Here is a 56,897-nt window from a genome sequence, read left to right on the forward strand (position 1 = left end):
GATCGCGCTGCCCGTCCTTGTATGCTGCGCTTTGCGGCAGAAGACGAGCGCACAGCCCGCGCCAATTTCGTTCGTGACTATGTCCTGTGCTTCGCTGGCCGCGTGCCAGTACAGGCGGTGGCTGCATGAATACTCTTGCCGCTCGCACCAACAGCAATAGCAATAGCAATAGCACCTATTCAATTCCACACGCCGATTATCTACGCCTGCTGCATGCTCATTCCGTCGGCGTAACAGTGCTTGATATGTTCGATTCCGTTCATTGACTCAGCGCTCAAAGCTGCGTACCAGACAGCGCCGCGCTGGCTTCTGTCGTTGCCCTTCTCACCGATCAGCTCGGTAAAGTCGTTGAAACCTGTGATTCCCTGATTCTTGCCACGGAGGCTCGCCCTGATGAACTCTAATAATTCCTGCTTACCTGTTGAAGTCCGTACTGCCGTTTACCGTCGTGCGCTGGCGCAGGGTTATCTCAACGCCTGCAAAACGCTGGGCATCACCGTTGCGGCAACGCTCGACGAACTACAGATGACTATCGCGCTCGAGCTGGAAGGATTTTACGTGCGTCGCCATGGCGCAGAAGCCGGAATGGAAATGGCATGCACCATGCTGGGCGATATGGTTGAACCTGATCTGCTGACCGCGCCGCCGCGCCTGACCCGACTTGGCGCAACCATGATGGATGAGCTGTTTTGCAGCCAGCTTGCCGCTACTCGCCGCGCCACGTTGCACTGAGGGAGCTCGAGCAGATGAAACACATAGTCTCTGACACGGTAAAAGCGGCCGCCGGATATTGGCCGCAACTGCTGCCCGCGCTCGGCATCAGTATTAACACTAACGGCAGACATGGCGCATGCCCGGTTTGCGGCGGCAAAGATCGTTTCCGCTTTGACAATCAGGACGGTCGCGGGACGTGGCACTGCAACCAGTGCGGAGCCGGTGACGGCCTGAATCTGGTTGAGAAGGCGCTTGACGTCAGCGCCAGAGAGGCGGCAATCAAAATCGCCGATATGCTCGGCGCGCTGCCACCGGTATCTATAGCGCCGGTGAACACAGTGGATAAAGCAGTCGCACAATCTGAGGCCGCCGCACGGGCGCAGAAGCTGATCGCCGCCGCCGTCAGCCGCACGGATAACGCCTACCTTTTATCGAAAGGGCTGCACAGCACCGAAGCGTTAACGCTGGCTGCCGGTCTGCGTTGTGGCGGTATCAGTTTTGCGGCTGGCGATCTGGTTGTGCCGCTAACCGATGAAAGTGGCAACGCCGTTAACATCCAGCTAATCAGCGCCGCTGGCGACAAGCGCACCCTGCCCGGCGGACAGGTGAAAGGCGCTTATCATCTTGCAGGCGAGCCTGACGGCAAAACGCTGTGGCTCACCGAAGGTTATGCAACCGGCCTGACGGTTCAGCGCCTGACCGGGCAGCCGGTTTATGTGGCGCTCAGCGCCAATAATCTGCCGGCGCTTGCCGCGCAGCTACGCAAAACCCATTCAGATGCGCTGATGCTGATTGCCGCCGATCGCGACGACAACGGCACAGGCCAGCTAAAGGCTGAGGAAGCCGCGAAAGCCTGTAAGGGCAAGGCCGCTTTACCGCCGGAAACCGGCGACTGGAACGACGTCTGGCAGGCACAGGGCGACATCACGACGCAGGCGCTACTCACCGCCTTTACTCAGCCCCATAAACCAAGCCCGTTTGAGTCGGTGAGCGAAGCCGACCTTAAAGCCATGAGCGCCAGCGAAAAGGCGGAACTGCTGGTCGATCACTACGGGCAGGCGCTGGCTGTGCCGCCCGTCGGGGAGGAAATCTGCCGTTATGAGAACGGCGCGTGGCAGGTGATGCCGGTGCAGACGCTGCGCCGCGAGATCGCCGCGCTGTTTCAGAAGGTGCGCGCACCGTTTTCAGCGGCCGGAATTGGCAGCGTGCTCGATACGCTCAAGCTAATGGTGCCGCAAATGGGCGAACCGGCGCGCCGCCTGATTGGTTTCCGAAATGGGGTATTTGATACGACCAACGGCACATTCAGCCCGCACCGCCGTGAGAACTGGCTGCGCACGGTAAACAGCGTTGATTACTCTGCGCCGCGCCCCGGTGAAAATCTCGCAGACCACGCGCCTAACTTCTACCGCTGGTTAACGCGGGCGGCCGGACACAATGACGAGAAGCAGGAGCGCATCCTCGCGGCGTTATTTATGGTGCTGGCAAACCGCTACGACTGGCAGATGTTCCTTGAGGTAACTGGTCCAGGTGGAAGCGGGAAAAGCGTTTTAGCGTCGATCGCCACGCTACTCGCTGGCCGAGATAACACCACGTCCGCCACCATCGACACACTGGAATCATCGCGCGAACGCGCCAGCGTGGTCGGATTTTCGCTGATTATTCTGCCCGATCAGGAAAAATGGAGTGGCGACGGCGCGGGTATTAAGGCGATTACCGGCGGTGATGCGGTAGCCATCGATCCCAAGTATCGCGATGCGTATTCAACGCATATTCCGGCGGTGATTTTGGCGGTAAACAATAATCCGATGCGTTTCAGCGATCGCAGCGGAGGCGTGTCGCGTCGCCGGGTTATCCTGACTTTCCCGGAAGTGATACCGGCGAAAGAGCGCGATCCGCAGCTACTGGATAAAATCAGCAACGAGCTGGCCGTCATTGTTCGTCATCTGATGCAGCGCTTCGCGTCACCCGATGAAGCGCGCGAGCTGCTGCAGGCGCAGCAGTCATCCGGCGAAGCGCTGGAGATAAAGCGACAAGCCGATCCGCTGGTCGATTTCTGCGGCTATCTGATGCCGCTGAGCACGCCTAACGGGCTGTTTATCGGTAACGCCAACATTCGCCCGATTAACCCGAAGCGCTACCTCTACCATGCTTATCTGTCGTTTATGGAGTCGCGCGGCCATCAGCACCCGCTTAGCCTGACGGCTTTCGGCCAGGCGGTGCCGCAAACACTGAAAGAATACGAGCGCGTACTATTAAAGCGACGAACGAATAACGGCATACAAACCAACTTAACACTGCATGAGGACAGCGAGTCAGATTGGCTGCCCGCATGCCGCGCGTGATGATTCACTACATATAAACCGGCTCAGGCCGGTTTTTTAAATTTAACTCAATGAATAAATTCTGCCAATGTCCGCACTGAGCAATCTGCGGGTATTACCAGCAGTATCCTGTATGTATCAATTCGAATAAGGCCATATTGCCAAAAAGGGCAGTTGTGTACAACGCATGAACCTGATATGGATGGTTGTTTCAGAATATCAAAAATTGCATCCTTCCAAACTTTTTATTGGGTATTATAAGTCTATTCACATCATTTAGAACTCATAGTCGATAAGTCTGTGTACATTGAAGATGCTTTCAGGATCACCAATAAGTATGGCCGGATTGATGGTAAGGTGCGTTAAAATCATAGTATGATTCTATATGATTTGAATAACCTACCTTTCAGATTAAGGACTAAGAATGTACTTTTGGACATACATCAAGCTATTGGCAAAAGCAGTGAAGGAGTTAGTTGAGTTAGTCGCATCAATTAAATCAATTATAATTGCCGTGATTTTATCAATTGGATACGCATTAACAAAAAACCTTTTTGAACCATTGCATAGATACGAAAAGCTCACTCCTATATTTATATGTTTTATTATTGTTATAGTTGTTGTGTCGGCAAGCTATCGCATTTGGAAAGATGAAAGGTTAAAAAATGAAGTTAATGAAAAAAATGCCTTTAACATTGAATGCAAGCAAGTGCAATATGGATTGCAATCATTTAGCGGCATAGGTATTTCATCAATAAATTTCAATTATACCTTTTTGGCCTATAATGAAACCGATCATCCAATAACCTTAATTAAGGTTAACCTTGATAACATCAAGAAAACATTGGGAATTATCCATATAAAAGATAAGAACCAGTCAAGCCCGAACTCATTCCCATTAAAAATAGAAAGAAAATCCAGTGAGAGATTTATTTTACCTATTAATTATGAAGTGAAACCATTATCTCTGGATGAACAATTTGAGATCTATTCTAAAATGGTGAATCTTAAAGTTCCCGTAACTTGCAAGTACGACACTTATAATGGTGAAAAAGAGTTAGAAATCATTGTAACTTTAGACTGTCGTGATTTTTTTAATGAGATTTTAAATTCAACAAACAACCCTTTAAACGTTCTCAATAGGGAAAAGTTGAAGGTTGTTTTAGCAAGAATGGAAGCATCTGTGTAATCGAGAAAGATGCAATGCGATAATTTATTAGGAGCTACCAATGAAGTTAACGATGCCTTTGGTTGATTACAGTGACGGTTTCAGCAGAACAAATGATATTTTTAATCGAAAACCTCTAAGTGAAAAACTTGAAAATATCATAAGAAAATCTGAAGATGAAAGCCTTGTCATCGCTTTGGATGATAGTTGGGGGAGTGGGAAAACTACATTTTTAAAAATGTGGGAAGGTGAAATAATTAAGAATGATGAATTCAAAGTAGTTTACTTTGACGCATTTCAAAACGATTTCCAGAGTGATCCCTTTGTTGCCCTATCAGCTAAATTATATGCCTTGGTTGAAGATAATGATCTTAAGAAAAGATACCTTGAAGCAACAAAAAAAATGGGCGGTGTAGTGCTCAGAGCAGCGGCAAAAATTGGAGTTGGAGCACTTACATTAGGCTTAGTCAAAGGTTCGGATATTGAAGATATTAGCGAAAGTGTATCAGATGCAATTTCAAACCCTATAGAATCCTATATTGAAGAAAAACTTAAGGGTGCAGAGCAAGAAGAAAAAACCATTGAACACTTTAAAAAAGTTCTTTCTGAAATTGCCGAAGAGAAAAAATTAATTTTCATTATTGACGAACTTGACAGGGCGAGACCAAATTATTCCTTAGAACTACTTGAACGTGTAAAACATATATTTAACAGTAAGAATATATTTTTCATTCTTGCAACAAATAAGAAGCAACATTTGAGTATAATAAAAAAGACTTACGGTGATATTGACGCAAATACTTATTTGAATAAGTTCATCCATTTTTGGTTTAACTTGCCCGCCTATAATCGATTGCTGCAAAATAATCACGTCATTGACATCTATGCAGATAAAATACAGACAGCATTAGATAATAAAAACAATGAAAAGAAAATGGCATTTGACTGTCTTAAAACGCTTATCAGAGGAAACGGATGTTCACTACGTGATTATGAGAGGTGCTATGCTCTACAAATGCTTGTCCTTGCAGCAGCACCTGAAGAATTAAGATGGGAATTTCAAATTGGGGTTGCAATACTTGTATTTCTCAAGGTTAAAGATGAAGTGAACTATGAACGAGTTAGAGATAATAAGATCGAGTCAAGAAGTGAACTAATGGGGATTTTAAATCTACCAGACACCTATAAAGTAAAAGCTATTTTCCCATTCTATGTGGCAATTAATACAGAGTACATGTCGGAAGAAGAGTTTAATAGCGTTCCTGAGTCGGAGAGTAGAACAGTTTTTAATGAAACATTCGGTGACCAGTTGAAGGTGATTACAGGTAGCATTGAGTTTATTGAAAACTTATTGGTTGAATAATTCAAAAGCCAGAATGATATTCATTCTGGCTTCTATAGTTATATCCTTCAAAAAGTCTATTAATCTGTTCTTTATCAATCAAAACACTTTCACTTATCTCACTCTTCATTAAACGCCTTATGAAGATTTCAGATAGCTGACTAATAGAATTAAAAAAGCAAATAACCTCATGAGTTTCTGAATAATATGACGCTGTAAGAAATATAGATAATTGATTAAAGAAATTCTTAAAAAGTGTCTGGAAATAAAAACCGGCAGACTAAAAATATCTTCACGGCTGATAAGTCTAAAATGGCTTTGCAATATTTGCCACTGGCAAATAGCTGTCCATTGCAAGCTTGTAGCGCCTAATTGCTTAATTCATGCATACAGGGTTAAGCCTGTTATTTCATTAGGTTGGGGTGATCACCCACAGTGTATACGTGTGAACATCAATTCTTAGACCATTCACTATATAAACAATTGAATTTAAATAAAAAAAATAGAAAGTGAACAGTGTGAACACTTTCATGCAAAATCATTTTTGGCTACTAATGGGGTGATATGCGGAGCATTTGGTAAATTGCCAAGAAGATTTACCGTGTATAAAATCATGTATAAATCCAATTACAACAAAAAGTAAAATTTATAAATAACAATAACTTGACCTAAAAACCCTACTCCTGTGATCTTCCGCCACTTCCTCGCATTTCTTTCGTTTTCCCGCCTAAATGTACCTAACTCGGCTAATAAGTCTGAACATTACGCAACCTGTAAGTCCTGCTTACAAGTTCGACTGGAAGGTATCCAATGCAAAATTACCCCAACCTGGACCAGCTAATTTTCTGCCATTTCAATCAAGATGCAGACTTGATCAATGATGGCGAAACCTCGATTACAGGCATTCTTGGGTTTTACAAAAGATTGGCATTACCGGAAACGCTAAACGATCTAGTCATCGAAGTGGATGCCTTTATCGCGGCACATGGTCAGCAGTTGGAAAGCGTGTTTGATAAGCGCTATGAATCTGATTTTTCACCCAAGCTTTGGGAAACCAGCGCGCAGGAATTTTTACTGACGGTTCGCCGCATCGCAGCTGAAGAGTTGTAAAGAACTAACAGGAACAGGTAATAACAGAGGCAAGGCGTGGGGAATTAACGAGGTGAATGGCGGACTTTTCTAGCAAACCTCAGCAGCCAGCAAATAGCCTTCGCCGTGGCGCGTGACAAACAGTTCGCGGTGTAACTTTCGTCGCAGGCGGCGAATCAGCACATCAATGGTGCGCACATCGGGTTGATCGACGCGATGCGATGTCAGCATGCGCAGCAACCGTTCACGGCTGAAGATCTGGCCGGGATTAGTGACAAACGCCACCAGCATTTCATATTCGGCACGTGTCAGTTTTATCGTGCTGCCTTCATGCATTAGCGTGTGACGCGCAATATTCAGGCTGTAACCCGCAAACAGATAACTGTTCTCTTCCGCGAGCGGCGGCGCGTGGCGTGCCAGATCGATGCGCCACAGCAGGTTCTTTACCCGCACTTCCAGCTCGCGCAAATCCAGCGGTTTGCTGACGTAATCATCAGCGCCCATTTCCAAACCGACAATACGATCAATCGGCTCATTACGCTCGGTCACCAGAATAATCCCCACCGCGCCACGTTCACGCAGTGCGCGTGTGAGCTGCAAACCGTTTTCGCCCGGCAGATGGATATCCAGCAGCACTAAGTCAATCGGCTGTAACAACATCTGCTCACGCAAGTCCGCGCCATTAGCGGCCAGCGAGACGCGATACCCGCGCTGCGCAAAGTAATCCCGCATCTGCATTTGTATTGCTTTATCGCTTTCCACGATCACCATGTGATGCATCATTTTCTCTCCCTGTTGTTCATAACTGTTCATATGTCGCCTCATCCTGTTCATAGCGACCGCTGACCTTGTTCACATCTCATCCCTAAAATTGCCGCGTATTACCGCTCCAACACCAGGGTTATAACAATGAAATCACTCTTAAAGAGATTACGCCGCCCCAGCGCACGCTGGTCGGTGCTGGCGATCCTGCTGGTCGGGATCGTCATTGGCTTGGCGATTATTGTGGTGCCGCATACCGGGATCAAACTCACCAGTTCGACTGAATTTTGTATTAGCTGCCACGGCATGCAGCAGCCCTATAAGGAATACAAACAGTCTACCCACTTTAAAAATCCATCGGGCGTGCGTGCCGAGTGCCGCGATTGCCACATCCCACGCGATATTCCGGGCATGCTAAAGCGCAAGCTGGAAGCAAGTAATGATCTCTATCAGGCTCTGATCGCGCGTTCGATTGATACGCCAGAGAAGTTTGAAGCCAAGCGCCTGATTCTTGCCGAACGCGAGTGGAAGCGCATGAAAGAGAGCAACTCGGCGGTGTGTCGCGGTTGCCACAATTACGACGCGATGGATCACACGCGGCAGAAACCTGAAGCCGCGCGCCAGATGAGCGCCGCCGCGCTGGAAAATCGTTCCTGCATTGATTGCCACAAAGGCATCACTCACCAACTGCCTGATATGAGCAGCGGATTCCGCAAACAGTTTGAAGAGATGCGCAAAAACGCGGACGCCAATAGCAGCGGCGATACCTTGTTCACGCTGGATATGAAGCCAATCTTTGCCAACAAAACTGACAACGCGCCTGCGGGTTCACTGTTGCCAGCTTCCGAAGTGCAAGTGATGAAACGTGACGGCGATTGGCTGCAAGTGCAGATCACCGGCTGGACAGAAACCCAAGGCCGCCAGCGCGTGCTATCGCTGCTGCCGGGCAAACGCATCTTCGTTTCCTCTATCCGCGACGATCTGCAAAAGAACGCCAAAACACTGGAAACCACCACCGTTGCCGCCACGCAAGTGGAGTGGAGCAAGCTGCAAACCACCGCGTGGATGCAAAAAGGCGACATGGTTAACGACAGCAAACCGATTTGGGCTTATGCCAGCGCGCTGTATAGCGGCACCTGCAATCAATGTCACGGCGCGCCGGATAAAGCGCATTTCGATGCCAACGGCTGGATCGGCACGCTTAACGGCATGATTGGTTTCACCAGTCTGGACAAGCGCGAAGAGCGCACCTTGCTGAAATATCTCCAATTGAATGCCTCCGATACCGGCGGCGCGCAGCAGCCACATTAAGGACGCGAGCATGAAAAATTCTGAGTCGTTTAACACTTCACGCCGCCGCTTCCTGGTTCAGCTGGGTGGATTGAGTGCCTTGGGCATGGTTGCGCCATCGCTGTTGGTGCCACGTCAGGTGCAGGCGGCAGCTAACGCGCCACAAGGCATTCTCACCGGATCGCATTGGGGCGCGATTCGCGCCACCGTGGTTGATGGTCGCTTTGTCAAAGCCACGCCGTTTGAGCAGGACAAATTTCCCAGCAAAATCATCGCTGGATTGCCCGATCACGTGCACGGCACCGCGCGCGTGCGCTATCCGATGGTGCGCGTAGATTGGCTGCGCAAACGTCATCTCAGCGATACGCGCCAACGTGGCGATAACCGCTTTGTGCGCGTCACTTGGGATGAAGCGCTGGACCTGTTTTATCAGGAGCTGGAACGCGTGCAGACCAGCTACGGCCCAAGCGCGTTACTGAGCAGCAGCGGCTGGCAATCCACCGGCATGTTCCATAATGCGGGTGGCATGTTAAGCCGCGCACTGGCGCTGCATGGCGCATCCGTGGGCAGCGGCGGTGATTATTCTACCGGTGCGGCGCAGGTGATTTTGCCGCGCGTAGTCGGTTCGATGGAAGTGTATGAACAGCAAACCTCGTGGCCGCTGGTGCTGGAAAACAGCAAAACCATCGTGCTGTGGGGTTCTGACATGGTGAAAAACCAGCAGGCTAACTGGTGGTGTCCGGATCACGATGTCTACGGCTATTACGCGCAGTTGAAAGAGAAAGTGGCGAGCGGCGAAATCCGCGTGATAAGCGTTGATCCGGTGGTTTCCAGCACGCATGAATTTTTAGGCCGCGAAAAGGTGCAGCATATCGCGCTGCATCCGCAAACGGATGTGCCGCTGTTGCTGGCGCTGGCACATACGCTCTACAGCGAAAAGCTGCATGACAGCGCCTTCCTCAGCACCTATTGCGTGGGGTTTGAGCAGTTCTTGCCGTATCTCAACGGCGATAACGACGGCCAGCCAAAAGACGCCGCGTGGGCGGCGAACTTAACCGGTATTGATGCCGACACCATTCGCGCGTTAGCCCGCCAGTTAGCCGCCGATCGCAGTCAAATCATTGCCGGTTGGTGTGTGCAGCGCATGCAGCATGGCGAACAATGGGCGTGGATGGTGGTGGTGTTAGCGGCGATGCTGGGACAAATGGGTTTGCCGGGCGGCGGTTTTGGTTTTGGCTGGCATTACAACGGTGCCGGAACCCCAACGCGCAATGGCGTGATTCTCAGTGGCTTCTCAAGTTCAACTACCACGCCGCCGCGTCACGCCAGCACTGATTTCAAAGGCTCCAGCAGCACCATTCCCATCGCGCGTTTCGTTGATGCGATGCTGGAACCAGGCAAAGTGATTAACTGGAACGGCAAACAGGTCACGCTGCCACAGTTAAAGATGTGCGTGTTTGCTGGCACCAACCCGTTCCATCGCCATCAGCAAACCAACCGTATCATTGAAGGTTGGCAGACGCTGGAAACCGTGGTGTCGATTGATAATCAGTGGACCGCCACCTGCCGCTTCGCCGATATCGTGCTGCCTGCCACCACGCAATTTGAGCGCAACGACATCGACCAATTCGGCAATCTGTCGAATCGCGGTTTGATTGGCATGAAGCAGATCGTGCCGCCGCAGTTTGAGGCGCGTAACGACTTCGATATTTTCCGCGATCTCTGTCGCCGCTTTGACCGCGAACAGGCCTTCACCGAAGGATTGGATGAGATGGGCTGGCTGAAGCGGATTTATCAGGATGGCGTGAAACAGGGCAAAGGCCGCGGCTTGCACCTGCCCGCTTTCGACGCCTTCTGGAACGATAGCGGATATGTTGAGTTTGCGGATCCAAAGCTGTTTGTCCGCCATCAAGCGTTCCGCAACGATCCCGATCTGGAACCTTTAGGCACGCCGAGCGGCTTAATCGAAATCTACTCGAAGAGCATTGCCGATCTGCAATACGCCGATTGTCAGGGCCATCCAATGTGGTTTGAAAAAACCGAGCGTTCGCACGGCGGGCCGGGATCGGCGCGCTATCCGCTGCATTTGCAGTCGGTACATCCCGATTTCCGTTTGCACTCGCAGCTGTGTGAATCGGAAACATTGCGCGCGCAGTACAGCGTGGCGGGCAAAGAGCCGGTGTATCTCAGCCCACAGGATGCAGCAGCACGCGGCATTCGTAGCGGCGATGTGGTGCGCGTATTCAATGCACGCGGTCAGGTGCTGGCGGGCGCGGTAGTCAGCGATCGTTACACGCCGGGCGTGATTCGCATCCATGAAGGCGCATGGTACAACCCGGATCGTGGTGGTGAAATCGGCGCGCTGTGTCTATATGGCAATCCGAATGTGCTAACGCTGGATATCGGTTCCTCACAACTGGCGCAGGCCACCAGCGCGCACACGGCGATTGTGAATATCGAGAAATATCAGGGCAATATTGCGCCAGTCACCGCTTTCACTGGCCCGACTGAGATGATCGCAAAATGTGATTACATCCCCAAACCGGATGAAGTGGGTGCGGCATGACGCCAGGGCATTTAAGCGCGCAGCATTATGCTTGCTTGTATAGCTGGTTCGCTGGGTTGTTTGCCCGCGAACTGGATGACGCGCAGTTAGCGCAGTTGCAAAGCCAGGACGTGGCGCGGTGGTTCGAGCATCTGGCGCAGCAGCCTACCTTGCAAGCGGGCGTGTTGGCGGCGCGCAACAGCATGGCGGCATTAGCGTTGCGCCGTGACGCGCGTCTGGAATTGGCGGCAGATTTTGCCGGCCTGTTCCTGATGTCGCAAAACAATGCGGCGCTGCCCTACGCTTCCTGCTATCAGCCCGACCAAACGCGTTTCAATCAGGCGGCCTGTGCAGAGATGCAGATATTGCTGCTACAAGCTGGATTGGAGCGCGATCAGGGCTTTCGTGAGCCGGAAGATCATCTGGCGATTTGTCTCGAACTGTTGAGCCATCTGAGTTTTGCCGTGAGTGAAGATTCGACCAATCTTGCCAGTTGTTTAGCCTTGCGGGAAAAAGCGCTGGCGCTGCTGATGAGTTGGCTGCCGGCGTTTACCGCGCATTGCGTTGAGCATGATGGGTTTGGTTTTTATGCCACACAAAGCCAGCTGCTGCTGGCGATTGTTGGGTTGGATCGGGCGTAATCCCCAGCAGTTAAGCACGATTCGGTCACCATAAATGGCGACCCTACGAAAACCGCACCCAGTATTTGTAGGGTCGCCATTTATGGTGACCTTCCAATTCAATAGCTAGATACCACGCTAAATACTCGCCCCCATCGACAAGCGGTAATGCAGATTAACCTGCTCGATTGTCGGTTGCTGGTTGAGCTTTTTCAGGATGATTTCGGTCGCCACTTTGCCCATTTCGAAGCGCGGTGTGACCACGCTGGCTAAGCGCGGTGTGGTCGCCTGGCCGATATCCAAACCGTGAAAACCGGCAATCGCCATGGATTGCGGCACAGCGATACCCGCCGCCTGGCACTCTTGTAATACGCCGACCGCCAGATCGTCGTTGGTGCACAGAATCGCATCCATCTCTGGATAAAGCTGGCGCGCCAGCGTCATCATGCCAGTGCCAATCGATACCGAAGAAACCTTGTTAGGCACAATGCGCCCGGCGGGCAATCCCGCGGCTTCTACGGCAGCGCGATAACCGGAGTAACGCTGTTCATCGCGATGATCCGACATCGAACCGAAATAGATAACGCGCTGCTTACCGCTCGCCAGCAACATCGCGGTCATATCGTATCCGGCGCGATAGTTATCAAAACCCACATTGATGCGGCCACGCGCCTCGGTCAGTCCCATCACTTCGGCAATCGGGATGGTGGCGGCATTGAGGTATTTTTCTGCACGTACGGTGTGGACCGATTCAGTCAGAATCAGCCCTTTGATGTTGAAGGCCAGCACCGTGGCGATCTGCTCCTCTTCGCGCTGCGCGTTGTAGTCGTAATTGACCACCAGCGTTTGGTAGCCCTGCGCGCTGGTCACCGACTCAATGCCCGCCAGCAGATCGGCAAAGATTTGATTGTGAAAAGAAGGTACCAGCACGCCGATGCGCGGTGGATTTTGCTTGCTCGCGCCAGCGTTGTCGCTATCCGCGACGTAACCGATTTCGGCGATCACGCTGGCAATTTTTTCCGCCGTGGCCGCTTTAACCAATTCTGGCGTGCGCAAATAGCGGCTGACCGTCATTTTGGTGACGCCCGCGAGGGTAGCAATATCGTCCAACGTGATGCGCTGCGTTTTCATTACGGCGTCCGCAAAGAGGTGCTGAGAATCAACGTATTATGCCCGCTGCCCGCTAAAAAATGAAACGCGCCCGACATGTTGAAGACGCTGAAATGAAAAACAAAAACCCCATCATTATCAGAATAAAAATTTCATAGAAAGATCAGCAAAAAGCAAGTTCTGCAATATCCTTACCAATCGCACTGATGAAAAACCTATCAATTCATTGAGCTATCAATACAAGCTTGTCAGCCAAAAGCGCAATTTTCGCAATCCCCTTCACACTTTTCGGAAAAAATGATCCAAAAACCATCATTTAGAACATATATTCCACAACGAAGACCTCTCGTGCATAAAAGTTGAACATCGAAACCTACACCATCCCTCTTTCTGGACACGTAACGTTCAGGCCGTAGAGACAAGGGGCTATAACAATGGATACCAGGCAAAAACGCTACAACATGAAGTATGTCATTCTCTGCTGTACCGTTGCGGCATTTGGCGGTCTGCTGATGGGATATGACTCTTCAATTATCTCGGGCGCCATCGAACCTTTAAGTGAATATTTCCAGCTCACGCCAGCCGAAACCGGTTGGGCGGTTTCCAATATTCTGCTCGGCAGTTTGATCGGTTGCTTTATGGCGCCACGCTTGAGCGATAAGTTAGGCCGCAAAAAATCCCTCGCGATTACCGCGCTGTTGTTCACCGTTTCCGTAGTCGGCACCGCCATCGCCCATAACTTCACCGTGTTTGTTATCTTCCGCATGATTGGCGGGTTGGCGATTGGTTTAGCATCGGTGATTTCACCGATCTACCTGGCCGAACTGTCGCCGTCTAAATTTCGCGGTCGCACCTCGGCGCTGTATGCGGTGTGCTGTGTTGGCGGACAATCTGTAGTGCTGCTGACCAACTACTTCATCACCAAATCCACCTTGCCGGACGTGATGATCAATATGGGTTGGCGCTACATCCTCGCCACCGCACTGGTACCGTGCGCGCTGTTTATCCTGTTCATCGCCTTTATCCCGGAATCACCGCGCTGGAACGTGCTGAAAGGCAAATATGATGAAGCGCTGGATACCTTGACCAAAATTTCTAACCGCGAACATGCCGAGAGCGTGTTCAACGAGATCAAACACTCGTTCTCGGATAAAACCGCGCAGCAGCACAAAGCGCGTTTGCGCCTGGATAAAACCACCTGGCCGCTGTTGATTGTCGGCATTGGCTTAGCCGTCGGCAATCAGATCAGCGGCATCAACGTGATTCAGTACTTTGGCCCAACGCTGCTGAAAAACGTGGCGGGCAGCACTGATTCCGCGCTGTTGCAGACTTTCTGGCTGTCGATCTGTCAGTTTATCGGCGTGCTGGCAGGCATGATGCTGATTGATAAAGTCGGTCGTCGTAAGCTGCTGTTGCTGGGCGCGATCACCTCGTGCGTATGTCTAACCTACTCATTTATCGCCTTCTATTACCATCTGCCGGGCATGCTGGCGGTGGTTGGCTTGTTCGCGTACATGATTTTCTTCGGTATGACGTGGGGCCAGATTGTCTGGACGGTGCTGGGCGAAGTGTTCCCAACCGAGATTCGTTCGATTTGCGTTGGGATTTCCATCTGTGCGATGTCGATGGCGAACTTTGTCATCAGCAGTACCTTCCCGATCATGAACAGCAGCCCGATGTTGCTGGATATGTTCCACGGTGGCTTCCCGCTGCTGCTGTTCGCGATTTTCTCACTCGGCATGTACTTCTTCACTTTCCGTTACTTACCGGAAACCGCCAATGTGTCGCTGGAGAAGATCCATGCGTTGGTGTTGCAGAAGTTTAACGTGGAAGCGGATTTGCCAGAGCCCACCACCAGCGGCAAAGCTGCTGAGTCGTTTGATATTCCGCGCCATTGACGGATAAAGTCGCGCAATAAATTGCGCCGCTACAGACCGTGCGATCATCTGTAGCGGCGCTTTACTTCTCCCTAAATTTTCGCCACTTTGCTCCTTCACGCACTTTGGAGCCAGGCATGCTGATTCATCCCACCGACAAGCTGACTTTCTCAGGCAATCCGCGTCAGGACGAACTCCGCCAGCGCTTGCTAGAACCTGATGCACCCAAAGTGATTGCCGCGTCGTTATCGAAACAGCTGGATCGTGAGAGCTTCACACACCAGCACGCAGCCGGACAGCTCTACTGCTTGAAACAAGGCTTAATGACGGTGAAAACGCCGTCGGGCATTTTTGCCAATCCGCCGCGGCTGGTTGGCTGGATTCCGCCTTACTTCGAACATGCGATTGTCGGGCCTGGCCGCGTGCTGGGCTGGACGGTTTTGGTCGACGACACGCTGGCCGTGCCGCTGCCTAATCGCCCGGTTTTGCTCTCCTGCCCTTCGGTGCTGGAGCCGCTGGCGGAAAGATTGGCCACGTTATCGCCAGATCACTGGGGCAGCGCGCGCTATCAGCGTTTATGTGAGGTGTTTTTGGATGAGCTTTATCAATCTACCGAGCATCCACTGACGTTGCCGCTGCCTGAGGATCCGCGCCTGCTGCAGATTGCACGCTTGTTGATGGACGATCCTGCGGATACGCGCAGCGGGCCAGAACTCGCACGCTGGGCGGGATTGAGTCCGCGTAGCCTGAGTCGCCATTGGGCCAGCGCGGTCGGCATGAGTTTGACGCGCTATCGCCAGGTCTCGCGCTTACTCAAATCGCTGGAAGGATTAGCGGCAGGAAAAAGTGTGCAACAGGTTGCGTGGCAAGTGGGATTCGATAGCGTCAGCAGCTATATCAGCGCCTTCCGTAGCGCCTTTGGTTCAACGCCCGGCAAATATTTCACGCCGCCAACCGATGCTGCGGATGCAAAAACAGCAGGCTAACCGGCCCATCAATCGCCGGTAAGCTGCGCTGGTATTTGCGGCGAAATGCACCGGGCGGCAGATCAAACATGCGACGAAAGGTGCGACAGTATGTTTGCTGTGAATCGAAGCCATATTTGATGGCAATATCCATCAGCGGCGTGGTGCTATTTAACAGTGCAATCACCGATGCCGTAAGCTTGCGCTCGCGAATGTAGGTGCCAAGCGCAATGCCGGTGTAACTGCGGAACAAACGCTGCAAATGCCATTGCGAATAGCCCGCGCGGCGCGCTACGGTTTCCAGAACCAACTTCTGCTCGATGTTGTCCTCAATCCAATTCATCAGCTGATGCATGAAGGCGGCGTGAATATCCATCTTTCCTCCTGATGCCGTTAAATGAAACCGGACGAAAATCCGGCAAGTGGCAAGCATTATAGAAAGCCTGGAAATGGCTATGTGATGCACGAAAGCCAATAAATAGCGATAACTCGCCAATCCTCTCAGTGCTTTATTGAATCCCAACGGCGAAATGCAGCATGATCCGCGAGTCAGTATTAGGTATGGAGAAGATGATGAAAGGAATTTGCCCCGCCCAACCCGGCGATTTCGATGCGATAACGCAAGTGTGGGAAGCCTCAGTACGCGCGACGCACCATTTCCTGCAAGACGCCGATATCCGCGCGTTGCGACCGCTGGTACGTGAGCAATATTTGCCGATGGTTGAACTGCGCGTTTATCGCGATGAGCAACATGCCATCGTGGGCTTCCTCGGCGTGGCGGAAAATCGGCTGGAGATGCTGTTTGTGGCGCCCGAGGTTGTTGGCCAAGGCATCGGCAAGCAACTGGTGCACTATGCGATTGAACAACTGGGCGTTACGGAAGTCGACGTCAATGAGCAAAATCCGCAGGCGCTGGGGGTTTTATCAGCATCAGGGGTTTATCGTCACAGGACGATCGCCGCTTGATGGTCAGGGAAAGCCGTTTCCGCTGCTACATCTGCGTTACCCGCGCTAATTTAACTGGTCCGCTCGTATTGCTCGATCACCGCCAGTGCCAATCCGTTGGCGGGATCGATTCTTTGCGGCAAGAAATGCAGCTTGGTATGGCTGAACGTAAACGCCAATGCGCCGGTTTGCGCCGCCTGATGTACCGCTTGCACAAACGCCGGTTGCGCGTTCCACGGGCCATCAATAATGATGCTGGCCGGATTCACCAACTGCATCACCTGGCTGAGCGCGTGACCCAAATGCGTGCCCGCCTGCGTCATCACCTCATGCAAAATCTCGGGTTCACTTTCCACATTTTGCCAGCGCAAACCGCTTTTGCGTTTAGCCAGCTGCTGTTGAATCGCGGGCTTGCTGACCAGCGTTTCCAGGCAGCCTAAACGGCCACAGCTACAGCGTTCGCCGTTGGCTTGCATGCTTAAGTGGCCGATTTCACCCGCCGTCCAGCTGCTGCCAGTAAACACTTCGCCCTGTTCCACCAGCGCGCCGCCGAGACCTTCGGAGATGCGCACATAAAAATGGCTTTGCGACTTATCCAGCTCAAGCTGCTGCACTGATAATAGTGCCGCGGCTTTAACGTTGTTCATGATGCGCAGCGGCAACGTGATTTCACGGCGTAAAAGGGTCAGTACATCGACATCCTGCCAACCGAGATGGGCGGAAAAATGCACCCAGCCACGTTGTGGATCGATAATGCCGGGAAAGCCAATCGCCACGCCAAGCAGTTCAGGATGCGCCGCGTGCAAGGTTTGACACACTTCAGCCAGTTCATGCAGCAGATGTTCAGGATTGCTGGTTTCCGTGCGCCAGGTTTGCTCGGCAATCACCTGAGAATAGTAGTCGCATACGCGCCAGTGAATCGCCTGGCGTTCCACCATAATCCCGGCGCTTTTGAGCTTTTCGGCGCGCAGCGAGATTTCGATTTTCGGCCGTCCTGCCGCCGCCACGCTGACCGGGCCAAGCTCGTTAATCAGCCCTTCCTCCAGCAAATCATCGACGATCAACGATACGGTGTTTTTGCTCAGTTCGAGCGCTAAGGCCAAATCCTGGCGCGAGGTGATGCGAGTGGCGCGCAGTTGCGTCATCACCCGCTTCAGATTATTCAGGCGCAGTATGGCTGGTCCTTTACCGGCGGCTTTCATCGCGTCCCTCAATACTCGTCACCGCGCACGCGGCTGCGATAACTTTCCCAATCAAAGCGCACCCACAAACTGTTGCCGAGGCGCATACGATCCATCACGCGTTCGCCCAGCAGCGAGTTCATGCCCGCGGGATCGAGGTTCGATAACATGCCGGTTGGCCGTTTCGACGATGAACGGCGATCAACAATCTGATTAATGATCACTTTTTCATAGCGCGATTCGCTCTGCATGCCGATCTCATCGATCACCAGCAGATCGACGTTACTGAGATCGTGCAGCAAGCGCTCTTCGGTAAGATCGCTGCCGCCGCTGAAGGTGCCTTTCATGCTCGACATCAAATCGGCCACCGTCACAATTAGCACGCTTTTACCGCGAATGATCAGATCGTTGCCAATCGCCGCCGCCAAATGGTTTTTACCGGTGCCGGGACGGCCGGAAAACACAAAGCTGGAGATGCTGTTTTCAAAACCGGCGGCGTATTCGCGCGCCATCGCCAGCGCTTTGCGCTGACCATCGTTTTCCACGCGATAGTTGTCGAACGAGCAATTCATGTGCAGCTCGCGGATGCCCGAGCGCCCCATGATGCGCTGCATTTTCATCGCGCGGTTTTCCCGCACAATCGCTTCCGAGCGCAGGCGGCCTTGCTCCTGATTCCACGCCAGCAGCTCAGCACCGTTTTTGAATTTCGGCTGCACTTCGGACGGCATCATTTTTTTCAGGCGACTAAAGAGATCGTTCGGCGTTTTCATTACTCACCTCGGAATCCATCGGGAATATCGTAATCAGTATTGCTGATTTGCGTCAGATCGCGCTTAGGTTGCCCGCCGTTGGCGGCGCGGTTCATCTGCACGCTGCGCGCTAATTTCTGTTGCCACTGCACATGATGGAACAAACGCCCTTCCGCCTGCCAGTAAGCGACAAACGTTGCCAACTCGGCCGGCGTCACCGCCTCGCTCAGCGCGACACCCCAAATCGCCGCCTGACGCTGGAAATCGCTGTCCGGCTGCCAGCCTTCATACATGGCAAATTTGCCAACCGGCGTGGCAATCGGCGCGCTGTCGGCCTGGAATAAACTCTCATCCAGCGTGACATCATTCGGTTGCTGCGCGGCGGATTCCAGCGCCAGCAACTGCGCCAAACGCTGTGGCGTCAGCGCATAAAACGCCGGTGCATTGTTATGCAGCACCGCCAGCGTGCCGTTCTCGGCCTGTTGCAGTACAGCGAGCGGGTCATGGCAAAAGCCATCCAGCCCCACCAGCGTTGAAGATAAGATTTTGACTGACATGAAGAAACCTGACGTTAACCAGCATGGTGCGCCGGGCGGTGAATGCGGCCCGACGTTGTGCGGTAAGTGTAACTGTTTTAGCGCGGCGGATCGCGCGCGATTTAGAAGCTGGCGCTGACGCCGAGGCTATAGATAAATTGCTCACCGCTGCTCACCGCACCGGTTTGCGCGAAAGAGGCAAAGGCCGCCATATTTTGGCCGAGCGGCATATTGGCACCGACGCTGACATCAACCCAATTGTTTTCGCGGCCATTAAGATCATCAGCGCGATCGCGCGTCGGCGAAGGCAACTCCTCATTCACCAGATGACTGTAGCTAACCTGTGCCCACGGCGAAATCCAACCAAAAGTGGAATCAACGCGCCAGCCCAAAGAGGCAATATGTTCGGCGTTGTTGCTATCGACGCGTTCGCATTTCGGGCAGCTTAAAGTGGAATCATCGACGGCAAATTGCGCCACGGGGCCAGTACTGGTGGCTTCATTGACCGGCATTGACCAACCTGCAGAGTAGCGATTAACGAATGGCGCGGCACCCACGCTGGCGGTTTCAGTGTGCATCACCATCAGGCTGTCATTGGGTGAACTCAACGCCGCATCCATCAAACTGCTATCGTTATTTTCCGTCAACATCAGATGATTACTGGAAATCTTTTCAGCAAGTATCGCGTTGTAATCTGGCGCACTATTTTGACCTGACTGATCAAAGGCGTGCGCATTCCCGGCCAGAAAAAATAGCCACAAACCACTAAAAGCCAGCGCAAGTTTGTGCTGGCCTGTCCGCTGACTTTTCTGCAACATGAAGGACTCCTGACGAAGCCGGGAAGAGAACGGGCGTTAAGGTTTTGTATAATCTTTATCGGCACCCATTGCTTAATTGTTAATCGGTTTTACAGAACGTCAAGGGAATCACCGCTTTTTCCTCTGCTAAGGGAGTAATGCAATGCAACGCTGTGGCTGGGTAACTCAGGATCCACTCTACCTTGCGTACCACGATAAAGAGTGGGGCGTGCCGCAAACCGATAAGCGCGCCTTATTTGAGATGATTTGTCTTGAAGGCCAACAGGCCGGACTTTCGTGGATTACGGTGTTAAAAAAACGCGAAAATTACCGTCGCGCCTTCCATGAATTTGATCCGCAAGCGGTGGCGCTGATGGATGAAAGCGATATGGAACGCTTGCTGCAAAATGCCGGGATTATTCGCCATCGCGGCAAGCTGGAAGCCATCATTAACAATGCGCGCGCAATGCTGGCGCTGGAAGCCAGCGGAGAGGACTTTTCACGCTTTATCTGGTCATTTGTCGATAATCAGCCGATTTTGCACCATTACGCCGATTATAAAGAGGCGCCAACCACCTCCGAGCCTGCCATTGCGCTGTCTAAAGCGTTAAAGAAGCGTGGCTTTAAATTCGTCGGCCCCACAACCTGCCACTCATTTCTACAGGCTTGCGGCTTGATTAACGATCATCAAACCAGCTGTTTCTGCCATCCCAATAACTTGTAACGCAATTCTTTACACTTTAAGACTGGCCCTCACGTATTTCCCCACAATTGAACGGCATAATAGTGCCGTTTTGGGGCTTTTCCCCATAAGGATATGTGAGGGCTTTTTGTATGAATAAGCGTATTTTGGCGCTGACCTTGTTATTGAGCGGCAGCATTGCGCTGTCGGGTTGTACCACCAATCCGTATTCCGGCGAATCACAAGCCGGGAAATCCGGTATCGGCGCTGGTTTAGGCGCAGTGCTGGGTGCGGGCGTTGGCATGTTGTCATCTTCGAAGAAAGATCGCGGTAAAGGTGCGCTAATTGGCGCGGCTGGCGGTGCGGCCTTGGGCGGCGGCGTGGGCTATTACATGGATGTGCAGGAAGCGAAACTGCGCGACAAAATGCGCGGAACCGGCGTCAGCGTGACGCGTCAGGGCGACAACATCGTGCTGAACATGCCGAATAACGTCACCTTTGATTCCAACAGCAGCAATCTGAAACCGGAAGGCGCCAATACGCTGACCGGCGTAGCGATGGTGCTGAAAGAGTATCCAAAAACCGCCGTCAACGTGGTCGGCTTCACCGACAGCACCGGTACGCGCGCGCTGAATATGCGTCTGTCGCAGCAACGTGCGGATAGCGTAGCCAGCGGCCTGATTCTGCAAGGCGTGGCGCAAAACCGCCTGCGTACCCAAGGTTTAGGTCCGGATAATCCGGTAGCGAGCAACAGCACCGAAGCCGGGAAAGCACAAAACCGTCGCGTCGAAATCACCCTCAGCCCGCTGGGCTAAATCAGCATCCGGCCTGGTTTGCAGGCCGGATTCATTTCATTTTCCAGAAACTTTCGGCGCTATTTTTGTTGGAAAAAGCCCAACCGTTGCCAATTGATAGAGTCGCCCTTTTGTTTGTGTTAGCGTGATCAAAAATTGATCAGTGGAACACCATCATGTCGCTTAAAGCCATCGCCGCCGCTCTCGGCCTCTCCGTCACCACCGTGAGCCGGGCGTTGAATGGTTATGATGATGTCGCGGCCGCCACGCGCAAACGCATTGAAGATGAAGCGCAATCGCGCGGCTATCGCCCAAACGATGCAGCCCGCCGCCTGAAAACCGGGCGCGCCAATGCCGTTGGCCTGGTTTTCCCGATCAGTAACGCCTCTCTTAACGACAGCTATTACAGTGACATGCTGTTGACGCTGGAACAGCGCCTGGCGCAGCACGAGATCGATCTGCTGCTGCTGCCCGATAAACCGCAAGATCAACACCGCAAGCTGATGCGTTTATTGCGCAGCGGCGCGCTGGATGCGCTGATTGTGACGCACACTTTGCCACTGGATTCGCGCCTGCAACGATTGCAGCAGAAGGGTTATCGATTTTTGACTCTGGGCCGCAGCCAGTTGCCCCATCCGTATGCATGGTTTGATTACGATAATCACGCTGGCACTTTGCTGGCGGCAAAACACTGTTTGCAGCAGGGCTTAACACGACTGGCTTATCTCGGCAGCAATGAACCTTCCACTTACGTGCTGGATCGTCGTCAGGGTTTTATTGATGCGCTGATTCAGCATCAGGCGCCGGTCGATCAAGCGCTGGTGGCCAGCTTGCCCTCCACACGCCGATCCGGTTATCAACAAACCAACGCCTGGCTGGCGCACGGCAACGCACCGCAAGCCATCATTACCGATTGCAGCCCGATGGGTGAAGGGGCGGCGATTGCCTTGCAGCAAGCCAACCGCTTGAGCGGCGCGCAGGCGATCCCGCTGTATGTGTATGACGGCTTGCCGCATGATTCGATTATCGATCAACCGGTTAACACCATTTTGCAACTGTCACAGCAGCGCATCGGTGAGCGCGTGGCCGAGATGGTGCTGGAATTGCTCAATGATGCGCCGCTGAATGAATTGCAAACCCTTTGGCAACCGGTGCTGCGCCTCACTTCTGACGCGCAATGATTGCGCCAGGTCCAGGGTGTGATAGTCTTCGCCTGTTTCTTTTCAGCAGGTGTAAGCAATGAAAACCAGGCCGCCACGCGCGACAATCAGTGACGTTGCCCGTACGGCAAAAACCGGTAAAACCAGCGTTTCTCGCTATCTCAATGGCGAAATCCATCTACTCTCGCCCGATCTCAAAGCCCGTATCGAACAGGCCATCGCCGAACTCAATTATCGTCCCAGCCAGATGGCACGCGGCTTGAAGCGCGGTCGTACCCGTTTGATTGGCTTGATCATCGCTGATATCACCAATCCCTATTCCGTCGATGTGCTATGCGGCATTGAAGCGGCCTGCCGTGCGCAGGGCTTTACCTTGTTGATGTGTAACACCAATAACGAAGTCGATTTGGAGCAGCATTATCTGCAATTGCTCAGCAGCTATCAGGTCGAAGGCATTGTGGTTAACGCGGTGGGGATGCACGAAGAAGTGCTGAATCGCCTGCAACAATCCATGTTACCGATGGTACTGATCGACCGCAAAATCCCTGATTTCGCCTGCGATGTGGTGGGATTGAACAACGCCGAAGCCTCGAATATCGCCACGCAACATCTGCTGGATAATGGCTATCAAGCGCTGCTGTTCCTTAGCGAGCCGCTCGGCAGCGTCAACACGCGACGTGAACGTCTGGGCGCTTTCTACGACACGGTAAAAAGTCAGCCGCAGGTGCAAGCCGAAAATGCCCAGGTGGCGCTGCATCAACCGGAAGAGTTGGCCGCCACCTTGCGTGAGTTCCACCAGCGCCACGCCGGAAAAGCCTGCGCGGTGATCGCCGCCAACGGCGCGCTAACCTTACAAGTCGCACGCGCCTTGCAGCGCCTTGAACTGCGTTGGGGCGAATCGATTGGCCTGCTCGGTTTTGATGAGCTGGAGTGGGCTGCGCTGGCGGGCGTCGGCATCACCACGTTAAAACAGCCGACCTGGCAGATTGGCTACGCCGCATTGGAGCAGGTTATCGCGCGCATTGAAGGCGGCGAACAAGCGATACGCGAACAGGTTTTCTCCGGCGAATTGATTGTGCGCGGCTCCAGCCAGCCGCTGCGCTAACTCCCTTTTAATGGCTCACTTCGTGAGCACGATCATACTTCCGCACTCTGCTGCTGTTCTTTGGAACCGGTTCCATTTAGGTTTTTTATAATGAATGGGAAGGCGTCAACGCCCGGAGAGATGTGATGAAACCAGAAATTATTGTTGTAACCGCCGCCTACGGCGCACAGAAAGTCGCGGAACTGGGCGGCCAGGCTGCGCTGCTGCCACTGATCAAAATGTCTGGCGCCGATGGCGTGGAAATCCGCCGCGAGTTGTTTAGCGAAAATGAGTTGTGCCTGCTGCACGCGCTGGGCAATGCCATTGCGCAGCATCAACTCAGCGCCAGCTATTCGGTGCCGGAAGCGTTGTGGCTCGATGATGGCGCACTCAATCCGCGCCTTGCGCAGTTCCTGCAAGAAGCCGAACAGCTGGGTGCTAAACGTCTGAAAGTGGCGTTGGGGCATTTTGTCGATCTCACTGCACAGCAATCACTGCGCGACATCCTGCAAGCCTCAGCGGTCACGCTGGTAGTGGAGAACGATCAAACGCCAGACAGCAAACTCAAACCGATGCTGAACTTCTTCCATCACGCCTGCGATGCCGCGCTGCCGCTGGATATGACCTTTGACATGGGCAATTGGCAGTGGACCGGCGAAGACGGTTTGCAGGCCGCCGCCCAGCTCAGCCGTTATGTCAGCTATATCCACGTGAAAACGGCGGTGGCGCACGGCGACACCTTCCGCGCCATCGCGCTGGATCAAGCCGATGACAGCTGGCGCATGCTGCTAAAAGCGTTGCCCGTCGATGCGCCGCGTGGTATCGAATTCCCGCTGGAAGGCGCGGATTTGCTGGCGGTGACGCGTCACTACGTTAACCTGCTGCGGGCCGCGTAAGGAGCCAACCATGACGCATAAAACGCTGGATGTGGTAACGATTGGCGAAGCGATGGCGATGTTTATCGCCCAGCAAACCGGCGATCTCGCCGCGGCGGAAAGCTTCGTGAAACGCATTGCCGGTGCCGAACTGAATGTGGCGATTGGCCTGGCGCGCCTCGGTTTGCAAGTGGGTTGGGTCAGCCGCGTCGGCGACGACAGCTTTGGCCGTTTCACTCTGCAACAGTTGGCAAAGGAAAACGTCGATCATCGCTGCGTGACGACCGATGCACGCTATCGCACCGGTTTCCAACTCAAATCCCGCGTCGACGATGGTTCCGATCCCGAAGTGGAATATTTCCGCAAAAACTCGGCAGCGAGCCATTTGTCGCCGGACGATTTCAACGACGATTACTTTGGTCATGCGCGCCACCTGCACTTAAGCGGCGTGGCAGCGGCGATCTCCGATAGTTCGCTGGCATTGGCAAAACACGCGGCGAAAGAGATGCGCGCGCGTGGCAAAACCCTCTCTTTCGATCCGAATCTGCGTCCAGTGTTATGGCGCAGCGAAGAAGAGATGCGTAAACAACTGAATCATTTAGCGGAATATGCCGATTGGGTGCTGCCTGGCGAGAAAGAAGGCTTGATTCTCACCGGCTATCGCCAACCGGAAGCGATCGCTGACTTCTACCTTGATAAAGGGGTGAAAGCGGTGGTGATTAAAACCGGCAGCGACGGCGCGTGGTACAAAACCGCCGACGGCGATAAAGGCCAGGTGGCGCCGATTCGCGTCGAAAACGTGGTGGATACCGTCGGCGCCGGTGATGGTTTCGCCGTTGGCCTGATCAGCGCGCTGCTGGAAGGCAAACCGCTGCCGCAGGCGATTCTGCGCGGCAACAAAATCGGTTCGCTGGCGATTCAGGTTGCCGGCGACAGCGAAGGACTGCCCACGCGTGCCGCGTTGGGTGATTTTTAAATAACATCGTTAAAACCAGGTCACCATAAATGGCGACCCTACAAACCGGAATTGTCATCGTAGGGTCGCCATTTATGGTGACCTGGTAAAAAGCCATACCAAACATAGCTGTACCTACAACAATATTATTGCGAGGCGCATCCACTGAATGCGCCCACCTCAACCAGAGGAGTCACCCATGAAATCGCAGACAATCGCGCCAAAACGCTGGTGGTTTATCATGCCCATCGTGTTTATCACCTACAGTCTGGCGTATCTGGACCGGGCGAACTTTAGCTTCGCCTCTGCCGCAGGGATTAATGAAGATCTCGGCATCACCAAAGGCATGTCATCGCTGCTGGGTGCTCTGTTCTTCCTCGGCTACTTCTTCTTCCAGATCCCCGGCGCGATGTATGCCGAACGCCGCAGCGTGAAAAAGCTGATTTTCTGGTGCCTGATTTTGTGGGGCGGCTGCGCCTCGCTAACCGGTATTGTGAGCAACATTCCCATGCTGGCGGCCATCCGTTTTGTGCTCGGTGTGGTGGAAGCAGCGGTGATGCCAGCGATGCTGATCTACATCAGTAACTGGTTTACTAAATCAGAACGTTCGCGCGCCAATACCTTCCTGATCTTGGGTAATCCGGTCACGGTGCTGTGGATGTCGGTGGTTTCCGGCTATCTGATTGAGTCCTTTGGCTGGCGCGAGATGTTCATCTTTGAAGGCATCCCGGCGGTAATCTGGGCGGTGGCCTGGTGGTTCATGGTGCAGGACAAACCGGCACAGGCCAAATGGATGAGCGAAAGCGAGAAAGCGGCGCTACAAGCCCAACTGCAAAAAGAGCAGGAAGGCATCAAAGCGGTGCGCAATTACGGCGAAGCATTCCGCAATCGCAACGTCATCCTGCTGTGCCTACAATATTTTGCCTGGAGCATCGGCGTGTACGGTTTCGTACTGTGGCTGCCGTCGATTCTGCGTAATGGCACGCAAATGGGCATGGTCGAAGCCGGTTGGCTGTCGGCGGTGCCGTATCTGGCGGCGACTATCGCGATGATCGTGGTGTCGTGGGCATCCGATAAAACGCAGAATCGTAAACTGTTTGTCTGGCCGCTGCTGCTGATTGGCGCGCTGGCTTTCCTCGGTTCGTATCTGGTGGGTTCAAGCAACTTCTGGCTGTCGTATGCTTTGCTGGTGATTGCCGGTGGTGCAATGTATGCGCCGTATGGCCCGTTCTTCGCCATCATCCCTGAAATGCTGCCGCGCAACGTGGCCGGTGGCGCAATGGCGCTGATCAACAGCATGGGCGCACTCGGTTCCTTCGTCGGATCGTGGATTGTGGGCTATCTTAATGGCGCGACCGGCAGTCCTGCCGCCTCCTACATTTTCATGGGCGCCGCGCTGCTGGCTTCGGTTTGGCTGACCTTGATTGTTAAACCCGCACAGAACAAAACCACGCCGCCAGTACACGGTGCCAGGCACGCCTAATTAATGAGGGAGGCCTGATGGGCCTCCACGACAAGGAGCTAAGAATGAAACCTGCTGTGATTCTTTATAAGAGCTTGCCCGATGATCTGCGCACCAAGCTGGATGCCCATTTTTCCGTAACTGAAGTGCATGACATTTCATCGGAAACCATTCAGCAGCACGCGGCACAATTCGAGCAGGCGCAAGGTTTGCTCGGTTCAGGTGGCAAAGTGAATGGGGATTTGCTGGCGAAAATGCCGGCGCTGCGTGCCTGTTCTACGGTGTCCGTTGGCTACGATAATTTCGATGTTGATGCCCTCAATGAACGCAAAGTTCTGCTGATGCACACGCCAACCGTGCTGACCGAAACCGTTGCCGATACCATGATGGCGCTGGTGCTAAGCACGGCACGTCGCGTTACCGAGCTGGATAAGTGGGTCAAAGACGGCGAGTGGCAAAAGAGCATCGGGCCAGAACATTTCGGTGTTGATGTGCACCACAAAACCCTCGGTATTCTCGGCATGGGCCGCATCGGTCTGGCGCTGGCGCAGCGTGCGCATTTCGGCTTTGGCATGAATATTCTCTACAACGCACGTCGTCAGCATCAAGAGGCGGAAACTCGCTTTGGCGCGCGCGCCTGCGATCTGGAAACCTTGCTGAAAGAGAGTGATTTTGTTTGTATCAGCCTGCCGCTAACCGAGCAGACGCACCACATGATCGGTGCCGCACAGCTCAAGATGATGAAGTCGAGCGCGATACTGATCAACGCCGGTCGTGGTCCAGTGGTGGATGAGAAAGCACTGACCTCGGCACTGAAAGACGGCACCATTCACGCAGCCGGGCTGGATGTGTTTGAAGTCGAGCCAGTGCCAGCGGATGCGGAATTGCTGAAGTTGCCAAACGTGGTGGCGCTGCCGCACATTGGTTCAGCCACCCACGAAACCCGTTACGGTATGGCACGCGATGCGGTGGATAACCTGATCGCAGCCTTAAGCGGCAAAGTGGAGAAAAACTGCGTTAACCCGCAAATCCAGGCCTAAGCTGACCGCTTTACCCATTGCGCCTGCTTGCGGCGGGCGCTATGGTGGTTCCCCATTCGATTTCACAACGTTTTAACTTCCTATGTCCTTTTCTCAGTTCGGCGACAAATTTACTCAACACTCCGGCATCTCACGTCTGATGGAAGACATGGGTGAAGGCCTGCGCACACCTGGCACCATCATGCTCGGCGGCGGCAATCCGGCCCAGATCCCGGCGATGAACGACTATTTCAACCAGTTGCTGCTGCAAATGCACCAGGACGGCAAACTGAGTGAAGCGCTGTGCAATTACGATGGCCCGCGCGGCAAAGCCTTGCTGCTGGATGCGTTGGCGAAAATGCTGCGCGAAGAACTCGGCTGGCCGTTGACCGCGCAAAACATCGCGCTGACCAACGGCAGCCAGAGCGCGTTCTTCTACTTGTTTAACTTGTTCGCCGGACGTCGCGCCGATGGCAGCAAGAAGCGCGTGCTGTTCCCGCTGGCACCGGAATACCTCGGTTATGCCGATGCCGGACTGGAAGAAGATCTGTTTGTTTCCGCCAAGCCGAACATTGAGTTGCTGCCAGAAGGCCAATTCAAATATCACGTCGATTTCGATCATCTGCCGCTCAATGATGATGTGGGTTTGATTTGCGTCTCGCGCCCCACCAATCCGACCGGCAACGTGATCACCGATGACGAACTGCTGCAACTTGATGCACTGGCGCAGCAGCATGGCGTGCCACTGCTGATCGATAACGCTTACGGCGTACCGTTCCCCGGCATCATCTTTAGCGAAGCGCGCCCGCTGTGGAATCCGAATACCATCCTGTGCATGAGCTTGTCGAAACTCGGCCTGCCGGGTGCACGTTGCGGTATTATCGTCGCCGATGAGAGCACGATCAGCGCCATTGGCAACATGAACGGCATTATCAGCCTCGCACCGGGCAGCATCGGTCCGGCAATTGCGACCGAGATGATCGTGCGCGGGGATTTACTGCGTTTGTCAGAACAGGTGATTAAGCCGTTTTACCAGGCCAAAGTTAGCGAGACGATCGCCATTCTTCGCCGCTATTTGCCCGAAGATCGCTGCTTGATTCACAAACCTGAAGGGGCGATTTTCCTCTGGCTGTGGTTCCGCGATCTGCCGATCAGCACCGAAACGCTGTATCAGCGGCTGAAAGCGCGCGGCGTATTAATGGTGCCGGGCCACTTCTTCTTCCCTGGCCTCGAACACGCCTGGCCTCACACCCATCAATGCATGCGCATGAATTACGTGCCGGATGCAGAGAAGATTGAGCGCGCCGTGCAGATATTGGCGGAAGAGTTGGACGCCGCGTTTCGGGATTAATCCGGGTCAGGTCGCCATAAATGGCGACCTAAACCGCATCATTCCGCCGCCAGCGACAACTGGCACCACTCCGCCAGCTGTTTAATCGCCTGCTCCACTTCGGCATTCCAGCCAAAACCGGCATTCAAACGGAAACAGTGATCATAACGATGATCGGTAGCGAAGATGTGTCCCGGCGCGATGCCAATTCCGGCATTACGCGCCTTGAGGAATAACGCACGCACGTTGAGCGCGCCGAGCGGCATTTCCACCCACAACACATAACCGCCTTCCGGATCGGAAACGCGCGTGCCCGCCGGGAAGTAGCGCAACACCGCCGCACGCATGTGCTGGATTTGATTCTTCAACTCGCGCCGCAGTTTACGCAGATGCGCATCGTAGCCGCCGCTGCGCAGCAGTTCGGCAATCGCCGCTTGCGATAACACTGAGGTGCCCATGCTGGTGGTGTATTTCAGCGAGGCGATTTTGCGCATGTAGTTGCTGCTGTGCACCCAACCAATGCGGATGCCTGGCGCAACGGTTTTTGAGAAGCCGCTGCACAAAATGGCGTTCGGGCTGAAAGCGCGCATCGGGAACGGGCGCCGCTCGCCAAACGCGGTATCGCCAAAAATATCATCCTCAATGATCACCACATCGTTCTCGTCGGCTTGACGCGCGATGTAGGCTTTCTGCTCGTTAGGGATACTTTTGCCCAGCGGATTGTTGATGTTGTTGATGGTGAGATAGGCCTGCACCGCTTTGCGTTGAAACAGCGCGGTCAGCTTCTCAACATTGACGTAGCCGTCCGGCCCCGCTTCCACCTCAATCACGCGCAGATTGAGGTTATGCAGCATTTGCAACAGTACGAAATAGCACGGCGATTCCACCGCCACAATGTCGCCCGGCCGCGTCGTCGCACGCAGCGCCAGCGAAATCGCCTCGATACAACCGTTGGTGATCAGGATGTCATCGGCGTTGATGTTGCAGCCATAATCCACCGCGCGGCGGGCAATTTCACTTTTCAGCGGCGCGTAACCGGTGCCTTTTACCGTGTTGCCGAGTAGCGCGGGTTTGCTGTAGCCCATCTGGCGCATCAGCAAGCCAATCTTTTTCACCGGATAGAGCGAGATATCACCGTTTGCCAGATCGAGCCGTACGCGGCAATCCGATCCCAGCATCGCCAAATGCAGCTCGGTTTGTTCGTCGAGCGGTGCCACTTCGCGCGGTTGCTCGCTGATCAACACCGGCAATTTTTTGTCGATTTTACGCGGCGCGACAAAAAAGCCTGACTTCGGCCGCGCCACCGCGAAGCGCTCATCCTCAAGCGTACGTAATGTTTTCAGCGCCGTGGTCATGCTGACGCGATATTGGGTTGCCAGCGTGCGCACCGACGGCAAACGGCTGTCAGCAGGCAGCGAACCGCTGAGAATCGCTTGTTTTATCTGTTCTGCAATTTGACGGTAACGACTGCTCTGGCTCTCCTGCTCTTCCGTTTCTCCCGCCATCTGTTCCACCCTATTTCGTACTGATCTGTGCGTATCCAGCAGATTACATTCAAAGTACTTTAGGCTGCATCAGTTAATTGATAACGATGCGCATTAACTTCAGCACGACGAAAAACACAGAACATTCATTGCGTAGCACCTTCGTGGCCCATTTCCCGTCGGTTGCCGCCAGCACGGCAACCGCGATTTTATTAGCCAAAGGATGAAGTCAAAAATGAATAATCTTTCCACCATGATGAGAGAAATGAGTGGCTACCTAACACCGGCAATTATCGATTCTGCTCAACATTGCGCGCGCCGTTTACTGGCCGCGTTACCTGACAGCCAACCCGAAAACAATCGCGTGCTGCTGGCCTACGGCGGCGGCAAAGACAGCAGCTATATGGTGGCGTACGTGCGCTACATCCAGGGATTGATCTGGCAGCAGCAGGGCAGCACTTTTCAACTGCGCATCAGCACCAACCGTCACGCGGCGATGAACGACAGCGTGATGGAGAATATTGATCGCGTGTATCGCGCGTTACACATCCTTGATGACGACTTCACCGAATGTTTGGTGACCGATGGCCTGCAAATCCGCGCGTTCGATCGCCACCTGCCGATGCCGGACAGCGTGCGTCAGCAGAATCGCAACGATGTGCTGATGAATGGCCACCGTTTCCGCGCCGATGCGCGTTCCACCTTCTGTAACGCCTGCAACCTCAGCATGGTGAACTCTTTCGGCCTGGCGGCGCATTACAACGGCGGCGTCGATGTGATCATCACCGGTGATTCGCCGCAGGAGCAAACTGCCTATCTCGCGTGGGCGCGCCATCTTTCACGTCTGTTTGATGCGCCGGTTGCAGACAAAACCCGCGGCTTCAGCGGCTTCCTGCAAACGCTGGATGGCGTTGCCGAGCGTTACTTTGCCGATATCTACGGCGAGAATCAGGTGACGCCGGCGCACCGCATTACCTGGCAACTGGCGCGCGATCCGCTGTTCTTCAACATCTATCAAGACACCGCGTATGAGGCTGGCGCGCATTGGGCGCTGCTGACCGAATTTATGCACTTCCGCTTTGATGAGCTGATGTTCAGCTTCTCCGAGTCGGACTGCGGCAACCCAACCTTAATGGCACATATTCGCGGTCTGCGAGCGGAGACGCTGTTGCAGCGCAGCTACGCCGAAGGCATTCGCGAATATGTGCGCTTTGCGCTTGGGCTGATGGTGAAGAAGGATTTCCCGCCGCAACTGGTCGACGAAATGGCAGCGCGCTATCAGGATGATGCGGCGATTAACCGTCAGCGTCAGCGTGCCGCGCAGTTTGCCGAACAAGCGTTTGACCTCAATGAAACCCAACTGATTTGCATGATCTATTCGCCATTTATCGCCCAAGGCAATCAGTTAAAGGCGTGGTTATTGCAACTTACCGATGCACCAGCAGAAGCCGCGGTGCGCGCGTTGCTGAGCGGCGAAAGTGATGATCTGCTGGTCGCGCAACAATTGGAACAGCTTTCTGGTTTGACCGTGGCGCAAATGCGTCAGTGCTGGCGCAGCGCGCAGGTGAGCTCACTGCTGGACAACTCGCGTGGCGATGCGCTTTCACGCGTGCTGCGCTTCGATCCGCATAAGGCAGTGATTCAGGTGAATAACGGTGTGCTGCAAGACATCGTCACTGAAGTGATTTCCGGGCGTTAACCCGGTAAGGCAACGCGATGAGAAAGATTTTTCTGCAAATTGGTGCCACCCGCGATGGGCAAAATCCTTATTGCGCGGTCGCCAAACGCGAAGGTTATTTTACCGTGCTGGCGGAAATGGGCGATTTTGTTGATTACCAATCGCTGAGCATTTCGTTGCCGTTCGATCTGATTGTGCGGCTGGATCGCCCGGAAAATCCGTGGGATGTGCTGCAAGCCTGTTTGCATGCCGGATTAATGGAGCATCCGCAGGTGGTGCTGGCGGGCTTTGAAGCTTACAACGCCAGCGCCGGGCGCGTGCGTGAATTGCTGGCCGGGCCGGATGCCGGTGCCAGCTTTATCCCGCCTGATAAATACGCGCAGCGCATGGCGTTACGCAAAGCCTGGCAGCGTTTTCCGCAGCCAGAATTTCGCTTCTTCGCTTCGCCGCTGAGTATTGGTGATGCGCGCGACGCGCTGCTCTATCCCTGCGTGATTAAGCCGGTCGATGGCGGCGGCGGTTTAGGCATTTGGCTGGTCAACGAAGCCAGCCAGCTTGATGCAGTGATTGCCCGCCTGGTCGATACCATGAATTACGGCGGGCGCGGCTTTAGCGGCTTTATCGTCGAAAGCTGGCTGCCGGGTGATGAATATTCGCTGCAAGGCGTGGTGGCGGATGGACACGCCGTGGCGCTGACCTGCTGCCAAAAGGTGATCGAACAGCATATCGATGACCAAGGCTGCATCAGCTTCTACGAATCCGGCCATGTTGCGATGGCGGCGCAGCAACTGCCCGCCAGCTTTAGCAGTCTGATGAGCTTTTGCTGCGAAACCTTTGGCTATCGTCAGGGCGCCTTTCATATCGACTTCATTCTGGTCAATGGCGAGCCGCATTTCCTCGAAATGGGCTTCCGCTTGTCGGGCATGGGCGTGGTGAATCTGGTGCAGGAAGTCACCGGCATCAACTGGGCGGATGTGGCGTTTTACATTGAAGCCGGGCACGGCATGCCGTCGCTGAATTTCCCGGCGCAGCCGCAGGCGGTGGGTCGCTTACGTTTGCGTCAGCGTTTGCAATATGACGCCGCCGAGCGCTGGATCGCCGAACATCAACGCGGCCAACTGCTGCCGCCGCTTAATCTGCCGGAACTGGCGGTTTCACCGCGATCCTCGCTGTATGCCGACCTCACACGCCACGCCGGGATTCTGGCGACTTTGCGCCTCGCTGCTAACAGTCGCGACGAAATTCTGGCGGTGTTCCATCACATTCTCGACGTACCCGCGTTGGCGCCACGGAGATATTTACTATGTGCAGAATGATCCTCGCGCACGGTCAATTTGATGCTGCTGCGGTGCTGGAAGCCGCGCGCGCCATGAGCTGTGGCGAAACTGCCACGCACGACGGCCCAATTAAAGAGCATCCCAACGGTTGGGGCTGTTTGTGGCTGGAGCAAGGCCACATCCGCACCTTGCATGGCACCGGCACGTTTGCCGATGCGCTGCCGAGCATTGATGTCGATCGTCTGCGCGGCCGTTTTCTGGCGGTGCACGTGCGCCACGCCACGCTGAGTAAAAATCAGGGCATCGAGTTCTCGCATCCGTTGTGGCGCACCAGTGGTGAAACGCAGTGGTACATGATGCACAACGGTTTTTTGCCGACGGTGTATCAACAACTCGGCATGGCGGAGTCGCGTTTTGACTCCGCCGAATACCTCGAATATGTGGTTGATCACGCGACGCCCGCCGATTTCACCCGCGATTATCTGCGCGACAAGATGGCGCAGGTGGCACCCGGCGGCAGTTCAGCCAATGCGATTTTTGTTACCCGTGAGAAAGCCTGGGCGTGGCAATGGCATCCCGATGACACGCCGTATCCCAACTATTTCACGCTGCACCGTTTCCAGAATAACAACAGCACGTTTATCTCTTCAGAACCTATTTCAGCACTGGGCGCGGCGTCGGAATGGCGTCGCATGAGCAACCATGAACTTCATGAATTTCCGTTTGGGGAGTGATCAACATGGCTATTTTCAATCAGATACGCGTTATCAATCCGAAGATGTTTGTGGAAAGTACCTGGCTGGACGACATCGTCACCGCACGCGTGCCGCTGCTGGTGTTACGCAACTTTTTGACGCCAGAAGTGCGTGAAGCGGTGGTTGATGATTTGCAACAGTGCCGTGAACAAGTGCGCGTTTCGCATTATCCCAATGGCGCGCTGACCACGCTCGGTCCGTATCTGGCGAAACACACCGCTGCACCTGAAAACTATTTTACCGAGCTGCGTGATATTCAGCCTGCGCTGCCTTCATCGCTGCACGGCCTGCGTGACCAGATTTATCACTGGGTACAGCAGTCGCTGCGCCTGGAAAGCCTGCAAACCGCCAACGAACCAGAATTGGGTGATTACGCCGGTTCGATTGTGCGTTTCCACGCCAATGGCGTCGCCAATCCACTGCACAACGACAATATTGTGCGTGACGCCGCCGGCAGCGGATTGGCGGTGACGAATATCCTGCACCAACTGAGCTGCGTGGTGTGCCTGCAAGAGTGCAATGCTGGCGGCCAGCTGCGCATCTTCAACAAAAAGTGGCAGCCGGTGGATGAATGCTACAAAACACCCGGCGAGCTCGGCTATCAAACCGGCGTGATTGATCGCAGCGAAGTATGCGAATTTTCCCCACGTAGCGGCGATATCTACCTGTTTAATCCCGCTTTTTATCACGAGATTGATCGCGTGGAAGGCGACACGCGTATCACCATGGGCTTCTTCTTTGGCCTGACCGACAAAAAAATGAAACACGCCATCGCCTGGAGCTAACGCCAGGTTTTTTGACGAGGAGACGAGCATGAATACCTATGAAAAAGTCACTGCCCTGCTGGATCAACATCAAGCCCACTATCGCGTAGTGGAGCATGAAGCGGTCGGTCAAACCGATCTGATCAGTGAGATTCGCGGTAACGATCTCAATCAAGCCGCCAAAGCGATGGTACTGGAAGTCGCCATGCCGGATGGCGCGGAGGCGCGCTATCTGCTGGCGATTGTGCCGGGCGACTGCAAAATCAATTTCAAGAGCGCCGCACGCGCCATTGGCGGCAAGAAATCGAGCTTTGCCGCACCAGAAAAGGCGCAGGAATTAACCCAATGCATGATGGGCGCAGTGCCGCCATTTAGTTTTGATGACCGACTGGCGCTGCGCGTCGATTCCCGCCTGCGCGACGTCGGTACGTTGTGGTTTAACGCCGGTGCGCTGGAACGCTCAATTGCGTTAGACGTGGATGATTTCTTTGGTGTTGTCGGTGAAGAGTGTTGTGCCGAGATCGCTGTACCGGTGGCGGCAACTGCCTAAGCGGGAAGTAAGGAAGGTTTATGTCGGTAAAAGATATGTTGTTAGCGCTGTGCGTGGTGGTGGCGTGGGGCGTGAATTTTGTGGTGATCAAGCTGGGCTTGCAGGATATGCCGCCGTTTTTGCTGGCGGGATTACGTTTTAGCCTGGTGGCTTTTCCGGCGATCTTTTTCGTCAAACGTCCGGCGATTCCGCTGCGCTGGCTGATTGTGTATGGCATGACCATCAGCTTTGGTCAGTTCGCCTTCTTGTTCCTCGCCATCAAACTCGGCATGCCAGCCGGTTTGGCATCGCTGGTGTTGCAGGCGCAGGCATTTTTCACCCTGCTGCTTGGCGCGTTGTTCCTCGCGGAGAAACTGCGCTGGAATCATATCGCGGGGATGCTAGTGGCAACGCTCGGCATGTTTATGCTGGCCACCGCCGGTATGGAAGGCCAAACCACCGCGGGCATCACGCTCACCACCATGATGTTAACGTTGGCGGCGGCGCTGTCGTGGGGTTTAGGCAATATCACCAACAAGATCATTTTGCGTAATCGCAAAGTGCCGGTGATGTCGTTAGTGGTGTGGAGCGCGCTGGTGCCGATTGTGCCGTTCTTCGCCTGTTCGTGGCTGTTTGATGGCGAAACGGCGATTGTCATCAGCCTGATGCACATCTCGCTGCAAACGGTGTTGGCGCTGATTTATCTGGCGTTTATCGCCACCATCGTTGGCTATGCGATTTGGGGCAATCTGCTAAGTCGCTATGAAACCTGGCGCGTGGCACCGCTATCGTTGATGGTGCCGGTAGTTGGGATTCTCAGCGCGGCGCTGATTCTCGGTGAAACCTTGTCGATGCAGCAGATGATCGGCGTTTGCGTGATCATTGTCGGTTTGCTGGTGAATGTGTTTGGCGGCATGGTGAAACAGCGATTATTAGTGCGTACCTAACAAAAACGCCGCATTGCTGCGGCGTTTTTTTATCTCTACATCCTGATTACAGGATTTCGATGCGGCGTGGTTTCGCCTCTTCCGGGACGATGCGCACCAAATCGATGCTTAACAGACCATTCTCCAGTCGCGCATCGCGCACGGTGATGTGGTCGGCCAGCTGGAATTTACGTTCGAAGTTGCGCTCAGCGATGCCTTGATACAGGTATTTACGCTCCGGCTGCTCTTCCGGATGTGCGCCGCGCACCACCAGCATGTTGTCATGCGAGGTGATATCTAATTCGCTCTGGGCAAAGCCCGCCACCGCAATGGTGATGCGGTAGAAATTCTCATCCACTAACTCAACGTTGTACGGAGGATAGCCGCCATTGGCCTGGTTTTGATTGGTCTCAAGCAGGTTAAACAAACGGTCAAAACCAATAGCAGAACGATAAAGTGGAGAGAGATCAAAATTACGCATAAAAAGACTCCTGATAATCAGCAAGTTTAGGCAACCTTCCACCATGGACAGGTTGTTCAGTTATTGTTGTCCCTAGCGGCAACAGCAATGCGACTGTTCTCTAAAAATGGGTCCAGACCGGTCTCTTTCAAGGGCTAATCCGGTTTTTTTTGCAGCAATCCTGATGAAATGACATACACTCAGGGGATTATTCGCCTGCAATGCCAGACACAACCTTAGAGTTGTGCAGGTCAGGTGACACACTCCAGCCAGGGCCAAGCCATGACTGAAGGGATGATGAAGATGAATATGATGAAACGCTTTCCGCTCACAGCTGTGCTGATTTGCAGTGCTTTTGCCTCTTCGGGTTGCTCCAGCGTGATGTCGCACACGGGCGCTAGCCAAGGCTATTATCCCGGCACCCGCGCCAGCGCTGAGATGATCGGTGATGACAAAACCAGTTGGGCGATCAAGCCGCTGGCGATTATCGATTTACCGTTCTCAGCGGTGCTGGATACCCTTTTGCTGCCGTGGGATTACTTCCGCTCGGATAACAACTCCATTCACGATCGCGTATTGCAGAGCGAAAAAATGGCTGGCACCGAGGCCAGCCTGGCAACGGCCGCCTCTATGCCTGCGCAGCCGCATTAACGCTGAATAGCTGACGCCAGCCATCAACTTCGCGCATATAGGCGATCTGCTCCCCATCCGGCGACCACACCACTGCATCACCGGATGGCGCCTGATCGCTGCGTGCAGTTAAGCGCGTGCATTGCCCACTCGCCACATCACAACGCATCACACTGTTATCACAGATAAATGCCAGCGCGCTGCCGTCCGGTTGCCAGCTAAATGCCGACTGAATGCTGCTCGCCAGTTGCGTCACCTGGCGCGGTTTACCGCCGTTGGGGGAAACCGTCCACAGCTGCACCACACCGCGATCGTCCGCCAATAAAAAGGCGATGGCGCTGCCATCCGGCGAAGCGCGCAGCCAATGGCGCGGTTGTAACGCCAGGCCCGAGGTGTGCGTGATACGACGCTGCTGTACGCCGGCTGGTGGCGCAGGCAATCGGTCCGTTGTGCCCTGAATCGGCGCGACGCCTGATTTGGCGTAATCCGCTAGCGATGCGGGTAAATCGACCACGAACACCTCCGGCACTTTGTCACCCTTCGCCGCGCGCGTGTCGCCAATAAAGGCAATCGCCCAGCGCTGCCAACTGCCGTCGGCTTTTTGATAGCCTTGATTCCCAATCCAGCACTCTTCATAAGCGCGATCAATCTGGTCGCTGCCCGGCTGCGGATCGCGCTTTGTCTGGCTTACCAGCACGCAATAATGGCTGCCATCGTATTCACGTGGATGCTGTTTGGGCGGACAAACCGGATGCAGCGGCACCGCCACACCCACGTTGCGCAGGTCGTCGCGCGCATCCTTTTCATGCATCACGTGATCGTTGTAGGTAAAACTCAGCCGCGATCCGTCCGGACTAAAGACGTGCACATGCGAGCCACCGCGCAACGCGCCGGGCGTGTAGGGCGCGGTGATATCAAACGCATCAAGGTTTTCCGCATTGCCGTGCTGCACAATCACGCCGCGTCGATGGTGGAAATCGTAATGCCAATGCGCATCTGGATGTTCCGGGCCATGAATACAAACGTAGCGTGGCGGTAGATCAGGACTGACCGTGACGACACCAACATGTGCGCCATCGCGCGCCTGATACAGCACTTCAACCGCACCGCTGGCGACGTTGACACGTTCTATCGTCAAGCTGGTGAACGATGCGCCAGAAGGCCGCACATCAAACGCCAGCCACTGACTGTCGGCGGTCCAGACGTTGATGTTGGTGAGCTGGTGATTACGCGGGGCAAAGGTGAGTTGTTTTTCTGACATGCGGCAACCTTAGAGGTGACAGTTGCCGGATAAATTACGTGATTTGTTGGTGTGAATAAACCAGGTTGCGGTTATCAGCAAGGTCACCATGAATGGCGACCCTACGGATTGTGCATGCATTTCTTATCCGACGCGTTTTACATCGCCGACCAGCAGGATGTAAGACAGCGCGCCAATCAACGCCACAGCGGAGATATACACCAGCGCCGGAGCGAAACCATAATCCTGCGCCAGATAACCCACCACCAGCGGAACGGTGATGCCGCCGAGTCCGCCAACGAAGTTGAACATGCCGCCGGTCAAACCAATCAAACGTACCGGTGCGAGAGAAGAAACCAGCGACCAGGTAATTGAGGCGAAACCGTTGCCGAAGAAGGCGATGGCCATCAGCGTCATAATCCAGATCGGATCGTTGGTGTAATTGGCGCCCATGATGCAGGTGGAGATCAACAAGCCGCAGATGATGGGCGTTTTACGCGCAAAACCCAGTGAACGGCCGCTGCGCACCAGACGGTCGGCGACGATGCCCGACAGAATCACGCCAACAAACGCGGCGAGGAATGGCACAGTGGTCATGAAGCCCGCGGTCAGCGCGGCGATGTGTTTTTCCTGGGTCAGATAGTTCGGGAACCAGGTGAGGAAGAACCATAGCGTTGAGGTTACCGCGAACTGGCCAAGATAGACGCCGCACAGCTTGCGGTGGAACACCAGTTTCCAGTCGGCAGCAGTGAGTTTGGTGCGGGTTTTCTTTTCGCTCGGCGCATCACCATCGACCATTGCGCCGCCTTCGCGGATGTAATCCAGCTCGGCTTTGTTAATGCCTTTGCTCTGGCTCGGCGCTTGATAGAACTTAATCCAGATCAGCGACCAGATGATGCCAATTCCACCGGTGATGATGAACACCCAATGCCAGCTCAGCAGCTCCTGAATCCAGATCAGCAGCGGCGTGAGGAATGCTAAACCAACAAATTGGCCGGAGGTGTAGAAACCCACCGCCGATGCGCGCTCTTGCTCCGGGAACCAACTGGTGACTAAACGGTTATTGGTTGGGAACGCCGGTGCCTCAAAAATACCGGTGATGGCGCGCAGACCAATTAACGATAATAAGCCGGTGGCGAAACCCTGGAATAAGGTGGCGACCGACCAGCCAAAGATGGCAATAAAGTAGGTTAAGCGTGAACCAACACGATCGAGAAACCAACCGCCGGGAATTTGGCAAAGAGTATATAACCAGGCAAAGGCAGAAAATACATAACCCATTTGCGCTTTGCTAATCCCAAATTCTTCCTGAATATGCGCGGAAGCCACGGCTAAATTAGCGCGGTCAACATAACAAATCACCACGGTAATAAAGATCATTAATAGCGTGATATAACGGCGGCGCGTCGGTTTGGCGTGAACAGCTGAGAGATCCATGGTGTGTCTCCGTAATGATGCTGGTAGGGGCGAGCGTCAGCACGGGCGGGCCAAAAGCCGCCCCTACAAGCGCAAGGCAACGTTTTCGAATGTAAAACCGCGTTGGCGGTAAATAAGCCATGCCGGGAAAAAGGCTGAGTGAAGCCCTATGCCCTATTTCACCGGCATATCATGTTGTAAATCGTTATTTTTTCTAGCGGGTAATTATTACCATTCAGCTACACTGCCATCCGGGAAACGCCATAATGGATTGCGCCAATCTGGCGCATTTTTACTGCGCTCAATCACCAGCTCTTCGTTAATTTCAACGCCAAGACCCGGTTTATTTAAGGGATAGAAATGACCGTCATCCATTTTGAAATCATCTTTATTAATCACATAATCCAGCAATTCTGCGCCCTGATTATAGTGAATGCCCATGCTCTGTTCCTGGAACACCGCGTTGCGCGAAACGAAGTCAACGTGCAGACACGCCGCCAGAGCAATTGGACCGAGCGGGCAATGCGGTGCTAGCGCGACATCGTAGGATTCCGCCATTGCGGCAATTTTGTAGCACTCGGTGATGCCGCCCGCATGCGACAGATCCGGTTGCAGAATCGCCAGACCACCGGCTTCCAGCACGCGTTTGAATTCAAAGCGCGAGAACATGCGTTCGCCCGCCGCAATCGGAATGTGGGTTTGCGCGGCCAGACGCGGATAGTATTCCGCTTGCTCGGCCAGCACCGGCTCTTCGATAAACAGCGGACGATACGGTTCCAGCTCTTTAATCAGCACTTTCGCCATCGGCGCACTAACGCGACCGTGGAAATCGAGACCGAACTCAATCTCTTTGCCAAAGGCTTCGCGAATCTGCGCCACGGTATTTACCGCGTCATCCACTTTGCGTGCGTTGTCGATGATGCCCATCTCTTCGCAGCCGTTGAGCTTGAAGGTGTCAAAACCGATGGTGCGCAATTTCTTAATGCCATCAATGACATCGGCAGGACGATCGCCGCCCACCCAGCTGTAAGCTTTGATGCTATCGCGCACCAAACCGCCCAGCAGTTGATAGACCGGCACACCCAGCGCTTTGCCTTTGATATCCCACAACGCCTGATCGATACCGGCGATGGCGCTCATTAAAATCGGGCCGCCGCGATAGAAACCGCCGCGATACATCACCTGCCACAAATCGTTGATACGCGCCGGATCCTGACCAATCAGGTATTCCGATAATTCGTGTACCGCCGCTTCTACACTGCGCGCGCGACCTTCGATCACTGGCTCGCCCCAGCCGACAATGCCTTCGTCAGTTTCGATTTTCAGGAACATCCAGCGCGGCGGCAGGCGATAGGTGGTGAGTTTGGTAATTTTCATTTTACAGCGTCCTTATATGCGGCAATAAATGCGCGAGCCTGTTCCACAGTGCGCGACAACGGTTGACCAGCGCGATACAAATCACTGCCTAAACCGGCACCGACGCAGCCTGCGGCAATAAATTCATGCAGGTTTTCCGGTGTTACGCCGCCGACCGCAAACACCGGCACTTCTGGCGGCAACACGGCTTTCAATGCTTTGATGTAGCCCGGACCAAACGCTGACGACGGGAAGATTTTCAGCGCCTGCGCACCCGCCTGTAAGGCGGTGAAGGCTTCGGTGGCCGTCGCGCAACCGGCGGCGACAATCATGCCTTTGGCCACCGCCTGACGGATCACCGCGGCATCAGTATTTGGCGTTACCACCAGCTTGCTATTCAGTCCGGCCAAGGTATCGACCTGCGCCGGATTCAGTACCGTGCCCGCACCAATCAGCGCTTGATCGCCGAAGGTTTTTACCGTCGCACCAATGCTTTTTTCCCATTCTGGTGAGTTGAGTGGGATTTCAATCGCGTCAAAACCCGCTTCAATCAGCGCGCCAACGTGCGCTTCCACTTCATCCGGCGTGATACCGCGCAGGATGGCAATCAGTGGCACTTTAGTTTGCCAGGACATTCGCAATACTCCTTATTCCATGCTGGAACGCGCGATCGCCTTCCAGCGTGACTGAATCCAGGCCGATAAATTGCAGCGCCTGCTGATAACGTTGTGCCAGCGCGCTACCTGCAATAATGGTGATCGGTTGGCTGGCGGCGGCGTGATGTTTGGTCATCAGCGCCACTTCATGACCGATTAACAAGCCGGAAAGGAAGTCGCTGATATGGCGACGATCGCGTGCACCCAGCACATGCGAGGCGCGCACTTCAAACAGGCGGGAGAGAATTGAGTTGTCGTTGCTACCCACCTGTAAACCCTCGCGGAAAGCCGCTGAGTTATCTTCCTGCGGCGGTAATCCGGCGCCAATCAGCGATTGTTTCAGCAACAGATGATGCAGTTCACCGGTCATAACAGTGCGGAAATCCAGCACGCGATCGTGCTCAACCTGCACCCATTTCGCATGTGTGCCCGGCATCACATACAGCGGCGCGGGTTGTAGCGTAACGGCGCCTAGCAATTGCGTCTCTTCGCCGCGCATAACGTTGTAGTTGTCAACACGTTCGACGCTCAATCCCGGCACGATCCATGCTTTATCGTCAACGCGCGTTAAGCGGCTGCCGATTTCATTTAGCGCTACCGGACACGATAAATACGGCACCGATAGCCAACCAGCATTGCTGCCGACCATGCCCGCCATCACCACCGGCACATCGTTCACCGGCCAGCCGTCGGTAACGCTGACAAAAACCTCGGCGGGCGTGCGATCGCCAAGACGCGTTACGCCCGCTTCCGAACGGCGCTCATCCACGCAGATGCCGGCTTGATAATGCCAGGCGCGCAGGTTGGTTGAGCCCCAATCAATTGCGATATAGCTACTCACATAATCTCCTTGAGTCGTGCCGTTGAGCTGGCAATCATCGCTTTGGCTGCCTGCTCCGCGACATCGCCATTCTGGTGGCGAATGGCATCGAACAGCGCCTTATGTTCGGCTAACGTGCGCGGCATGTTGCCTTCATCTGCCATATAGGTTTGAGCAAACACCGCTTTTTGTAGCTGGCTGATCGCCACATTCAGCTGCTGCAAAACCGGGTTGTGCACCGAATTCAGCACCGCTTCGTGGTAGCGAATATCCGCTTCGTTAAAGGCTTCGCGATTGAGGTGATTGGCAACCATGTCGTTGTAGGCCAGTTCAATCGCCGCTAAATCGCCGGAAGTGGCGCGTTCCGCTGACCAGCGCGCAATCTGCGGTTCCACCAGCACGCGCACTTCGTTCATCGCCGCGATTAAGCGCGGGTCTTGATCGTGTGCCAGCGCCCACTGCAATACGTCACTGTCGAGGTAGTTCCACTGGTTACGCGGCGTGACGAAGGCACCGCGATAGCGTTTCATCTCCATCAGGCGTTTCGCCATCAGCGAGCGATAGACTTCACGAATGATGTTGCGCGAGGTTCCAAAGCGTTCACACAGTTCTGCTTCAGCGGGCAATGCTGCGCCAGGCACAAACTTCCCTGCGACGATCTCTTCACCCAACGTCAGGATGATGCGCTCGGTTTTGCTTAAATGTTGTTGCGTCATGATGTTCCATTCAGTGATAGGCAATAACGCATCAGATTACTGCTTTCATACAACGAAGCCTAACTGATGCAGATTGTAGTACCATTAACTTTAGTTGTACTACAATGTGGATCACAAAACAGACAATCGGTGCGTTATTGCGATGAACAATAGGTTGAGAGATTTTTATTGGATGGGTGCGTTTTGGTCACCATAAATGGCGACCCTACGATGAACGGTGAGTTTTTGTAAGGTCGCCATTGATGACGACCCTAAGATTTTCGTGGATTAGAACGGTTACAGCACCAACTCTTCAATAGCGTGCGCTACACCATCTTCCATGTTGGTTTTAGTGATGAACTGCGCAATTTTCTTCACGGAATCAATGGCATTGCCCATCGCGACGCCGGTTCCCGCATATTCAATCATCGCCAGATCGTTTTCCTGATCGCCAATCGACATCACTTCTTCACGCGCTAATCCCAGCTTATCAGCCAGCATCTTCACGCCTTGTCCTTTATTCACGCGTGAATCGAGGATTTCGAGATAGTACGGCGCGCTTTTCAGGATGGTGTAATTATCACGCGCCTGCTGCGGCAAGCGCTGAATGGCAGAATCCAGCAAATCTGGCTTGTCGATCATCATCAATTTCGGGAAACGTGTGGCGCGATCCATCTCCTCAACTGAGCGATAACGCACCGGAATGCCGGTTAAGCTGGCTTCGTGAATGGTAAATTCGCTGATGTCTTTGTTAGGCGTATAGAGGAAGGATTTGTCGAAGGCCTGGAAGTGCACGCCGAGATCGCGCGCCAATTGTTCGACATAGAGATAGTCATCAAAACCCAGGGTGATTTCCGCCACGCATTCGCCATCATTGGCGCGATGCACCAGCGCACCGTTGTAGCTAATGCAATATTGCCCTTCATCAACCAGATCCAGTTCCATCAGATAACGTTGAATGCCAACGAACGGACGACCAGTGGTGAGCACCACCATGACGCCTTTTTGATGCGCACGCGCAATGGCCGATTTTACTGCCGGAGTGATTTCATGCTGCGGATTGAGCAGCGTGCCGTCCATATCGATTGCAACCAGTTTTATAGCCATAACGTCCTCGTTGAGTCAGGGTTTTGATCAATGCTAGCGCGATTCAGCTCACATTGACCAGTTTATCGCCTGACTTCAGACTTATTCCTAAGGCATAAAAAAAGCCATCACCGCAGTGATGGCTTTTCTACACAGGACTCTAGAGGACGATGTTAGTGGCTCATGGCGTCTTTTTTCATGCCCATTTCATCTTTCTTCATGGCATCTTTCTTCATGCCCATTTCGTCTTTCTTCATGGCGTCTTTCTTCATGCCCATTGCATCTTTGTGCATGGCGTCTTTCTTCATGCCCATTTCGTCTTTCTTCATGGCATCTTTCTTCATGCCCATTTCATCTTTCTTCATGGCATCTTTGCCCATGGAGTCTGCTGCATAGGCTACAGACATGGTCATCATTGAAGCGATAAAAGTTGCTACGATTACGTTTTTCATAGGGTGTTTCCTTACAGTTTTGGTTTATTAAAGGTGTTGGCGCCGAATTAGCGCAGCTTTTTAAGGGATCAGCTTCCGCCGAACCAGTTGTAGCCCTCGTCTTCCCAGTAACCACCGGTATAACGATTGGTTATTTCAATCACCTGAATATGCTTCGGATTCTTGTATCCCAGCTTGGTGGGAATACGGATCTTCATTGGGTAGCCATATTCAGGCGGTAAAATGCGTCCATCCCAGCTCAAGGCCATGATGGTTTGCGGATGCAACGCCGAGGCCATATCAATGCTGGTGTAGTAATCATCCGCACATTTGAAACTGACGTATTTAGCCTTGGTATCCGCGCCAATCAGTTTCAGGAAATCGGCGAAACGCACGCCACCCCAGCGACCAATCTCACTCCAGCCTTCAACGCAGATATGGCGGGTGATCTGATCGACTTGCTGCATGTTGTAGAGCTCAGGCAGCGTCCAACTGCGTTTGTCATTTACCAGGCCAGCAATCTCCAGACGCCAGTTGTCACCGTTGATTTGCGGGATATCTTCTTCACCGTAAAACGCGTTAAACGGAAAAGAGGGTGAGATCAGTTCCGCGCTGTATTCCGGCGACAAGTTGGCGGGATTAAACAGCCAACTTTGGACGCGATCGTTAAAGCTGGAAAATTTATTCAGCACTTTATCGACGTCAGGTTTATCACTGAGATCGCAGCCCGAGAGCATCACCACGCCACCGAGGGTTAAGCCCTGGCGCAAGAAACGCCGACGTGATGAGGAATCCAGTTGGCGCGCCAGCAATTGCTGCGCTTCCTTTACCAATGCGTCGGCATCGCCAGGCGAAAGATCGACATTTAACTTTTTCATTTCGCTCTCCTTAGCGTCCGCGCAGCATGGCAAGCAGGGTTTTTGGTACCAGCGCCACCATCAGCAAGTGCACCGCTACAAATCCCACTAGCGCCGCCATCGCATAAAAATGGATGTAACGTGCCGCTTCATAGCCACCAAGCAGATCGCGCAGCAGTCCAAATTGCACCGACTTCCATAACACCAGCCCGGACAGCACCAGCAGCAGGCAATCGACTATCACGAACAGATACGCCGCGCGCTGAACATGGTTGTACTGGCGCAGATCTGCGTGTGCCAATTTGCCCTTTAATGCGTTGAAAGCATCGTGCAGCAATCCGCCCGCACTTAGTGGCAGAAACTTCTTACTGAAACGTCCAGTAATGATGTTCATCGCCAGATACACCACGCCGTTAGCGGCAAAAATCCACATCGCGGCAAAGTGCCATTGCAGGGCGCCACCCAACCAGCCGCCGATGGTGATCTCGCCAGGAAATCTGAATTCAAACAGCGGCGAAGCGTTGTAAATACGCCATCCACTCATCGTCATAATCACAATGACTGCTGCGTTCACCCAGTGACAGATTCGTAGCCACCAGGGATGTACTACGGATGCGCATTGTGGTTTTTCATCCATCTGCATTTCCATGTAACGGGTTCCCTTAACCAAGTGAGGCCGCATTCTGCCGTGCGGCTTCTCAACCGGAGGACAAGAAATGTCTCAATACGCAATTGAGCCGATTCTCTGTTTACTTTCTATTGGGTTTGCTGCCGTCGGCGATTTCATCACTTTCCATCCATGTCTGGCCTCGCCGGCCAATCACTGAATGCTATTGTGGCGAATTGTTGTTCACCAAAGCCTCACGTCGAGTTAAACAAAATGTGAAACTTCCGAGGGGGTTTACGCGGTAACATTTATGGAATTCGTAATGCAGGGAAGAAAAATGACCGACGCAAAAAAGATACTTATCGTCGAAGATGACAGCGGAATCGCCGATGTTCTCCGCCTTAACTTTCAGGATGAAGGTTATGCCGTTACCCATGCTGCCGACGGAAATCTCGCCGTTCATCTGTTGGAAACACAACATTGGGATGCCTTGATTCTTGATTTGATGTTGCCCGGCATTGATGGGCTGGAAATCTGTCGCCGCGCACGCGCGATGAAACGCTACACGCCAATCATCATGATCAGCGCGCGTTCCAGCGAAGTACATCGCGTATTGGGATTGGAACTTGGCGCAGATGATTATCTGCCTAAGCCGTTTTCAGTAGTGGAATTGATTGCGCGCCTTAAAGCGTTGTTCCGCCGCCAGGAAGCGATGAACATGAATTCACGCATGGAAGCGGGTACCTTGCATCTGGATGCATTGATGATCGATCCAGTTGCGCGTGAAGTGTGGCTGAGTGAAAAGCCGGTAAGTTTGACGCCACGTGAGTTTGATTTGCTGTATCACTTCGCCAAACATCCGGGAAAAGTGTTCTCACGCCTTAATCTGCTTAACCAAGTGTGGGGCTATCAACACGACGGTTACGAGCACACCGTGAATACCCACATCAACCGTTTACGTTTGAAAATTGAAGCTAATCCTGCCGAACCGCACTACATCCTGACTGTGTGGGGCAAAGGCTATAAATTCTCGCTGCCCGCCAACTAGGTTTTTAATGATGAAACGCCTGACACTCAGCCAGCGCCTCGCTCTGGTTTTTGCTTCTTTGCTGTTGCTTTGCACGCTGTTGTCAGGCTGGATGCAGATTCGCGTTAACGCCCAATACGGCAGCGCGGTGGTGCAGCGCTTATCAGACGGACTGGCGCGCAGCATCGCCAGCCTCAATCCGAATATGATTGGTGAGAACGGTGTGAATTTACCGCTGATGAAGGCGTTGTTCAGCGATTTGATGGTGCTCAATCCCAGCGTTGAAGTCTATTTACTGGATGCTCAGGGCAATTTATTAGCAGATGCCGCTCCCCCCGCTCATCTCAAACGCACAAAAGTGAATCTGGCTCCCTTACAGGCACAATTACAGGGAGCCACATCGCCAATTTACGGCGATGATCCGCGCAATTTGTCGGAAAAAAAAGTATTTAGCGTTGCGCCACTTTCACTCAATGGTCATTTAGCCGGCTATCTGTATGTCATTTTGCAGGGCGAAAACTATCACCAGTTGGCGCAAGAAGCGCAACTCGACATCTTGATGCGCACCTCTTTATGGTCATCTTTGCTAGTCGTGTTATTTGGCCTTACGGCGGGCGCGGTGGCGTTTAGCTTGATCACCCGACCCATACGCCAGCTAACCCAGCATGTTAGCCAACTCGATCATCAAGACATGATAGCAATTAAGCAGCTGGCAGAGTTACCGCTGCCACAACCACATGAGAAAGATGAAGTGAGTTTGTTGCAAGGCGCCTTCATCGGCATGGCGCGACGCGTGGCCATGCAGTGGGAAAAGCTGGCTTATCAAGATCAGCTACGCCGCGATTTCGTCGCCAATATCTCACATGACTTACGCACGCCGCTCACCACACTGCACGGCTATCTGGAAACCCTGCTGTATAAAGGCGACAGTTTAAAATCCGACGAGAGCCAGCGTTATCTGCACATTGCGCTGTCGCAAAGCCAGAAAGTCAGCATGCTGGCGCAACAATTGTTTGAGCTGGCGCAGCTGGAATATGGCGTGATCAAACCCAATCGCGAAGTGTTCAGCCTTTCGGAACTGACTTACGATGTGATGCAGAAGTTTGAGTTGATGGCCAGTGCGCGCAATATTCGCTTCGTAGTGGATATGCCAGAACAGCTTTTACAAGTTAACGCCGATGTCTCAATGATTGATCGCGTACTGACCAACTTATTCGACAATGCCATTAAGCACACACCGGAAGCGGGCAGCATCGAAGTGACGTTGCGCAGCGCTGAAAACGAAGTGGAAGTCAGCTTGAAAGATTCCGGACCAGGCATTCCAGACGGCTTGCGTGCCACGTTGTTTGAACGTCCATCGGCGTTAACCCATGCCAGCACGCGCAAAAACAGCGGCGGTTTAGGATTGATGGTGGTGCGGCGTATTCTGCAATTGCACGGGCGCGATATTCGCCTGGACGATCGCGTATCCGGTGCCTGCTTCCGCTTTTCCGTCCCACGCTGAAAATAAAAAAACCCTTCCACCTGGGAAGGGTTTTTTGCCAAACGTTTCGCTTAGATATCGATGTTGGCGGCTTTCAGCGCATTCTCTTCGATGAAGGCGCGGCGCGGTTCTACTGCATCGCCCATCAAGGTCGTGAATAACTGGTCAGCAGCAATCGCATCCTTGATGGTCACGCGCAACATGCGGCGGCTATCTGGATCCATGGTGGTTTCCCACAGCTGCTCTGGGTTCATCTCACCCAAACCTTTATAACGCTGTACTGATAGGCCGCGACGCGACTCTTTCACCAACCATTCAATAGCTTGCTCGAAGCTGGTTACCGGCTGACGACGTTCGCCACGTTCAATAAACGCATCTTCTTCGATCAGGCCGCGCAGCTGCTCGCCCAAACCACAGATTTTGCGGTATTCCGGTCCATCAATGAATTCGCTATCCAGTGGATAATCGGTATCGACGCCGTGTGTACGTACACGCAGCACCGGCTCGAACAGGTTCTGTTCGTGATTGGCGCGAACGTGAGCCAGATAGCTACTGCCATGCGCTTCGCGCTCGGTCAGATACGCCACCAAACCGTCAATCCAACCTTTCACCGCCGCTTCATCGCTGAGATCGCTCAACGTTGGGTGATAAATCAGGCCACGCAACAATGCCACCGGGAAACGGCGCTCCATGCGTTTGATCATGCGTTGGGTGCCGTTGAAATCCGCCACCAGGGTTTCCAGCGGCTGACCTGCCAACGCAGGTGCACTGGCGTTAGTGTGCAGCGTGGCACCATCGAGCGCGATCGCGATTTGATACTGATCCATCGCTTCGTCGTCTTTAATGTACTGTTCTTGCTTGCCTTTCTTCACTTTATACAGTGGCGGCTGAGCAATGTAGACGTGACCACGTTCAACGATTTCTGGCATCTGACGGTAGAAGAAGGTCAACAGTAGCGTACGAATGTGCGAGCCGTCGACGTCCGCATCGGTCATGATGATGATGCTGTGATAACGCAGTTTGTCTGGGTTGTATTCGTCACGGCCAATACCGCAACCGAGCGCGGTGATCAGCGTGGCGACTTCTTGCGAAGCCAGCATTTTGTCGAAGCGCGCTTTCTCAACGTTGAGGATTTTACCTTTCAACGGCAGAATCGCCTGGTTCTTACGGTTACGGCCCTGTTTTGCTGAGCCGCCCGCTGAGTCCCCTTCCACAAGGTAGATTTCAGACAGCGCGGGATCGCGTTCCTGGCAATCAGCCAGTTTGCCTGGCAGGCCAGCCAAATCCAGCGCGCCTTTACGGCGGGTCATTTCACGCGCACGACGTGCTGCTTCACGTGCACGTGCAGCATCGATAATTTTGCCGACCACGATTTTGGCGTCAGATGGGTTTTCCAGCAGATATTCCGCCAGCAATTCGTTCATCTGCTGCTCAACCGCGGATTTCACCTCAGAAGAGACCAGTTTATCTTTGGTCTGTGAGGAGAATTTCGGATCCGGCACTTTCACCGAAACCACTGCAATCAAGCCTTCACGCGCATCATCGCCGGTGGCGCTGACTTTGGCTTTCTTGCTGTAGCCTTCTTTATCCATGTAGGCATTCAGCGTACGCGTCATCGCTGCACGGAAACCAGCCAGGTGCGTGCCGCCGTCGCGCTGCGGGATGTTGTTGGTGAAGCAGTAGATGTTTTCCTGGAAACCATCGTTCCACTGCAACGCCACTTCCACGCCGATGCCATCTTTCTCGGTCGAGAAATAGAACACGGTTGGGTGGATTGGGGTTTTGTTCTTGTTGAGGTATTCAACAAACGCCTTGATGCCGCCTTCGTAGTGGAAGTGATCGCTCTTGCCGTCACGTTTATCTTCCAGACGAATCGACACGCCAGAGTTGAGGAACGACAGTTCGCGCAGGCGTTTTGCCAGAATGTCGTACTCAAACTCAATCACGTTGGTGAAGGTTTCATAGCTCGGCCAGAAACGCACACGAGTACCAGTAGCATCGGTATCGCCCGACACCGCCAGCGGCGCTTGTGGCACACCGTGTTGATAAATCTGCTGATGCACTTTGCCTTCGCGACGAATCGTCAGCTCGAGCTTCTGCGACAGGGCGTTGACGACCGAAACACCTACGCCGTGCAGACCACCGGAAACTTTATACGAGTTATCGTCAAACTTACCGCCGGCGTGCAGCACGGTCATGATCACTTCTGCCGCAGAAACACCCTCTTCCGGGTGAATACCGGTTGGAATGCCACGGCCATCATCTTGGACAGATACGGAGTTATCAGCATGAATAGTAACAACAATGTCACTACAGTGACCGGCGAGCGCTTCGTCGATAGCGTTATCCACGACTTCGAATACCATGTGATGCAGACCGGTGCCGTCATCCGTATCGCCGATGTACATACCCGGGCGTTTGCGTACCGCATCAAGCCCTTTAAGGACTTTGATACTTGAGGAGTCATAAGAATTCGACATCAACGTTTCTCGCTCATTTAATCTTCAGGTTGAACCACTATTTTACCCTGTTCCACGCGGAACATCTTGCCCTTTTCGTCACTCATGTCGATTACATGCTCAACACCAATGGCGCTGACAAACACTTGAGCCTGCGTGGCTTTTAGGCGTTCAGCTAACAGCCGACGACGGGTGTCATCCAGCTCGGAGGCAAAGTCATCAATCAAGTACAAACAGCGTCGTCCGCTGCTGCGCGTCAGATATTCGCCCTGCGCTAAGCGCAGCGCACACATCAGCAGTTTTAATTGACCGCGTGAGAGTAAATCTTCCACCGGCGTACCTTCTGCACGAATACGAAAATCGGCTTTGTGCGGGCCGCTGGCGGTATAAGTAAGCGCACGATCGCGCTCGAAATTGCGTTCCAGCAGTTCGGCGTAGTCGCTCTCTTTATCCCAGCCGCGCTGGAAAGAGAACTTCAATTCGAACTCCGGTAAAAATTGGCCGCAGGTAGCGATAATTTCACGGGAAATTGCCGCGCTGTATTCGGCGCGCCAGGCACTGATTTGCTCGGCCAGCGGCACCAATTCCTGATCCCACGGACGGATCTGGCTATAACGTGTCACCTGGCGCAACGCCGCATTACGCTGTTTTAGCAGCCGACGTAAGTTGCTCCAGGCATTGAAGAAGCCGGGTGAAGCGTGAAAACAGCCCCAATCGATATAGGCACGGCGATATTTTGGCCCGCCATTCAGCAAGGTAAAACCTTCGGGCGTGATCAGCTGCATCGGTAACAATTGCGCCAACTCGGCGACTTTATGGCCGTCGCTGCCATCAATACGCACTTTGCTGTCGCCAGCGCGATTTTTGGTCAATCCCACCGACAATTCACGTTCGCTGCCTTCAATGCGGCCGTGCAGAATAAAAGCATCCTGCTCGTGACGAATCACCCGACCGTTTTGCAAACTGCGAAACGCGCGACCATGGCCCAACGTGTAAATCGCCTCCAGCACGCTGGTCTTGCCGCTGCCGTTGGCTCCGACAAGGAAATTAAAGCCCGGCGCTAACGTCAGATCGGCTTGCTCGATGTTGCGAAAATCTTTAATCAGGAGGCGGGTTAAAGCCATGAAGTATTCCGGGATGAAGAGATATTCTCACCTCTCCCCATTACGGGAGAGGCTGGTTGGGGGAAGAACGCGCGCGCTGTCCCTCCCCCTAGCCCCCTCCCACCAGTGGGCGGGGGAATAAGATGATCACAATCTCATTGGCATCACAACATAGGCCGCAGCCGGACTGGCAACATCTTCGATTTGTACACTCGATACGCCATCAGTCAGCAGTAAGCGTACGTTTTCGCATTTCAATGCATTCAGTACATCCAGCACGTAACTGACGTTGAAACCGATCTCCAAGTCGGTGCCGTTATAAGAGACATCCAGCATCTCTTCGGCTTCTTCCTGCTCAGGGTTATTCGCCGTTATTTTGAGCTGATTTTCGGTGATATAGATGCGAACACCACGGAATTTCTCGTTGGAGAGGATCGCTGCACGAGCAAACGCCTGCTTCAAAATGTCACAGCCGGCTTCCAGCGCTTTGTCCGGATTCTTCGGCAATACGCGGCGATAATCCGGGAAACGGCCATCAACCAGCTTCGAAGTGAAGATAAAGTCGCCGACATGAGCGCGAATGTTGCTGCTGCCAATCTGCACCTGAAGTGGCGTTTCGCCGCCATCCAGCAAGCGCATCAATTCAATCACGCCTTTACGCGGCACGATCACCGAATGGTTTGGCAGCGCCTGACCAATGGGCATCGCGCACACAGCCAGACGGTGACCATCGGTAGCGACGGTGCGCAGCTCTTCGCCTTCGGTTTCGAACAACATACCGTTAAGGTAATAACGCACATCCTGATGCGCCATCGAGAATTGCGTGGCTTCAATCAGGCGTTTCAACGTCGCCTGCGGCAAGGTGAATTCCACCTCGCTCTGCCAATCATCCAGATTCGGGAAATCGCTGGCCGGTAGCGTTGACAGTGAGAAACGGCTGCGGCCAGAGCGCACCAGCATTCTGTCGCCTTCCAGCGTCAGGCTGATTTCAGCGCCTTCCGGCAATCCGCGGCAAATATCGAGGAATTTACGTGCGGGGACCGTAGTCGCACCGGGTTCGTGCGGCTGTGTTAACGCCACGCGCGCCACCATCTCCATTTCCAGATCGGTGCCGGTCAGTCGCAGCGAACCTTCGCTGACTTGCAGCAGTAAATTTCCCAGGATCGGCAGCGTTGGACGTCCGCCCAGCGGGCCGCTAACCTGTTGCAATGGCTTCAGTAACTGCTCACGTTCTACAATAAATTTCATATGCGTCAGGAAGATAGTGTTCGAATGAGGTTAGAGAAATCTTCTTTGATGTCGTGGCTCTCTTCACGCAACTGCTCGATTTTACGACAGGCGTGCAGCACAGTGGTATGGTCGCGGCCACCAAATGCATCGCCAATTTCCGGCAAGCTGTGGTTGGTGAGCTCTTTCGCCATCGCCATCGCCATTTGGCGCGGACGCGCTACCGAACGCGAACGGCGTTTCGACAACAAATCCGCCACTTTAATTTTGTAATACTCGGCCACCGTCTTCTGGATATTGTCGATGGTGACTAACTTTTCCTGCAACGCCAGCAAATCGCGCAGCGCTTCACGCACGAAATCGATAGTAATCGCGCGGCCAGTAAAGTTGGCGTTAGCGATGACGCGGTTCAGCGCGCCTTCCAGCTCACGCACATTGGAGCGTAAACGCTTAGCAATAAAGAACGCCACTTCGCCAGGCAGGCGGATATCGTTTTCATCTGCTTTCTTCATCAGGATCGCCACGCGCGTTTCCAGCTCAGGCGGCTCGATCGCCACGGTTAATCCCCAGCCAAAGCGCGATTTCAGGCGATCTTCGACGCCATTGATCTCTTTTGGATAGCGATCCGAGGTCAGGATGATCTGTTGATTTCCTTCCAGCAAGGCGTTGAAGGTGTGGAAAAACTCTTCCTGCGAACGCTCTTTATTGGCAAAGAATTGGATGTCATCGATCAGCAGCGCATCAACCGAGCGGTAATAACGCTTAAATTCTTCGATGGCGTTGTTCTGCAAGGCTTTAACCATGTCTTGCACAAAACGCTCGGAGTGCATGTACACCACTTTGGCATTCGGCTTGCGCGCAATAATGCCGTTACCCACCGCGTGCAACAGGTGAGTTTTACCCAAACCGGTGCCGCCATAAAGGAAGAGTGGGTTGTAGGCTCCGCCAGGATTGTCCGCCACCTGACGTGCAGCCGCGCGCGCCAACTGGTTCGATTTACCTTCAACGAAGTTATCGAAGTTATGGCGGTTATTCACATTCGAGCGATAAGTGACATCGGCCGGCGCGGGAACGGAATCCCAACTTGGGCGCAGAATTTGCGCCGGGGCCGGACGATTTTCTACCGGTGCCGGCGCGTTGTAGCTGGCCATCGCCGGTTGTTGGCTGGCCGCGACCTGTGCAGCAGGACGCGTACCGACTTCAAAACGCAATAACGGCACATTCGCACCGCAGAATTCATTCAGCAGCCCATTGATACTATTGAGATATTTATCTCTAACCCAGTCGAGTACAAACCGATTTGGTGCATACAAGGTCAGCGTATTGTCGTTCAATTCAGCTTGCAGCGGACGAATCCACATGCTGAATTCGGTGGCAGGAAGCTCATCCTGCAAACGGGCAAGACACTGTTGCCAAAGCGTAAGTGACACGGCGGACTCCACTCGTACAAAATCGATAAGAATTTTAGGCGCTAATAAAATAGAAACGTAATTTTTAGACACAGGCGGTTGGAAAGCGCCTGCGACCGCTATTCGCGGTAGTCCTCCCCGGCGATCGCATTGAGGATCGTCAGCGGAAGGGCGGATCATAGCGTAAAGCTGGCGAGAGATCTTCCCTTTCTACACAGTTTTGATCCAATTTATCCACAGGCTAGTGGAGCGCAAATGAGTTTACGCTTTCTACAAAAAAAGCCAGCGTTAATATGGCTGAAAGTGGCATTTTTTCTGGCAAGCTCTCGTTTGCGCGCAACAGATCTGCAAATTGATCGCAAGAAGATCCTGCGCGATCCTTGCGCTTTACCCCATAGCCCGTATAATTCCCCACCCGGCATTATTGCGTGAAGCCTTGATGCCCGGAATCAGCGGGCTGTATCTGGGTTTCCAGGTGCCGCGACCAGCGAAGTAAATTGACTCTGGACTGTACAATTATTACAATCCCGCCTCTTTATTAAAGACACATTGAGGCGTTGGTCGATTTACTGGCCCGAAAACGCGTCACCCAGTGAAAATTTTCAAGTTTAGGTAGAAATCGCCATGAAACGCACTTTTCAACCGTCCGTACTGAAGCGCAACCGTTCACACGGTTTCCGTGCTCGTATGGCAACAAAAAATGGTCGTCAGGTTCTGGCACGTCGTCGTGCTAAAGGCCGTTCTCGTCTGACCGTTTCTAAGTAATAAAGCTAACCCTCGTGGTTAAGCTCGCATTTCCCAGGGAGTTACGTTTGTTAACTCCCACTCATTTCACTTTCGTCTTCCAGCAGCCACTCAGAGCCGGTACGCCGCAAATCACCATCCTCGGCCGCGCTAACTCGCTGGGGCATCCCCGCATCGGTCTCACCGTCGCCAAAAAACATGTGAAACGTGCTCATGAGCGCAACCGGATCAAGCGATTGACCCGCGAAAGCTTTCGTCTGCGTCAACATGAACTTCCGGCGATGGATTTTGTGATCGTGGCTAAAAAAGGGATTGCCGACCTTGATAACCGTGCGCTGACGGAAGCGTTGGAGAAATTATGGCGTCGTCACTGTCGCCTGGCTCGCGGCTCCTGATTGCCCTG

General features: G+C 53.5%; 56 protein-coding genes and 2 pseudogenes (2 of these 58 running past the window's edge). 35 read left to right on the forward strand and 23 right to left on the reverse strand.

Annotated features, from left to right (window positions below; genetic code table 11):
* From ACPUC7_RS15095 to ACPUC7_RS15125, 7 genes and pseudogenes are all read left to right on the forward strand, one after another.
* On the forward strand, positions 1-129 hold the 3' portion of the coding sequence (locus ACPUC7_RS15095) for a host cell division inhibitor Icd-like protein (protein WP_494923532.1). It extends 396 nt beyond the left edge of the window; the window shows 129 of its 525 coding nt (coding positions 397-525); its start codon lies beyond the left edge, outside the window; the stop codon is at positions 127-129.
* Positions 126-404 (forward strand): annotated as a pseudogene (locus ACPUC7_RS15100) (hypothetical protein). Before ACPUC7_RS15095 ends, ACPUC7_RS15100 begins: the two are co-directional and overlap by 4 nt.
* Positions 394-732: a DUF5375 family protein gene (locus ACPUC7_RS15105; RefSeq protein ID WP_494923533.1), complete on the forward strand. Its 339-nt coding sequence runs from the start codon at positions 394-396 to the stop codon at positions 730-732. Before ACPUC7_RS15100 ends, ACPUC7_RS15105 begins: the two are co-directional and overlap by 11 nt.
* A gap of 14 nt (positions 733-746) precedes the next feature.
* Positions 747-3,059, forward strand: coding sequence for a primase-like DNA-binding domain-containing protein (locus ACPUC7_RS15110; RefSeq protein ID WP_494923534.1), 2,313 nt, complete (start codon positions 747-749; stop codon positions 3,057-3,059).
* Positions 3,060-3,462: 403 nt separating this feature from the next.
* The gene (locus tag ACPUC7_RS15115; protein ID WP_494923535.1) at positions 3,463-4,227 is read left to right on the forward strand and encodes a hypothetical protein; all 765 of its coding nucleotides are present in this window, start codon (positions 3,463-3,465) and stop codon (positions 4,225-4,227) included.
* Between the two features lie 40 nt (positions 4,228-4,267).
* A complete protein-coding gene (locus tag ACPUC7_RS15120; RefSeq protein WP_494923536.1) occupies positions 4,268-5,569 on the forward strand; it encodes a KAP family P-loop NTPase fold protein in 1,302 nt (433 codons plus the stop codon).
* Between the two features lie 789 nt (positions 5,570-6,358).
* A complete protein-coding gene (locus ACPUC7_RS15125; RefSeq protein ID WP_494923537.1) occupies positions 6,359-6,658 on the forward strand; it encodes a contact-dependent growth inhibition system immunity protein in 300 nt (99 codons plus the stop codon).
* Between the two features lie 69 nt (positions 6,659-6,727).
* On the opposite strand, the gene torR is transcribed toward ACPUC7_RS15125, so the two are convergent.
* On the reverse strand, positions 6,728-7,420 hold the full coding sequence (gene torR, locus ACPUC7_RS15130) for a two-component system response regulator TorR (RefSeq protein ID WP_494923605.1): 693 nt from the start codon (positions 7,418-7,420) through the stop codon (positions 6,728-6,730).
* A 126-nt stretch (positions 7,421-7,546) separates the two neighbouring features.
* On the opposite strand from torR, the gene torC reads away from it, so the two are divergent.
* From torC to torD, 3 genes are read left to right on the forward strand one after another with little or no spacing between them, the layout of a single operon-like run.
* A complete protein-coding gene (torC, locus tag ACPUC7_RS15135) occupies positions 7,547-8,710 on the forward strand; it encodes a pentaheme c-type cytochrome TorC (RefSeq protein ID WP_494923538.1) in 1,164 nt (387 codons plus the stop codon).
* A 10-nt stretch (positions 8,711-8,720) separates the two neighbouring features.
* A complete protein-coding gene (gene torA / locus ACPUC7_RS15140; RefSeq protein WP_494923539.1) occupies positions 8,721-11,255 on the forward strand; it encodes a trimethylamine-N-oxide reductase TorA in 2,535 nt (844 codons plus the stop codon).
* The gene (torD, locus tag ACPUC7_RS15145) at positions 11,252-11,875 is read left to right on the forward strand and encodes a molecular chaperone TorD (RefSeq protein ID WP_494923540.1); all 624 of its coding nucleotides are present in this window, start codon (positions 11,252-11,254) and stop codon (positions 11,873-11,875) included. Before torA ends, torD begins: the two co-directional genes overlap by 4 nt.
* A gap of 117 nt (positions 11,876-11,992) precedes the next feature.
* On the opposite strand, the gene ACPUC7_RS15150 is transcribed toward torD, so the two are convergent.
* On the reverse strand, positions 11,993-12,985 hold the full coding sequence (locus tag ACPUC7_RS15150; protein ID WP_494923541.1) for a LacI family DNA-binding transcriptional regulator: 993 nt from the start codon (positions 12,983-12,985) through the stop codon (positions 11,993-11,995).
* A gap of 413 nt (positions 12,986-13,398) precedes the next feature.
* On the opposite strand from ACPUC7_RS15150, the gene ACPUC7_RS15155 reads away from it, so the two are divergent.
* Positions 13,399-14,862: a sugar porter family MFS transporter gene (locus tag ACPUC7_RS15155; RefSeq protein ID WP_494923542.1), complete on the forward strand. Its 1,464-nt coding sequence runs from the start codon at positions 13,399-13,401 to the stop codon at positions 14,860-14,862.
* Positions 14,863-14,978: 116 nt separating this feature from the next.
* Complete coding sequence (locus ACPUC7_RS15160) at positions 14,979-15,827, forward strand: AraC family transcriptional regulator (RefSeq protein WP_494923543.1); 849 nt, start codon at positions 14,979-14,981, stop codon at positions 15,825-15,827.
* Here ACPUC7_RS15160 and ACPUC7_RS15165 read toward each other — a convergent pair.
* Positions 15,784-16,182, reverse strand: coding sequence for a helix-turn-helix domain-containing protein (locus tag ACPUC7_RS15165; protein WP_494923544.1), 399 nt, complete (start codon positions 16,180-16,182; stop codon positions 15,784-15,786). The genes ACPUC7_RS15160 and ACPUC7_RS15165 overlap by 44 nt on opposite strands.
* Positions 16,183-16,379: 197 nt before the next feature.
* Here ACPUC7_RS15165 and ACPUC7_RS15170 point away from each other — a divergent pair.
* Positions 16,380-16,821 (forward strand): annotated as a pseudogene (locus tag ACPUC7_RS15170) (acetyltransferase).
* A gap of 1 nt (position 16,822) precedes the next feature.
* Here ACPUC7_RS15170 and ACPUC7_RS15175 read toward each other — a convergent pair.
* The 4 genes from ACPUC7_RS15175 to ACPUC7_RS15190 form a co-directional block, all read right to left on the reverse strand.
* Complete coding sequence (locus tag ACPUC7_RS15175; RefSeq protein WP_494923545.1) at positions 16,823-17,953, reverse strand: ROK family protein; 1,131 nt, start codon at positions 17,951-17,953, stop codon at positions 16,823-16,825.
* Between the two features lie 8 nt (positions 17,954-17,961).
* Positions 17,962-18,702 carry a replicative helicase loader DnaC gene (gene dnaC / locus ACPUC7_RS15180; RefSeq protein WP_343553116.1) on the reverse strand — a complete coding sequence of 247 codons (741 nt, stop codon included), beginning with the start codon at positions 18,700-18,702 and terminating at the stop codon, positions 17,962-17,964.
* Positions 18,702-19,238, reverse strand: coding sequence for a primosomal protein DnaT (gene dnaT / locus ACPUC7_RS15185; protein ID WP_494923546.1), 537 nt, complete (start codon positions 19,236-19,238; stop codon positions 18,702-18,704). Before dnaT ends, dnaC begins: the two co-directional genes overlap by 1 nt.
* A gap of 101 nt (positions 19,239-19,339) precedes the next feature.
* Positions 19,340-20,035 (reverse strand): autotransporter, encoded by a 696-nt coding sequence (locus ACPUC7_RS15190; RefSeq protein WP_494923547.1) that lies wholly within the window; start codon positions 20,033-20,035, stop codon positions 19,340-19,342.
* Positions 20,036-20,177: 142 nt separating this feature from the next.
* Between ACPUC7_RS15190 and ACPUC7_RS15195 the strand changes: the two genes are divergently transcribed.
* The 9 genes from ACPUC7_RS15195 to ACPUC7_RS15235 all read left to right on the forward strand — a co-directional run bounded on the left by ACPUC7_RS15195 (position 20,178) and on the right by ACPUC7_RS15235 (position 29,396).
* A complete protein-coding gene (locus tag ACPUC7_RS15195; protein ID WP_494923548.1) occupies positions 20,178-20,738 on the forward strand; it encodes a DNA-3-methyladenine glycosylase I in 561 nt (186 codons plus the stop codon).
* Between the two features lie 110 nt (positions 20,739-20,848).
* Positions 20,849-21,511: an OmpA family lipoprotein gene (locus ACPUC7_RS15200; RefSeq protein WP_494923549.1), complete on the forward strand. Its 663-nt coding sequence runs from the start codon at positions 20,849-20,851 to the stop codon at positions 21,509-21,511.
* Between the two features lie 155 nt (positions 21,512-21,666).
* Positions 21,667-22,671, forward strand: a complete 1,005-nt coding sequence (locus ACPUC7_RS15205; protein WP_343553111.1) for a LacI family DNA-binding transcriptional regulator — start codon at positions 21,667-21,669, stop codon at positions 22,669-22,671.
* A 58-nt stretch (positions 22,672-22,729) separates the two neighbouring features.
* Entirely contained in the window at positions 22,730-23,755 is a 1,026-nt protein-coding gene (locus tag ACPUC7_RS15210) for a LacI family DNA-binding transcriptional regulator (RefSeq protein WP_343553110.1), read from the forward strand.
* A 125-nt stretch (positions 23,756-23,880) separates the two neighbouring features.
* A complete protein-coding gene (locus ACPUC7_RS15215) occupies positions 23,881-24,630 on the forward strand; it encodes a sugar phosphate isomerase/epimerase family protein (RefSeq protein WP_494923550.1) in 750 nt (249 codons plus the stop codon).
* Positions 24,631-24,640: 10 nt separating this feature from the next.
* Positions 24,641-25,585: a sugar kinase gene (locus tag ACPUC7_RS15220; RefSeq protein WP_494923551.1), complete on the forward strand. Its 945-nt coding sequence runs from the start codon at positions 24,641-24,643 to the stop codon at positions 25,583-25,585.
* A gap of 178 nt (positions 25,586-25,763) precedes the next feature.
* Positions 25,764-27,047, forward strand: coding sequence for an MFS transporter (locus ACPUC7_RS15225; protein ID WP_494923552.1), 1,284 nt, complete (start codon positions 25,764-25,766; stop codon positions 27,045-27,047).
* A gap of 44 nt (positions 27,048-27,091) precedes the next feature.
* On the forward strand, positions 27,092-28,066 hold the full coding sequence (gene ghrB / locus ACPUC7_RS15230; protein WP_494923553.1) for a glyoxylate/hydroxypyruvate reductase GhrB: 975 nt from the start codon (positions 27,092-27,094) through the stop codon (positions 28,064-28,066).
* An 82-nt stretch (positions 28,067-28,148) separates the two neighbouring features.
* A complete protein-coding gene (locus tag ACPUC7_RS15235; protein ID WP_494923554.1) occupies positions 28,149-29,396 on the forward strand; it encodes a valine--pyruvate transaminase in 1,248 nt (415 codons plus the stop codon).
* A 38-nt stretch (positions 29,397-29,434) separates the two neighbouring features.
* Here the strand turns inward: ACPUC7_RS15235 and ACPUC7_RS15240 are convergent, their stop codons facing one another.
* A complete protein-coding gene (locus ACPUC7_RS15240; protein WP_494923555.1) occupies positions 29,435-30,880 on the reverse strand; it encodes an aminotransferase-like domain-containing protein in 1,446 nt (481 codons plus the stop codon).
* A gap of 214 nt (positions 30,881-31,094) precedes the next feature.
* Here ACPUC7_RS15240 and ACPUC7_RS15245 point away from each other — a divergent pair, with 214 nt between their 5' ends.
* From ACPUC7_RS15245 to ACPUC7_RS15270, 6 genes are read left to right on the forward strand one after another with little or no spacing between them, the layout of a single operon-like run.
* Positions 31,095-32,558, forward strand: a complete 1,464-nt coding sequence (locus ACPUC7_RS15245) for a hypothetical protein (RefSeq protein WP_494923556.1) — start codon at positions 31,095-31,097, stop codon at positions 32,556-32,558.
* A 17-nt stretch (positions 32,559-32,575) separates the two neighbouring features.
* The gene (locus tag ACPUC7_RS15250) at positions 32,576-33,853 is read left to right on the forward strand and encodes an ATP-grasp domain-containing protein (protein WP_494923557.1); all 1,278 of its coding nucleotides are present in this window, start codon (positions 32,576-32,578) and stop codon (positions 33,851-33,853) included.
* Positions 33,841-34,548 (forward strand): class II glutamine amidotransferase, encoded by a 708-nt coding sequence (locus tag ACPUC7_RS15255; protein WP_494923558.1) that lies wholly within the window; start codon positions 33,841-33,843, stop codon positions 34,546-34,548. The genes ACPUC7_RS15250 and ACPUC7_RS15255 overlap by 13 nt, the downstream gene beginning before the upstream one ends.
* A 5-nt stretch (positions 34,549-34,553) precedes the next feature.
* Positions 34,554-35,354 (forward strand): 2OG-Fe(II)-dependent halogenase WelO5 family protein, encoded by an 801-nt coding sequence (locus ACPUC7_RS15260; protein ID WP_494923559.1) that lies wholly within the window; start codon positions 34,554-34,556, stop codon positions 35,352-35,354.
* Between the two features lie 28 nt (positions 35,355-35,382).
* The gene (locus tag ACPUC7_RS15265; RefSeq protein WP_494923560.1) at positions 35,383-35,883 is read left to right on the forward strand and encodes a YbaK/EbsC family protein; all 501 of its coding nucleotides are present in this window, start codon (positions 35,383-35,385) and stop codon (positions 35,881-35,883) included.
* 20 nt (positions 35,884-35,903) lie between these two features.
* Entirely contained in the window at positions 35,904-36,809 is a 906-nt protein-coding gene (locus ACPUC7_RS15270; protein ID WP_343553097.1) for an EamA family transporter, read from the forward strand.
* 46 nt (positions 36,810-36,855) lie between these two features.
* Here ACPUC7_RS15270 and ibpA read toward each other — a convergent pair whose 3' ends face one another.
* Positions 36,856-37,269, reverse strand: a complete 414-nt coding sequence (gene ibpA, locus ACPUC7_RS15275) for a small heat shock chaperone IbpA (RefSeq protein WP_494923561.1) — start codon at positions 37,267-37,269, stop codon at positions 36,856-36,858.
* Positions 37,270-37,551: 282 nt separating this feature from the next.
* On the opposite strand from ibpA, the gene ACPUC7_RS15280 reads away from it, so the two are divergent.
* A complete protein-coding gene (locus ACPUC7_RS15280) occupies positions 37,552-37,899 on the forward strand; it encodes a YceK/YidQ family lipoprotein (protein ID WP_494923562.1) in 348 nt (115 codons plus the stop codon).
* Here the strand turns inward: ACPUC7_RS15280 and ACPUC7_RS15285 are convergent.
* The 10 genes from ACPUC7_RS15285 to ACPUC7_RS15330 form a co-directional block, all read right to left on the reverse strand.
* A complete protein-coding gene (locus tag ACPUC7_RS15285; RefSeq protein WP_494923563.1) occupies positions 37,877-39,139 on the reverse strand; it encodes a YidR family protein in 1,263 nt (420 codons plus the stop codon). The two genes, ACPUC7_RS15280 and ACPUC7_RS15285, sit on opposite strands and share 23 nt — an antisense overlap.
* A 123-nt stretch (positions 39,140-39,262) precedes the next feature.
* A complete protein-coding gene (locus tag ACPUC7_RS15290; RefSeq protein ID WP_343553094.1) occupies positions 39,263-40,555 on the reverse strand; it encodes an MFS transporter in 1,293 nt (430 codons plus the stop codon).
* A gap of 207 nt (positions 40,556-40,762) precedes the next feature.
* Positions 40,763-41,911 (reverse strand): galactonate dehydratase, encoded by a 1,149-nt coding sequence (dgoD, locus tag ACPUC7_RS15295; RefSeq protein WP_007893527.1) that lies wholly within the window; start codon positions 41,909-41,911, stop codon positions 40,763-40,765.
* Positions 41,908-42,525, reverse strand: a complete 618-nt coding sequence (locus tag ACPUC7_RS15300) for a 2-dehydro-3-deoxy-6-phosphogalactonate aldolase (RefSeq protein WP_494923564.1) — start codon at positions 42,523-42,525, stop codon at positions 41,908-41,910. Before ACPUC7_RS15300 ends, dgoD begins: the two co-directional genes overlap by 4 nt.
* Complete coding sequence (locus ACPUC7_RS15305; RefSeq protein WP_494923565.1) at positions 42,509-43,387, reverse strand: 2-dehydro-3-deoxygalactonokinase; 879 nt, start codon at positions 43,385-43,387, stop codon at positions 42,509-42,511. The genes ACPUC7_RS15300 and ACPUC7_RS15305 overlap by 17 nt, the downstream gene beginning before the upstream one ends.
* Positions 43,384-44,082 (reverse strand): FadR/GntR family transcriptional regulator, encoded by a 699-nt coding sequence (locus tag ACPUC7_RS15310; RefSeq protein WP_494923566.1) that lies wholly within the window; start codon positions 44,080-44,082, stop codon positions 43,384-43,386. The genes ACPUC7_RS15305 and ACPUC7_RS15310 overlap by 4 nt, the downstream gene beginning before the upstream one ends.
* A gap of 276 nt (positions 44,083-44,358) precedes the next feature.
* On the reverse strand, positions 44,359-45,168 hold the full coding sequence (gene yidA / locus ACPUC7_RS15315) for a sugar-phosphatase (protein ID WP_494923567.1): 810 nt from the start codon (positions 45,166-45,168) through the stop codon (positions 44,359-44,361).
* Positions 45,169-45,320: 152 nt separating this feature from the next.
* Positions 45,321-45,599, reverse strand: a complete 279-nt coding sequence (locus ACPUC7_RS15320; RefSeq protein ID WP_494923568.1) for a hypothetical protein — start codon at positions 45,597-45,599, stop codon at positions 45,321-45,323.
* 68 nt (positions 45,600-45,667) lie between these two features.
* Complete coding sequence (locus tag ACPUC7_RS15325; protein WP_494923569.1) at positions 45,668-46,456, reverse strand: molybdopterin-dependent oxidoreductase; 789 nt, start codon at positions 46,454-46,456, stop codon at positions 45,668-45,670.
* Between the two features lie 10 nt (positions 46,457-46,466).
* The gene (locus tag ACPUC7_RS15330) at positions 46,467-47,078 is read right to left on the reverse strand and encodes a cytochrome b/b6 domain-containing protein (RefSeq protein WP_494923606.1); all 612 of its coding nucleotides are present in this window, start codon (positions 47,076-47,078) and stop codon (positions 46,467-46,469) included.
* A 301-nt stretch (positions 47,079-47,379) separates the two neighbouring features.
* Between ACPUC7_RS15330 and ACPUC7_RS15335 the strand changes: the two genes are divergently transcribed.
* Positions 47,380-48,090, forward strand: coding sequence for a response regulator transcription factor (locus ACPUC7_RS15335; RefSeq protein WP_494923570.1), 711 nt, complete (start codon positions 47,380-47,382; stop codon positions 48,088-48,090).
* Between the two features lie 10 nt (positions 48,091-48,100).
* Positions 48,101-49,573, forward strand: a complete 1,473-nt coding sequence (locus ACPUC7_RS15340; RefSeq protein WP_494923607.1) for a sensor histidine kinase — start codon at positions 48,101-48,103, stop codon at positions 49,571-49,573.
* A gap of 50 nt (positions 49,574-49,623) precedes the next feature.
* On the opposite strand, the gene gyrB is transcribed toward ACPUC7_RS15340, so the two are convergent.
* The 4 genes from gyrB to dnaA form a co-directional block, all read right to left on the reverse strand.
* On the reverse strand, positions 49,624-52,032 hold the full coding sequence (gyrB, locus tag ACPUC7_RS15345) for a DNA topoisomerase (ATP-hydrolyzing) subunit B (protein WP_494923571.1): 2,409 nt from the start codon (positions 52,030-52,032) through the stop codon (positions 49,624-49,626).
* A gap of 17 nt (positions 52,033-52,049) precedes the next feature.
* Complete coding sequence (recF, locus tag ACPUC7_RS15350) at positions 52,050-53,135, reverse strand: DNA replication/repair protein RecF (RefSeq protein WP_494923572.1); 1,086 nt, start codon at positions 53,133-53,135, stop codon at positions 52,050-52,052.
* A 126-nt stretch (positions 53,136-53,261) separates the two neighbouring features.
* Positions 53,262-54,362 carry a DNA polymerase III subunit beta gene (gene dnaN / locus ACPUC7_RS15355; protein ID WP_343553082.1) on the reverse strand — a complete coding sequence of 367 codons (1,101 nt, stop codon included), beginning with the start codon at positions 54,360-54,362 and terminating at the stop codon, positions 53,262-53,264.
* Between the two features lie 5 nt (positions 54,363-54,367).
* The gene (gene dnaA / locus ACPUC7_RS15360) at positions 54,368-55,771 is read right to left on the reverse strand and encodes a chromosomal replication initiator protein DnaA (protein WP_343553145.1); all 1,404 of its coding nucleotides are present in this window, start codon (positions 55,769-55,771) and stop codon (positions 54,368-54,370) included.
* A gap of 234 nt (positions 55,772-56,005) precedes the next feature.
* Here dnaA and ACPUC7_RS15365 point away from each other — a divergent pair, with 234 nt between their 5' ends.
* The 4 genes from ACPUC7_RS15365 to yidD form a co-directional block, all read left to right on the forward strand.
* Positions 56,006-56,182 carry a hypothetical protein gene (locus ACPUC7_RS15365; RefSeq protein WP_494923573.1) on the forward strand — a complete coding sequence of 59 codons (177 nt, stop codon included), beginning with the start codon at positions 56,006-56,008 and terminating at the stop codon, positions 56,180-56,182.
* A 192-nt stretch (positions 56,183-56,374) separates the two neighbouring features.
* On the forward strand, positions 56,375-56,515 hold the full coding sequence (gene rpmH / locus ACPUC7_RS15370) for a 50S ribosomal protein L34 (protein WP_003849659.1): 141 nt from the start codon (positions 56,375-56,377) through the stop codon (positions 56,513-56,515).
* Between the two features lie 14 nt (positions 56,516-56,529).
* Positions 56,530-56,889: a ribonuclease P protein component gene (gene rnpA / locus ACPUC7_RS15375; protein ID WP_494923574.1), complete on the forward strand. Its 360-nt coding sequence runs from the start codon at positions 56,530-56,532 to the stop codon at positions 56,887-56,889.
* Positions 56,853-56,897, forward strand: partial view of a membrane protein insertion efficiency factor YidD gene (gene yidD / locus ACPUC7_RS15380; RefSeq protein ID WP_007893564.1) — the 5' end (the start) only. 213 nt of this gene lie beyond the right edge of the window; only the first 45 of its 258 coding nucleotides appear in the window; the start codon lies at positions 56,853-56,855; its stop codon lies beyond the right edge, outside the window. Before rnpA ends, yidD begins: the two co-directional genes overlap by 37 nt.

Source organism: Pantoea sp. CFCC18179, assembly GCF_059412405.1.

Bases quoted from the DNA above. Each gene is read 5' to 3' on its own strand.
- ACPUC7_RS15105 (WP_494923533.1), top strand. From the start codon at position 394: ATGAACTCTAATAATTCCTGCTTACCTGTTGAAGTCCGTACTGCCGTT.
- ACPUC7_RS15110 (WP_494923534.1), top strand. From the start codon at position 747: ATGAAACACATAGTCTCTGACACGGTAAAAGCGGCCGCCGGATATTGG.
- ACPUC7_RS15115 (WP_494923535.1), top strand. From the start codon at position 3,463: ATGTACTTTTGGACATACATCAAGCTATTGGCAAAAGCAGTGAAGGAG.
- ACPUC7_RS15120 (WP_494923536.1), top strand. From the start codon at position 4,268: ATGAAGTTAACGATGCCTTTGGTTGATTACAGTGACGGTTTCAGCAGA.
- ACPUC7_RS15125 (WP_494923537.1), top strand. From the start codon at position 6,359: ATGCAAAATTACCCCAACCTGGACCAGCTAATTTTCTGCCATTTCAAT.
- torR (WP_494923605.1), bottom strand. From the start codon at position 7,420: ATGATGCATCACATGGTGATCGTGGAAAGCGATAAAGCAATACAAATG.
- torC (WP_494923538.1), top strand. From the start codon at position 7,547: ATGAAATCACTCTTAAAGAGATTACGCCGCCCCAGCGCACGCTGGTCG.
- torA (WP_494923539.1), top strand. From the start codon at position 8,721: ATGAAAAATTCTGAGTCGTTTAACACTTCACGCCGCCGCTTCCTGGTT.
- torD (WP_494923540.1), top strand. From the start codon at position 11,252: ATGACGCCAGGGCATTTAAGCGCGCAGCATTATGCTTGCTTGTATAGC.
- ACPUC7_RS15150 (WP_494923541.1), bottom strand. From the start codon at position 12,985: ATGAAAACGCAGCGCATCACGTTGGACGATATTGCTACCCTCGCGGGC.
- ACPUC7_RS15155 (WP_494923542.1), top strand. From the start codon at position 13,399: ATGGATACCAGGCAAAAACGCTACAACATGAAGTATGTCATTCTCTGC.
- ACPUC7_RS15160 (WP_494923543.1), top strand. From the start codon at position 14,979: ATGCTGATTCATCCCACCGACAAGCTGACTTTCTCAGGCAATCCGCGT.
- ACPUC7_RS15165 (WP_494923544.1), bottom strand. From the start codon at position 16,182: ATGGATATTCACGCCGCCTTCATGCATCAGCTGATGAATTGGATTGAG.
- ACPUC7_RS15175 (WP_494923545.1), bottom strand. From the start codon at position 17,953: ATGAAAGCCGCCGGTAAAGGACCAGCCATACTGCGCCTGAATAATCTG.
- dnaC (WP_343553116.1), bottom strand. From the start codon at position 18,702: ATGAAAACGCCGAACGATCTCTTTAGTCGCCTGAAAAAAATGATGCCG.
- dnaT (WP_494923546.1), bottom strand. From the start codon at position 19,238: ATGTCAGTCAAAATCTTATCTTCAACGCTGGTGGGGCTGGATGGCTTT.
- ACPUC7_RS15190 (WP_494923547.1), bottom strand. From the start codon at position 20,035: ATGTTGCAGAAAAGTCAGCGGACAGGCCAGCACAAACTTGCGCTGGCT.
- ACPUC7_RS15195 (WP_494923548.1), top strand. From the start codon at position 20,178: ATGCAACGCTGTGGCTGGGTAACTCAGGATCCACTCTACCTTGCGTAC.
- ACPUC7_RS15200 (WP_494923549.1), top strand. From the start codon at position 20,849: ATGAATAAGCGTATTTTGGCGCTGACCTTGTTATTGAGCGGCAGCATT.
- ACPUC7_RS15205 (WP_343553111.1), top strand. From the start codon at position 21,667: ATGTCGCTTAAAGCCATCGCCGCCGCTCTCGGCCTCTCCGTCACCACC.
- ACPUC7_RS15210 (WP_343553110.1), top strand. From the start codon at position 22,730: ATGAAAACCAGGCCGCCACGCGCGACAATCAGTGACGTTGCCCGTACG.
- ACPUC7_RS15215 (WP_494923550.1), top strand. From the start codon at position 23,881: ATGAAACCAGAAATTATTGTTGTAACCGCCGCCTACGGCGCACAGAAA.
- ACPUC7_RS15220 (WP_494923551.1), top strand. From the start codon at position 24,641: ATGACGCATAAAACGCTGGATGTGGTAACGATTGGCGAAGCGATGGCG.
- ACPUC7_RS15225 (WP_494923552.1), top strand. From the start codon at position 25,764: ATGAAATCGCAGACAATCGCGCCAAAACGCTGGTGGTTTATCATGCCC.
- ghrB (WP_494923553.1), top strand. From the start codon at position 27,092: ATGAAACCTGCTGTGATTCTTTATAAGAGCTTGCCCGATGATCTGCGC.
- ACPUC7_RS15235 (WP_494923554.1), top strand. From the start codon at position 28,149: ATGTCCTTTTCTCAGTTCGGCGACAAATTTACTCAACACTCCGGCATC.
- ACPUC7_RS15240 (WP_494923555.1), bottom strand. From the start codon at position 30,880: ATGGCGGGAGAAACGGAAGAGCAGGAGAGCCAGAGCAGTCGTTACCGT.
- ACPUC7_RS15245 (WP_494923556.1), top strand. From the start codon at position 31,095: ATGAATAATCTTTCCACCATGATGAGAGAAATGAGTGGCTACCTAACA.
- ACPUC7_RS15250 (WP_494923557.1), top strand. From the start codon at position 32,576: ATGAGAAAGATTTTTCTGCAAATTGGTGCCACCCGCGATGGGCAAAAT.
- ACPUC7_RS15255 (WP_494923558.1), top strand. From the start codon at position 33,841: ATGTGCAGAATGATCCTCGCGCACGGTCAATTTGATGCTGCTGCGGTG.
- ACPUC7_RS15260 (WP_494923559.1), top strand. From the start codon at position 34,554: ATGGCTATTTTCAATCAGATACGCGTTATCAATCCGAAGATGTTTGTG.
- ACPUC7_RS15265 (WP_494923560.1), top strand. From the start codon at position 35,383: ATGAATACCTATGAAAAAGTCACTGCCCTGCTGGATCAACATCAAGCC.
- ACPUC7_RS15270 (WP_343553097.1), top strand. From the start codon at position 35,904: ATGTCGGTAAAAGATATGTTGTTAGCGCTGTGCGTGGTGGTGGCGTGG.
- ibpA (WP_494923561.1), bottom strand. From the start codon at position 37,269: ATGCGTAATTTTGATCTCTCTCCACTTTATCGTTCTGCTATTGGTTTT.
- ACPUC7_RS15280 (WP_494923562.1), top strand. From the start codon at position 37,552: ATGAATATGATGAAACGCTTTCCGCTCACAGCTGTGCTGATTTGCAGT.
- ACPUC7_RS15285 (WP_494923563.1), bottom strand. From the start codon at position 39,139: ATGTCAGAAAAACAACTCACCTTTGCCCCGCGTAATCACCAGCTCACC.
- ACPUC7_RS15290 (WP_343553094.1), bottom strand. From the start codon at position 40,555: ATGGATCTCTCAGCTGTTCACGCCAAACCGACGCGCCGCCGTTATATC.
- dgoD (WP_007893527.1), bottom strand. From the start codon at position 41,911: ATGAAAATTACCAAACTCACCACCTATCGCCTGCCGCCGCGCTGGATG.
- ACPUC7_RS15300 (WP_494923564.1), bottom strand. From the start codon at position 42,525: ATGTCCTGGCAAACTAAAGTGCCACTGATTGCCATCCTGCGCGGTATC.
- ACPUC7_RS15310 (WP_494923566.1), bottom strand. From the start codon at position 44,082: ATGACGCAACAACATTTAAGCAAAACCGAGCGCATCATCCTGACGTTG.
- yidA (WP_494923567.1), bottom strand. From the start codon at position 45,168: ATGGCTATAAAACTGGTTGCAATCGATATGGACGGCACGCTGCTCAAT.
- ACPUC7_RS15320 (WP_494923568.1), bottom strand. From the start codon at position 45,599: ATGAAAAACGTAATCGTAGCAACTTTTATCGCTTCAATGATGACCATG.
- ACPUC7_RS15325 (WP_494923569.1), bottom strand. From the start codon at position 46,456: ATGAAAAAGTTAAATGTCGATCTTTCGCCTGGCGATGCCGACGCATTG.
- ACPUC7_RS15330 (WP_494923606.1), bottom strand. From the start codon at position 47,078: ATGCAGATGGATGAAAAACCACAATGCGCATCCGTAGTACATCCCTGG.
- ACPUC7_RS15335 (WP_494923570.1), top strand. From the start codon at position 47,380: ATGACCGACGCAAAAAAGATACTTATCGTCGAAGATGACAGCGGAATC.
- ACPUC7_RS15340 (WP_494923607.1), top strand. From the start codon at position 48,101: ATGAAACGCCTGACACTCAGCCAGCGCCTCGCTCTGGTTTTTGCTTCT.
- gyrB (WP_494923571.1), bottom strand. From the start codon at position 52,032: ATGTCGAATTCTTATGACTCCTCAAGTATCAAAGTCCTTAAAGGGCTT.
- recF (WP_494923572.1), bottom strand. From the start codon at position 53,135: ATGGCTTTAACCCGCCTCCTGATTAAAGATTTTCGCAACATCGAGCAA.
- dnaN (WP_343553082.1), bottom strand. From the start codon at position 54,362: ATGAAATTTATTGTAGAACGTGAGCAGTTACTGAAGCCATTGCAACAG.
- ACPUC7_RS15365 (WP_494923573.1), top strand. From the start codon at position 56,006: ATGAGTTTACGCTTTCTACAAAAAAAGCCAGCGTTAATATGGCTGAAA.
- rpmH (WP_003849659.1), top strand. From the start codon at position 56,375: ATGAAACGCACTTTTCAACCGTCCGTACTGAAGCGCAACCGTTCACAC.